At 64.7% G+C, this 57,671-nt stretch carries 41 protein-coding genes (2 of these 41 cut by a window edge); 18 read left to right on the top strand and 23 right to left on the bottom strand.

Annotation, left to right across the window (positions count from 1 at the left end; translation table 11 throughout):
- A protein-coding gene (locus tag HOY34_RS01490; protein ID WP_172359525.1) for a CpsD/CapB family tyrosine-protein kinase crosses the window boundary here: on the bottom strand, positions 1-181 show its start. The gene continues 797 nt to the left of window position 1, outside the view; only the first 181 of its 978 coding nucleotides appear in the window; the start codon lies at positions 179-181; its stop codon lies off the left edge, out of view.
- 510 nt (positions 182-691) lie between these two features.
- Between HOY34_RS01490 and HOY34_RS01485 the strand changes: the two genes are divergently transcribed.
- Positions 692-1,678, top strand: a complete 987-nt coding sequence (locus HOY34_RS01485) for a glycosyltransferase family 2 protein (protein ID WP_172359655.1) — start codon at positions 692-694, stop codon at positions 1,676-1,678.
- 4 nt (positions 1,679-1,682) lie between these two features.
- Here the strand turns inward: HOY34_RS01485 and HOY34_RS01480 are convergent, their stop codons facing one another.
- On the bottom strand, positions 1,683-2,564 hold the full coding sequence (locus HOY34_RS01480) for a WecB/TagA/CpsF family glycosyltransferase (protein ID WP_172359524.1): 882 nt from the start codon (positions 2,562-2,564) through the stop codon (positions 1,683-1,685).
- A gap of 124 nt (positions 2,565-2,688) precedes the next feature.
- Here HOY34_RS01480 and HOY34_RS01475 point away from each other — a divergent pair, with 124 nt between their 5' ends.
- From HOY34_RS01475 to HOY34_RS01455, 5 genes are all read left to right on the top strand, one after another.
- Complete coding sequence (locus tag HOY34_RS01475) at positions 2,689-4,086, top strand: hypothetical protein (RefSeq protein WP_172359523.1); 1,398 nt, start codon at positions 2,689-2,691, stop codon at positions 4,084-4,086.
- 452 nt (positions 4,087-4,538) lie between these two features.
- Complete coding sequence (locus tag HOY34_RS01470) at positions 4,539-11,186, top strand: type I polyketide synthase (RefSeq protein WP_253944119.1); 6,648 nt, start codon at positions 4,539-4,541, stop codon at positions 11,184-11,186.
- Between the two features lie 10 nt (positions 11,187-11,196).
- Positions 11,197-12,249 carry a glycosyltransferase family 2 protein gene (locus tag HOY34_RS01465; protein ID WP_172359522.1) on the top strand — a complete coding sequence of 351 codons (1,053 nt, stop codon included), beginning with the start codon at positions 11,197-11,199 and terminating at the stop codon, positions 12,247-12,249.
- Positions 12,246-16,913 carry a MupA/Atu3671 family FMN-dependent luciferase-like monooxygenase gene (locus HOY34_RS01460; protein ID WP_172359521.1) on the top strand — a complete coding sequence of 1,556 codons (4,668 nt, stop codon included), beginning with the start codon at positions 12,246-12,248 and terminating at the stop codon, positions 16,911-16,913. Before HOY34_RS01465 ends, HOY34_RS01460 begins: the two co-directional genes overlap by 4 nt.
- Positions 16,906-17,586, top strand: coding sequence for a 4'-phosphopantetheinyl transferase family protein (locus HOY34_RS01455; RefSeq protein ID WP_172359520.1), 681 nt, complete (start codon positions 16,906-16,908; stop codon positions 17,584-17,586). Before HOY34_RS01460 ends, HOY34_RS01455 begins: the two co-directional genes overlap by 8 nt.
- Positions 17,587-17,688: 102 nt before the next feature.
- Here the strand turns inward: HOY34_RS01455 and HOY34_RS01450 are convergent, their stop codons facing one another.
- From HOY34_RS01450 to HOY34_RS01420, 7 genes are all read right to left on the bottom strand, one after another.
- Entirely contained in the window at positions 17,689-17,922 is a 234-nt protein-coding gene (locus HOY34_RS01450) for a formate dehydrogenase subunit delta (protein WP_253944118.1), read from the bottom strand.
- On the bottom strand, positions 17,912-18,781 hold the full coding sequence (gene fdhD, locus HOY34_RS01445; RefSeq protein WP_172359519.1) for a formate dehydrogenase accessory sulfurtransferase FdhD: 870 nt from the start codon (positions 18,779-18,781) through the stop codon (positions 17,912-17,914). The genes HOY34_RS01450 and fdhD overlap by 11 nt, the downstream gene beginning before the upstream one ends.
- Positions 18,782-18,793: 12 nt before the next feature.
- Positions 18,794-21,715 carry a formate dehydrogenase subunit alpha gene (gene fdhF / locus HOY34_RS01440; protein WP_172359518.1) on the bottom strand — a complete coding sequence of 974 codons (2,922 nt, stop codon included), beginning with the start codon at positions 21,713-21,715 and terminating at the stop codon, positions 18,794-18,796.
- 109 nt (positions 21,716-21,824) lie between these two features.
- A complete protein-coding gene (locus tag HOY34_RS01435) occupies positions 21,825-23,345 on the bottom strand; it encodes a formate dehydrogenase beta subunit (protein WP_172359517.1) in 1,521 nt (506 codons plus the stop codon).
- Complete coding sequence (locus HOY34_RS01430; protein ID WP_172359516.1) at positions 23,345-23,812, bottom strand: formate dehydrogenase subunit gamma; 468 nt, start codon at positions 23,810-23,812, stop codon at positions 23,345-23,347. Before HOY34_RS01430 ends, HOY34_RS01435 begins: the two co-directional genes overlap by 1 nt.
- A gap of 155 nt (positions 23,813-23,967) precedes the next feature.
- Positions 23,968-24,855 (bottom strand): LysR family transcriptional regulator, encoded by an 888-nt coding sequence (locus HOY34_RS01425; protein ID WP_172359515.1) that lies wholly within the window; start codon positions 24,853-24,855, stop codon positions 23,968-23,970.
- A gap of 288 nt (positions 24,856-25,143) precedes the next feature.
- On the bottom strand, positions 25,144-25,851 hold the full coding sequence (locus HOY34_RS01420; RefSeq protein WP_172359514.1) for a hypothetical protein: 708 nt from the start codon (positions 25,849-25,851) through the stop codon (positions 25,144-25,146).
- 366 nt (positions 25,852-26,217) lie between these two features.
- Between HOY34_RS01420 and HOY34_RS01415 the strand changes: the two genes are divergently transcribed.
- The 8 genes from HOY34_RS01415 to HOY34_RS01380 all read left to right on the top strand — a co-directional run bounded on the left by HOY34_RS01415 (position 26,218) and on the right by HOY34_RS01380 (position 33,607).
- Positions 26,218-27,288: a hypothetical protein gene (locus HOY34_RS01415; protein ID WP_172359513.1), complete on the top strand. Its 1,071-nt coding sequence runs from the start codon at positions 26,218-26,220 to the stop codon at positions 27,286-27,288.
- 2 nt (positions 27,289-27,290) lie between these two features.
- Positions 27,291-27,530 (top strand): hypothetical protein, encoded by a 240-nt coding sequence (locus HOY34_RS01410; protein WP_172359512.1) that lies wholly within the window; start codon positions 27,291-27,293, stop codon positions 27,528-27,530.
- Positions 27,527-28,651: a hypothetical protein gene (locus HOY34_RS01405; RefSeq protein ID WP_253944117.1), complete on the top strand. Its 1,125-nt coding sequence runs from the start codon at positions 27,527-27,529 to the stop codon at positions 28,649-28,651. Before HOY34_RS01410 ends, HOY34_RS01405 begins: the two co-directional genes overlap by 4 nt.
- 146 nt (positions 28,652-28,797) lie before the next feature.
- Positions 28,798-30,726 (top strand): AAA family ATPase, encoded by a 1,929-nt coding sequence (locus HOY34_RS01400; RefSeq protein ID WP_172359511.1) that lies wholly within the window; start codon positions 28,798-28,800, stop codon positions 30,724-30,726.
- Positions 30,723-31,106 (top strand): hypothetical protein, encoded by a 384-nt coding sequence (locus HOY34_RS01395; RefSeq protein ID WP_172359510.1) that lies wholly within the window; start codon positions 30,723-30,725, stop codon positions 31,104-31,106. The genes HOY34_RS01400 and HOY34_RS01395 overlap by 4 nt, the downstream gene beginning before the upstream one ends.
- Positions 31,103-32,503 carry a DUF6638 family protein gene (locus HOY34_RS01390; RefSeq protein ID WP_216654599.1) on the top strand — a complete coding sequence of 467 codons (1,401 nt, stop codon included), beginning with the start codon at positions 31,103-31,105 and terminating at the stop codon, positions 32,501-32,503. The genes HOY34_RS01395 and HOY34_RS01390 overlap by 4 nt, the downstream gene beginning before the upstream one ends.
- A 149-nt stretch (positions 32,504-32,652) precedes the next feature.
- On the top strand, positions 32,653-32,922 hold the full coding sequence (locus tag HOY34_RS01385; protein WP_172359509.1) for a hypothetical protein: 270 nt from the start codon (positions 32,653-32,655) through the stop codon (positions 32,920-32,922).
- A 13-nt stretch (positions 32,923-32,935) separates the two neighbouring features.
- A complete protein-coding gene (locus HOY34_RS01380) occupies positions 32,936-33,607 on the top strand; it encodes a DUF1523 family protein (protein WP_172359508.1) in 672 nt (223 codons plus the stop codon).
- Positions 33,608-33,633: 26 nt separating this feature from the next.
- On the opposite strand, the gene selB is transcribed toward HOY34_RS01380, so the two are convergent.
- From selB to HOY34_RS22575, 7 genes are all read right to left on the bottom strand, one after another.
- Entirely contained in the window at positions 33,634-35,559 is a 1,926-nt protein-coding gene (gene selB, locus HOY34_RS01375) for a selenocysteine-specific translation elongation factor (protein WP_172359507.1), read from the bottom strand.
- On the bottom strand, positions 35,556-36,944 hold the full coding sequence (gene selA, locus HOY34_RS01370) for an L-seryl-tRNA(Sec) selenium transferase (protein ID WP_172359506.1): 1,389 nt from the start codon (positions 36,942-36,944) through the stop codon (positions 35,556-35,558). Before selA ends, selB begins: the two co-directional genes overlap by 4 nt.
- A complete protein-coding gene (gene fdhE / locus HOY34_RS01365) occupies positions 36,944-37,852 on the bottom strand; it encodes a formate dehydrogenase accessory protein FdhE (RefSeq protein WP_172359505.1) in 909 nt (302 codons plus the stop codon). Before fdhE ends, selA begins: the two co-directional genes overlap by 1 nt.
- A gap of 79 nt (positions 37,853-37,931) precedes the next feature.
- Positions 37,932-38,651, bottom strand: coding sequence for a formate dehydrogenase subunit gamma (locus HOY34_RS01360; RefSeq protein ID WP_172359504.1), 720 nt, complete (start codon positions 38,649-38,651; stop codon positions 37,932-37,934).
- Positions 38,651-39,655 carry a formate dehydrogenase subunit beta gene (gene fdxH, locus HOY34_RS01355; RefSeq protein WP_172359503.1) on the bottom strand — a complete coding sequence of 335 codons (1,005 nt, stop codon included), beginning with the start codon at positions 39,653-39,655 and terminating at the stop codon, positions 38,651-38,653. The genes HOY34_RS01360 and fdxH overlap by 1 nt, the downstream gene beginning before the upstream one ends.
- A complete protein-coding gene (fdnG, locus tag HOY34_RS01350; RefSeq protein ID WP_495553234.1) occupies positions 39,652-42,120 on the bottom strand; it encodes a formate dehydrogenase-N subunit alpha in 2,469 nt (822 codons plus the stop codon). Before fdnG ends, fdxH begins: the two co-directional genes overlap by 4 nt.
- A 12-nt stretch (positions 42,121-42,132) precedes the next feature.
- Positions 42,133-42,732, bottom strand: coding sequence for a molybdopterin-dependent oxidoreductase (locus HOY34_RS22575; protein ID WP_216654597.1), 600 nt, complete (start codon positions 42,730-42,732; stop codon positions 42,133-42,135).
- A 361-nt stretch (positions 42,733-43,093) separates the two neighbouring features.
- On the opposite strand from HOY34_RS22575, the gene selD reads away from it, so the two are divergent.
- Entirely contained in the window at positions 43,094-44,179 is a 1,086-nt protein-coding gene (selD, locus tag HOY34_RS01345; RefSeq protein WP_172359501.1) for a selenide, water dikinase SelD, read from the top strand.
- Positions 44,180-44,252: 73 nt separating this feature from the next.
- Here selD and HOY34_RS01340 read toward each other — a convergent pair whose 3' ends face one another.
- The 4 genes from HOY34_RS01340 to HOY34_RS01325 form a co-directional block, all read right to left on the bottom strand.
- The gene (locus HOY34_RS01340) at positions 44,253-45,050 is read right to left on the bottom strand and encodes an ABC transporter ATP-binding protein (protein WP_172359500.1); all 798 of its coding nucleotides are present in this window, start codon (positions 45,048-45,050) and stop codon (positions 44,253-44,255) included.
- 8 nt (positions 45,051-45,058) lie between these two features.
- Positions 45,059-46,099: a FecCD family ABC transporter permease gene (locus tag HOY34_RS01335; protein WP_172359499.1), complete on the bottom strand. Its 1,041-nt coding sequence runs from the start codon at positions 46,097-46,099 to the stop codon at positions 45,059-45,061.
- A gap of 32 nt (positions 46,100-46,131) precedes the next feature.
- Complete coding sequence (locus HOY34_RS01330) at positions 46,132-47,262, bottom strand: ABC transporter substrate-binding protein (RefSeq protein ID WP_172359498.1); 1,131 nt, start codon at positions 47,260-47,262, stop codon at positions 46,132-46,134.
- Positions 47,263-47,388: 126 nt separating this feature from the next.
- Positions 47,389-48,837 (bottom strand): Vgb family protein, encoded by a 1,449-nt coding sequence (locus HOY34_RS01325; RefSeq protein ID WP_172359497.1) that lies wholly within the window; start codon positions 48,835-48,837, stop codon positions 47,389-47,391.
- A gap of 278 nt (positions 48,838-49,115) precedes the next feature.
- Here HOY34_RS01325 and HOY34_RS01320 point away from each other — a divergent pair, with 278 nt between their 5' ends.
- Entirely contained in the window at positions 49,116-49,967 is an 852-nt protein-coding gene (locus HOY34_RS01320; RefSeq protein ID WP_172359496.1) for an alpha/beta hydrolase, read from the top strand.
- A 60-nt stretch (positions 49,968-50,027) separates the two neighbouring features.
- Here HOY34_RS01320 and HOY34_RS01315 read toward each other — a convergent pair whose 3' ends face one another.
- Genes HOY34_RS01315 through HOY34_RS01305 form a run of 3 tightly spaced genes read right to left on the bottom strand, consistent with a single transcriptional unit; the run spans position 50,028 to position 56,012 of the window.
- Positions 50,028-53,936: a non-ribosomal peptide synthetase gene (locus tag HOY34_RS01315; RefSeq protein WP_366926891.1), complete on the bottom strand. Its 3,909-nt coding sequence runs from the start codon at positions 53,934-53,936 to the stop codon at positions 50,028-50,030.
- Positions 53,937-53,985: 49 nt separating this feature from the next.
- Positions 53,986-54,219: a phosphopantetheine-binding protein gene (locus HOY34_RS01310; RefSeq protein ID WP_172359494.1), complete on the bottom strand. Its 234-nt coding sequence runs from the start codon at positions 54,217-54,219 to the stop codon at positions 53,986-53,988.
- Positions 54,216-56,012: a (2,3-dihydroxybenzoyl)adenylate synthase gene (locus HOY34_RS01305; RefSeq protein ID WP_172359493.1), complete on the bottom strand. Its 1,797-nt coding sequence runs from the start codon at positions 56,010-56,012 to the stop codon at positions 54,216-54,218. The genes HOY34_RS01310 and HOY34_RS01305 overlap by 4 nt, the downstream gene beginning before the upstream one ends.
- 245 nt (positions 56,013-56,257) lie before the next feature.
- Between HOY34_RS01305 and HOY34_RS01300 the strand changes: the two genes are divergently transcribed.
- Entirely contained in the window at positions 56,258-56,824 is a 567-nt protein-coding gene (locus HOY34_RS01300) for a cytochrome b (protein ID WP_172359492.1), read from the top strand.
- Between the two features lie 94 nt (positions 56,825-56,918).
- On the top strand, positions 56,919-57,671 hold the 5' portion of the coding sequence (locus tag HOY34_RS01295; RefSeq protein WP_172359491.1) for a glycosyltransferase family 2 protein. The gene runs 339 nt beyond the window's last position; the window shows 753 of its 1,092 coding nt (coding positions 1-753); the start codon lies at positions 56,919-56,921; its stop codon lies beyond the right edge, outside the window.

The following is a 57,671-nucleotide window of genomic DNA, read 5'->3' as shown; positions in this document are numbered from 1 at the left end:
GGTTCGGCGCGGCAAAGACGGCGGGCGAAATCGAGATTTCGCGCCCGGTGCGCTGGTCCAGTGCGACGGGCAGCTGGATGCGTGGCTGGCCGGGGCGGAACAGGGAAATCTGGGCGGCACGGGCGGCCTGCCCGGGGCTGCGATCCCGGCTGTGATCCTGATCATCTTCGTCTGCGGCCATCCGGGAAAGTCCTGTATCCTGGGGTTTTTGACCATATGGGCCATAGATATCGTGGTGGCTCATGGTCGCTTCCGGTTCCGGTGGCGGCTGCGTCGGACGCGGCCGTTGGTTAAAACTGATCCCGCCACAAGGCAGGCACGGCACCGGATGGACACCCTGATACACAAGCCGTCGCCGCAGCTGGCGCCGGAAAGAGAGACACAGACCGGGCCCCCGCCCAGAGGTCTGTCTTTAGCAGATTGACCGTGAAAAAGAAAGCCCGGGCAGGGGGCGCAGACCCTGCACAGGGGGGCGGCCGGGCCGGGCAAAGCGACCCTGGATCAGCCATGCAGGCGAGCGCGGGAAAAGCGGGCTTTGACACTGCCGCAGCCGCAGCCTAGGCCTTTGGCGATGACAAATTCCGTTGATCCCGCCCCCGTCTCTTCGGCCACAGGCCCCGGTGAAAATCCGGCGTCGCCTGATGCGGTGTTATCCGATCCGGTGCAGCCCAATCCGGTGCTGCCCAATCCGATGCAGCCTGACGCGGTGGTGATTGATGCGGTGGTGATCGGCCGCAACGAGGGCCAGCGGCTGCGCATCGCTCTTGCCTCTTTGCGGGCGGGGGGCGGGCGTGTGCGCCGGGTGATCTATGTCGACAGCGGCTCGACCGATGGCTCGCAGGCGCTGGCGGCGGCAATGGGGGCAGAGGTGGTGGCGCTGGATCTGACACGCCCCTTCACGGCCGCGCGGGCGCGCAATGCGGGCCTTGCCGCGCTGGCTGCAGACCCGCCTGATTTCGTGCAGCTGATGGATGGCGATTGCGAGCTGGACCCCGGATGGATCGCGGCCGCTTTGCAGGGCTTTGCGGCCCATAGCGGCGCGGTGGTCATCTGCGGGCGCCGGCGTGAGCGCTATCCCGCGGCCTCGGTCTACAATCGGCTGTGTGACCGCGAGTGGAATACGCCCGTGGGTGAGGCTCTGGCTTGCGGTGGTGATGCGCTGATGCGCTGGCAGGCTTTGCAGGCGGTGGGTTTTTACCGCGAGGATCTGATCGCCGGCGAAGAGCCTGAACTTTGCCAGCGTCTGCGCCGCAAAGGCGGGCAGATCTGGCGCATCGATGCGGAAATGACGCTGCATGACGCGGCGATGACGCGTTTCCCGCAATGGTGGCGGCGCACGAAACGGGCGGGCTATGCCTTTGCCGAAGGGGCGGCGCTGCATGGGGCTGGCCCCGACCGCCACTGGCGGCGCGAGGCGCGGCGGGCGCTGATCTGGGGCGCGGGGCTGCCGCTATCGGTGGTGGCGCTGGCGCTGATCCATCCGGCGTTTCTTTTGCTGGCGCTGGCCTGGCCCTTGCAGGTGGCGCGGCTGGCCTGGCGCTTGCGCCATGAGGGGCGGGCAGGGCGCGAGGCGGCCTTCTTCACCGTGCTGGGGAAATTCCCCGAAGCTATTGGCGCGATTGGCTTTTACCTGGACCGTCTGCGCGGGCGCAAACGCGGGCTGATCGAGTATAAATAGCCGCTTAGCCGCCGCGCTGGCGCAGGGCACTGACGATTTGGCCGGGCAGGATCGCAAAACAGGCCGCATAGCGCGGGACCAGGCGGCGCGGGGCTGACAGCGCCCGCCAGGCCCATTCCATCGCAATCCGCCGCACCCAAAGCGGGGCGCGTTTCTGATCGCCCGAGATGAACTCAACCCCCGCACCGACCGAGGCAAAGCCGCATTGCGGCGCCAGCTGACGGCCAAGGGCGGCAAAGCGCTCTTGCTTGGGGGCCCCAAGCGCGATCAGGCACAGGCCCGGGCCAAGGGCCGCCAGCTGCGAAAGCGCGTCACGGGCCAGCGGGCCCTCGGGGTCAAAGCCCATCGGCGGCGCGATCAGCAGCCCGGTGCGAAAGCCCGGAATGCTGGCTGACAGCCGGTCTGCGGCCTCGGCCAGCGCGGGCGCGGTTGCCCCCAGCATCGAGACCGGCAGCCCCGCCTGCGCCGCCAGCTGGCAAAGGGGCAGCACCAGATCGGATCCGGGCAAAAGCGCGACCGGCTTTCCCGCCAGCTTTGACAGCCAGACGATCGGATTGCCATCGGCGACCACCATATCCTGCGCCGCATAGGCCTGGCGAAACCCCGGATCGCGCTGCAGCTTGACCAGGTGATCCAGGTTGATCGTTGCCAGCGCAAAGCCACGCCCCGCCGCCAGATGCGCCGCCACATCATCCAGCAGCGCCTGCCGCCCGGCATGGGTCACGCGGATCGTCACGGGTGAGGGGCTTTGGTCAAAGGTAAAGCGCAAGCGCAGGGCTCCTGTCGGGATCTGGCCCCGCCGGGCCAGGCCGCAGCATAGCGTCAGGGCGATGCCAAGGCGACGGGGAATGCGCGATCCGGCCAGGTGGCAACAGAATGTTTCCATTCTTTGCGCCGAAACGCGCTGCCAGACCCGCTGCCTGCCGGTGGCGGTGCGTGGCAGAGCGCGGCTGCCTGTGCTAAAGACTGCGGACCAGAGACCATGCCGATCAAAGCGCCGCAGGAGCCAGATGTCATCCACCATTGCCTTGCTGGCGCTTTTGTCCTGGCCTGCGATGGTCTGGCTTTTCTACAGCCGGATGGGGCCGGGGCGGGCGCTGATCTGGTCGGTGCTGGGGGCCTATATGGTGCTGCCAGAGCTGGCAAAGATCGACCTGCCGATGCTGCCCGATCCGAACAAACATATGCTGCCCGCGCTGACGGCGGCTTTGCTGTCCTGGCTGATGCTGGGGCGCAGGCTGCAGATATTCAACGGAAATATCCTGATCCGGGTGCTGGTTGCGGGCTTTCTGATCTCGCCCTTTTTCACCGCCATCCTGAACACCGATCCGATTTTCCTGCGCTACGGGTTAGAGATTCCGGGAATGCGGATCTATGACAGCATCGCCATCACCGGCACGGAATTCATGTATCTGCTGCCGATGTTTCTGGCGCGGCGTGATCTTGCCACGCCCGAGGCAATGCGCGATCTGCTGACCGCGCTGGTGATTGCGGCCCTGCTTTACACCGTGCCGATCCTGATTGAATCGGCGCTTTCGCCGCAGCTGCACATCTGGGTCTACGGCTATTTCCAGCATGATTTCGGCCAGGCAGTGCGTTTTGGCGGCTGGAGGCCCTTTGTCTTCATGCCCCATGGGCTGTGGGTGGCGTTTTTCGTGCTGTCGTGCCTGATTGCGGCGGCGATCACGCTGCGGGTCGGCCCGGCTGAGCGACGGGTCTGGCAGCTGCCGGTGTTCCTGCTGGTCTGTGCGCTTCTGATCCTGTGCAAAAGCTTTGGCCCCATCGCCTATGCGCTGGCAGCGCTGCCGCTGGCCTTTCTGGCCAACCCGCGGCAGATCCTGGCGGTGACGGGGCTGCTGGCGGCGATTGTGATCCTTTACCCCTTGCTGCGCGGGGCGCATCTGGTGCCGGTCGATGCGATCTCAGACATTGCTGACGGGCTTAGCGAGGATCGCGCCCAAAGCTTCGGCTACCGCCTGATGAATGAGGACAAACTGCTGGCCCGCGCCGCCGAGCGGCCGCTGTTCGGCTGGGGCGGCTATGGGCGCGGCTTTGTTTATGATGCGCAGACGGGTGAGGTCGAAACGGTGGCCGACGGCGCCTGGATCATCCGCATCGGCGCTTTTGGCTGGGTTGGCTATATCATCCAGTTCGGGCTTTTGTGCCTGCCCCTGTGGCTGCTGGGCCGCGAGGCTGCGGCAAAGCCCGGCGCGGTCGGGCTGCACGCAGCCGGGGTGGCGCTGATCCTGGCGCTGAACCTGGTTGATCTTTTGCCCAATGGCACGCTGACGCCGCTGACCTGGCTGATGGCGGGGGCTCTTTTGGGCCATGCCGAGGCGCTGCTGGCGGCCCGTCAGGCCAAACATCAGGCCGAACTGGCCGCCGCGCCCCGGCGCACCATTATCTGAGGCATCAGGGCTCAGCCAGGGCCTGGGCGGGGCTTGGGTGGGGCGAATACGGGGCGAATACGGGGGGCTGGGGGCGGCTGTGGTTTCCCCGGTTCCCATGAATTTGATCCGGGGCATTGTTGGGGGCATTGTTGCCGGACTGACGGGGAATGACGGGGCATCTCGCGCCTGATTGGCCGTCAAAGCGTTGTTTTTGCGGCGGCAGCTGCTGATCCATCCGCTATCGGCCCGCTGGCGCAGCGGAATTGCGGCAAAATTGCGGCATTGTTCCCGCTCTGGGGATGAAGGGGGAGCGATGGTATCCAGGGTATGAGTTCGCGCGGGGCTGCGCTATATTGCTTGGGTAATCAAAGGGCTGGCGGCTGCAATTCAGGCAGGATGCCGGGCCTGGACTGGGGACGGCGCTGAGGCGGGCAATCTGGCCGATACCTGCAGCGACCGGGACGGGACGTATGAGTGAGATGACGCGTAAAGCTGGCGGCCTGGCCGAGACTGACATCGCCATTGTCGGGATGGCGGCGCATTTGCCGGGCGCGGCCGATATCGCCGCCTTCTGGGCCAATCTGCGGGCGGGCGTTGAATCGATCCGGGTTCTTTCCCGCGAAGAGCTGCTGGCTGCCGGCGAAAGCCCGTCCCGGATCGAGCGGCCGAATTACGTCCCCTCGGCCGCCATCCTTGACGGATTTGAAAACTTCGACGCGGATTTCTTTGGCTTTTCGCCCAAAGAGGCTGCGATCCTTGATCCCCAGCACCGCCAGTTCCTGGAGGTCGCCTGGGAGGCGCTGGAGAACGCAGGCCACCCGCCCGAGAAATTCCCCGGCGCCATCGGCGTCTGGGCGGGCTGCGGCATGGGATCTTATTTCTATTTCAACCTCTGCTCGAACCCGGATCTGGTCGAAGAGACGGGGATGTTTCTGCTGCGCCATACCGGAAATGACAAGGATTTCCTGGCCACCCGCGCCAGCCATATCCTTGATCTCAAAGGCCCGTCGGTCAACGTCCAGACCGCCTGTTCCACCAGTCTCGTCGCCATTCATTACGCGGCTCAGGCGCTGCTGAGCGGCGAATGCGATATGGCGCTGGCGGGTGGCGTCACCATCGAGCTGCCGCATGCCAGGGGCTATCTGTTCCAGGAGGGCGAGATCCTTTCGCCCGATGGCCATTGCCACGCCTTCGACCACCGCGCGCAAGGAACGGTGTTCGGCTCGGGCGCGGGCTGTGTGGTGCTGCGCCGCGCCGTTGATGCGATCCGCGACGGCGATCATATCTGGGCGATCCTGAAGGGCACGGCGATCAACAATGACGGCGCGGCCAAGGCGGGCTATCTGGCGCCCTCGGTCGATGGGCAATCGGCCTGCATCGCCGAGGCCCAGGCCATCGCGGGCGTCACCGCCGATACGGTCACCTATATCGAATGCCATGGCACCGGCACCTATCTGGGCGATCCGATCGAGGTTGCCGCCCTGACCGAGGCCTTCCGCGAGACCACCGACCGGATCGGCCATTGCGGCATCGGCTCGGTCAAAACCAATATCGGCCATCTCGACACGGCGGCGGGTGTGGCCAGCCTGATCAAAGTGGCGCTGTCGCTGCATCACCGTGAGCTGCCGCCGAGCCTGGGGTTTGAGGCCCCGAACCCCTCGATTGATTTTGAGACCTCGCCCTTTCACGTCAATGACCGGCTGAAGCCCTGGGATGCGCCTGTGCTGCGGGCGGGCGTCAACAGCCTGGGCGTCGGCGGCACCAATGCCCATGCGGTGCTGGAAGAGGCCCCTGCAGTCGCCGCGTCAGAGGAAAGCGACTGGCCGTTCCAGCCGCTGGTGCTCTCGGCGCGCTCAAAATCGGCGCTGGACGGGCAGGCAGCGCGGCTGGCGGCGCATCTGCGCGACCATCCTGATCAGCCGCTGGCCGATGTGGCATGGACGCTGAAAGAGGGCCGCCGCGCGTTCGAGAAACGCCGGGTGATCGTGGCGCAAAGCCATGCAGAGGCGGCTTCGCTTCTGGAAGGGGCCAATCCGCGCCTGGTCTTTAACCATGATTACCTGGGTGACGACCCCGAGACCGTCTTCATGTTCCCCGGTGGCGGGGCGCAGTTTGCGGGCATGGCGCGTGATCTTTACGAGACCGAGCCGGTCTTCCGCGACTGGATGGAGCGCGGCCTTTCTATCCTGCAGCCGCAGCTGGATTATGACATCAGGGCGCTGTGGTTGCCCGCGCCCGGCGCAGAGAAAGCGGCGGATGAGGCGCTGAAAAAGCCCTCGGCCCAGCTGCCTTTGATCATGATCACCGAATATGCGCTGGCAAAGCTTTATGAGAGCTGGGGCCTCCGCCCCGCCGCGCTGATCGGTCATTCAATGGGCGAGAATACCGCCGCGGCTCTGGCGGGCGTGATGTCGTTCGAGGATTGCATCGGGCTGGTGCTGCTGCGGGGGCGGCTGTTTGACACGGTGCCTGCGGGCGGCATGCTTTCGGTGCCGCTGTCGCAGGCTGATCTGGCCCGCTATTGGGCCGATGATCTGGATATGGCCTCGGTCAATGCGCCGGGGCTTTGCGTGGTCTCTGGCCCGGATGCGGCGCTTGATGCGCTGGCGGCGCGGCTCCTGGCGGATGAGGTCGAGACGCAGCGCATCGCCATCAATATCGCCGCCCATAGCCGGATGCTGGATCCGATCCTGGGGGCGTTTGGCGATTATCTGCGCGGGATCCGGCTTTCCGCGCCGCAGATCCCGATCATCTCGAACCGCACGGGCCAGGTGCTGGCTGCGGATCAGGCGACCAGCCCCGATTACTGGGTCGCGCATCTGCGCAATACCGTGAACTTCCGCGACGGGCTGGCGCATCTGACCGCCACGCCGGGCCGCGTCTATATCGAGATGGGGCCGGGCCGGGCGCTTTCATCGCTGGCGGGGGCGAATGGGGTGGCGCCGGGCCAGGTGGTGCCTGCGCTGCGCCATCCTGAACAGAAGATCGCCGATGATGCCTGGCTGATCGGCTCGATCGCGCGGCTTTGGGCTTGCGGTGTGGCGGTGGACTGGGCCCCGATCTGGGGCGGGCGCAGGCGCAAGCGGGTGCCGCTGCCGGGCTATGCCTTCCAGCGCAAACCCTATTTCATCGCGCCCGGCGCGGCTGCAGCGCCGCGCGAAGAGGCCCCCGCCCGCATGGGGGATCTGACCGATTGGGGCTGGAAACCACATTGGAGCGCGGCGGCCGCCAGCTTTGACATTGATGACCTGGCCGCCGCCCCGGCGCAGACCTGGGCGATATTCGAGGATGATGCCGGGCTTTGCGCCGCGCTTGCCACCAGGCTTGAGGCAGCAGGCCATCGCGTTGCGCGGATCACGCCGGGCGATGGCTACCGCCGCCACTCGGCCAGCCGCTATAGCCTTGCGCCAGAGCAGGGGCGTGAGGGGTATGAGGCGCTGATCCGTGATCTGCTGGCGGCTGATCTGGCCCCTGCGCGGATCGTGCATGGCTGGCTTTTGACCAAAGACGAGAGTTTCCGCCCCGGATCGGATTTTGCCCAAAGGATAGTCGAGCAGGGCTTCTGGTCGGCGCTCTATCTGTTGCAGGCGCTGGCGGGAGAGGATCTGACGGATGGGCTGCGGCTGACCTTCCTGACCAATGGCGCGGCGGCGGTGAAGGGCTCGGGCCTGCGCTGGCCGGAAAAGGCGCTTTTGCGCGGGCCGGTGCTGGTCGCGGGCAAAGAGCTTCCTGGGCTGGTGCTGTCGCAGCTGGATCTTGAACTGCCCGCTCTGAAACGGGGTGAGGTTTTGCCCCAGGCGCTGGTTGACGCAGTTCTGGAAGAGGCGCTGTCGGATCACGAAAGCGGCCAGGCTTTCGCGCTGCGGGGCGGGCGGCGTTACCAGTTGGGGCTGCGGCCCGCGCCCTTGCCAGAGGCGCAGATTGATCTGCCCCAGGGCGCGCATCTGCTGATTACGGGCGGTTTCGGTGGCATCGGGCTGACGATTGCCGAGGATATGATCCGCCGCTATGGCGCAAGGGTGACGCTGATCGCGCGAAGCACTTTGCCCGAGGGGCCGGCGCGGGCGGCCTGGCTGGTCCGCCATGCGCCCGGCGATCCAGTCTCGCGCCGGATCCTCGCGCTGGAACGGCTGGAGGCACTGGCTGACGGGGTAAGCGGTGCCGGTTTAAGCGGTGCCGGGGTGCAGGTGCTGGCGGCGGATGTGGCCAATCTGGCGCAGATGCAGGCGGCGCGCGATCAGGCCGAGGCCGGTTTTGGCCCGGTGCATACGGTGATCCATGCGGCTGGGATGGTGGCGGATGGCCCGCTTCTGGCCAAAGAGCCGGGGGCGGTTGCAGAGGTTTTCGCGCCAAAACTGCATGGAACAGGGGTTCTGGACCGGGTGTTCCCGGATGGCAGCATCGCGCTGATGGTGCTGTTTTCGTCAAGCTCGACGGTGACCGGGCCTGCGGGCCAGGTCGATTATGTGGCGGCGAATGAATATCTGAACGCTTTCGCGCAAAGGGCGAATGGGGCCGAAGATGGCGCAGATGGGCGGCGCTATGCGGCGCGGCGTCGAATTGTGGCGCTGGACTGGGGGATCTGGCAGGGCGTCGGCATGGCGGCTGACAGCCTGGGCGAGCGGATGGGCCGCCCTGAGGCCCCCCGGGTGCCGCTGGCGCCGCGGGCGGGCGCGATGCTCGCTGAGGCGGGATATGATCAGGCCGGGAACCGGGTGTTCTTTGCCAGGGCCGATGCGGCGGATTGGATCTTTGACGGGCACCGCACCAAAGAGGGCCAGGCACTGCTGCCCGGCACCGGCTATTTGCAGCTGGTGGCTGAGGCCTGGCTGGCAGAGGTGCGGTTGGCGGCTGGTGGCGGGCCAGAGGCGGGGGCGGCTGGCTTTGGCCCGGATGGGATCGAGCTGCGCGATCTGACTTTCCTTGCCGCGCTGGATCTGGCCGATGGTGAGACGCGCGAGTTGCGGGTGCGGCTGCTGCCTGAGGGAGAGGCTTACGCGTTTGAGGTTCAGTCGCGGCTGCAGGTTCAGGGGCGTGATGGCTGGCTGACGCATGCGACGGGGCGGGTGTTATCTGTTGCACCGGATGCGATTGCAGCGGGGATCGACCCCGCAGCAATCGCGGCGCGGCTTCGCGCGCGGGAAGAGGCGCAACCGCGTGAGGGTGGCGCCGAGGCCTGGCTGACCAGCCCGCAAGAGGCGTTTTTGCGCTTTGGCCCGCGCTGGCATGTGCTGCGGTCCCAGGCCTTTGGTGTGGATGAGGGGCTGGCGGAATTGTCGCTGGCCGCGCCCTTCCGTGATGAGCCTGCTGAGGGGTGGCATCTGCACCCGGCGCTTTTGGATCTGGCCACCGGCTGGGCGATGGGGCTGATCGCGGGCTATCAGCCGGATCGGCTTTGGGTGCCTTTGGGCTATGCCTCAGCCCGGTTTTTTGCGCCGCTGGAGCCTGCGCTGATCAGCCATATCCGCAATGCCGGCCCGAATGCTGCCGACCGCCCGACGGCGGTGTTTGACATCACGCTTGCCACGCCTGACGGGCGGGTTCTGGCTGAGATTCGGGGCTTTACTATTCGCCGCCTGGATGGGCCTTTGCAGATCGCGCCCCCGGATCCGCGCCTGCTGGAGGCGGAAAGCACCGCCTTGCCGCAGCCCTCGCCCGCCGAAGAGCGGTTGCTGACCGCCTATCGTCAGGGCATCCGGCCTGATGAGGGGGCAGAGGCCTTTGGCCGCGCTGTGGCGGCGGGGCAGCAAGGCGGGCTGGCGCAGATCATCGTCTCTTCGCTGGATCTGCCGGCGCTGATGCGTCAGACCGCCCTGGTCGAGGCCCCGCGCAAACAGGGCCAGAGCTTTGAGCGCCCCGATCTCGACACCGATTATATCGCGCCGCGTGATGAGACCGAGCGCGTGCTGACCGGATTCTGGCAGGATCTGCTGGGGGTGGGCCAGGTGGGCGTCGAGGATAATTTCTTCGACCTCGGCGGCCACAGCCTGATTGCGGTGCGCCTTTTTGCGATGGTTAAAAAGACCTGGGCGGTGGATTTCCCGATCTCGGTTCTCTTCGAGGCCCCGACGATCGCGGCCTGCGCCCGGCTGATCCGTGAGGCGGCGGGCCTGCCCGATGCGACCGATCAGCCGCAGGGCGATGGCGCGCCGGGCGCTGCGTCTTTGGGCAGCGGGCGGTCTGATACGGCGCAGCCTGCGCGGCGGTTCACGCATCTGGTGCAGATGGCCGATGGCAAGAGGGGGGGCGGCAAGACGCCCTTCTTCCTGGTCTCGGGGATGTTTGGCAATGTGCTGAACCTGCGTCATCTGGCGCAGCTGATCGGGCGTGACCGGCCCTTCTATGGCCTGCAGGCGCGGGGCCTTTTCGGCGAGGATCAGCCGCATGAGGACTTCACCCTCGCGGCCCGCGACTATCTGGCCGAGCTGCGGCAGGTGCAGCCGCATGGCCCCTACCGCTTTGGCGGCTTTTCCGGCGGCGGGTTGATCGCCTGGGAGATGGCGCGCCAGCTGCGTGAGGCGGGCGAAGAGGTCGCGCTGCTGGTGCTGCTGGACACGCCTTTGCCGATGCGCCCAGGGCTTAGCCGCCGCGACAGGGCGCTGATCAAACTGGCCGAGCTGCGGCGCAAAGGACCGGGCTATCTGGCCGAATGGGCGAAAAACCGTATGGAATGGGAGCGGCGCAAGCGGGCCACCCCCGCCGAGGAAGAGGGCTTCCACAATCGCGCCATTGAGGCCGCTTTCCGCGCCGCTTTGCCACGCTATCAGATGACGCAGCACGAGGGCGCGACGGTGCTTTACCGTCCGGCGCTGGATCGTCACTGGCAGGTCTCGGGCGGGAAATGGGTCTCGGCGGCGAAGGAATATGTCTTTGAGGACAATGACCTGACGCGTTTCGCGCCCGTGCTGCAGGTGGTCGAAGTGCCGGGCGATCACGATTCCATGGTGCTGGAGCCCAATGTCCGCGTGCTGGCTGCAAACCTGGCCAGGATGCTGGAGGCGCTGGATCTGCGCGATGACGGTGCGGTCAAGGCACACCGGGCCAAGGCAGACGGGGCCACAGCAGGCAGGGCCACAGCAGGCAGGGCCAGTGCAGATGCGGCAACGGCTGCAGAGTGAAGGCAAAGTGATGGCAAGCGTTCTGACGATCATTCTGAACTGGCGCTCGGCTGAGATGAGTTTGCGCTCGGCCGAGAGCGCGCTGGCGGCGATGCAGGGTGTCCGGGGCGCGATTACCATCGTGGATAACGCCTCGGGGGATGGCTCGTTTGAGGTGATGGAAAAGGCGGTCACTGCGCGTGGCTGGGACCAGGGCGAGACCCCGGTTCGGGTGCTGCAGTCAGGGCGCAATGGCGGTTTCGGCGCGGGCAATAATGTCGGTATCCGCGCAGGTCTGCCGCCCGGGTTTCCGGGTGGGGTGCGGCCTGACTATGTCTATATCCTGAACTCGGACGCCTTTCCTGCGCCGGATGCGATACGGGTCTTGCGCGATCATCTGGACCAGAACCCCGGCACCGGATTTGCGGGCAGCTTTATCCATGGCGAGGATGGCACGCCGCATCACACCGCCTTTCGCTATCCGACCGCGCTGAATGATTTTGAGCGCCATATCCGGCTGGGACTGGTCTCAAAGGCGATGAAAAACAGCATGGTGGCGATGCCGCCTTTGGCATCGGTCACCCGGGTGGACTGGCTGGCGGGGGCCAGCCTGATGATGCGGATGGATGTGCTGGAAGAGATCGGCCTCTTTGATGAGCGGTTCTTCCTTTATTACGAAGAGACGGATCTTTGCCTCAGGGCGTCCCGCGCCGGATGGCCCACGGATTATGTGCCAGAAAGCCGGGTGGCGCATATCGGATCAGTCTCGACAGGTATGGGGCGCTGGCAGCGGATTCCGGGCTTTTGGCTGGATTCCAGGCTGCATTATTTCGCCAAGAACCATGGTCGTGCCTATGCGGCGGCGGCGACGGTGTTTGCGGCGCTTGGCGGGCTGATCTGGCGGGCGCGGCTTTTGGTGCAGCGCGGGCGCGACCGGATGGATCCGCCGCATTACCTGCGCGATCTGGTCGCGCACGATATGCGGCGCGGCTTTGGCATGACGCCCATGCCCGAAGGGGCGACGCCTGAACATGATTTACCGCTCTGGGCGGCGATGCCGCAAAGCAGGGAAGAAGAGATATGAGCCAAAGCGCAATTCTGATCGGCAATGAGACTCTGACCCGCGAATGCGGGGCGCTGTGGCTGGCGCGGGGCCATAAGATCGTCGCGGTGGTCAGCGAGGCGCCTGCGCTGCGGGACTGGGCGCGGGCCGGGGGGATCGCGCTTTGTGATCTGGCGGATCTGCCGGCGGCGGACTGGATCCTCTCGGTTGCCAATCTGCGGCTCTTGCGGGGCGATGTGCTGGCGCGGGCAGGCAAGGGGGCGGTGAATTTCCACGATGGGCCTTTGCCCGAACATGCCGGGCTGAATGCGCCGGTCTGGGCGATCCTGGGCGGTGAGGCCCGGCATGGCGTGACCTGGCATCTGATTGAGGGCGGCGTCGATCAGGGGCGCATCCTGGCCGAGCGGCGGTTTGATCTGGCCCCGGATGAGACGGCGCTGACGCTGAACACGCGCTGTTTTGAGGAAGGCCTGGACAGCTTCCCCGAGGTGATAGCGGCGCTTGAGAGCGGCGCTGAGGCGCGGGCGCAGGCGGATGTGCCGGGGGTGATGCATCGCGGGGCGGACAGGCCTGTGGCAATGGGGCGGATCGATTTCACGCGACCTGTGGCCGAGGTGGTGCGGCTGGTGCGGGGCCTCGATCATGGGCGCTACTGGAACCCGGTTGCGACGGCGAAGATCGACACCGGACATGAGGTGCTGAATGTCGGTGAAGCGACGGCAGTTGTGGGCGAGGGGCAGCCCGGCACGGTGCTTTCAGCCGGAGCGGATGGGCTGGTTGTGGCCTGCGCGGATGGGGCGGTGCGGCTGGCTCGGCTGAGCTGTCAGGTTTCTGGTGGGGCGGTTTCGGCCGCGTCTGTGGATGCGGCCTGGTTGCCTGTTTTGTCGGCGGAAGAGGGGGCAGCGCTGACGGCTGATCTGGCTGCGGTTGCGCCGCATGAAGCGCAGCTGCGGGCGGCATTGCAGGATCTGCATCCGGTTGGGGTGCCGCTGGATCGCGGGGCCGGGGTTGCGGATTGGCGTCAGATTGCCTGGCCTGGCGGAGCGCGTGATCTGGCGGAACTTGCGCTGGCCGGTATCCGGGCGCTTGGTATGAGCGCGGGCGATTTCGCCAGGGCAGCGGCAGGTCGCCCCGGCTATATCGCGCCGTGGCAGCCTTTGCGCATCGCGGGCGAGACGGTTGGCGCGGCATTGGCGGCTTTGCGGGCGGAACTGGCGCGGCCTGCCAGCGGCTGGCCTTTGGATCTGATGACCAGGGATCGGGCGCTGGCGGGGCTGGTGATGCCGCCTGTTGCGATCTCGGGTGAGGGGGGGGTGCCCGGCGCGGCGCTGGTGCTGACGCCCGGGGCGATGCTCTGGGACGCGGGGCGGCTGGATGCGGATACAGCGGCGGCGCTGGCGGCGCGGATTGCCTATATTGCGGGTGAGCTGGCTGGGCATGCAGAGGCGCCGCCTGCCGCGCTTCCCGGGCTGACGTCTGCGGAATATGAGCAGGTTATCAATGGCTTCAACCTGACGGACCAGGACCATGATCGCAGGGTCATGGTTCACACCGCCTTTGAAGCCGCCGTCTTGCGCAGCCCGGATGCGGTGGCTCTGGCCTTTGAGGGCGAGAGCCTGACCTATGCGGGTCTTAACGCCCGCGCCAACCGGGCGGCGCATGTTTTGCGCGATATGGGTGTGGGGCCGGGGGTTCTGGTCGGCCTTGCGACCCGGCGCAGCGTTGATCTGGTGGCGGGGGCGCTGGCCATCCTGAAGGCGGGCGGCGCCTATGTGCCGATGGATCCGGCCTATCCGGCGGAACGGCTGGCGCTGTTTGCCGAGGACAGCGGCTGCAAGGTGATCGTCACGCAATCGGATCTGCTGGCGGGCCTGCCGGGGGACGTTGCAAAGCTGGTGCTGGACCGCGATCCGCGTCTGGCGACTGCGCCAGAGGCCAACCCGCAAAGCGGCGTCAGCCCTGCAGATGTCGCCTATATGATCTATACCTCTGGCTCGACGGGGCGGCCCAAGGGCGTGCAGGTCGAGCATCGCAATGTGGCGAATTTCTTTACCGGCATGGATCAGCGGATCGGGGCCGGGCAGGAAAACGGGCCTGGCTGCTGGCTGGCGGTGACCTCGCTGTCGTTTGATATCTCGGTGCTGGAGCTGTTCTGGACGCTGGCGCGTGGTTTTAAAGTGGTGATTTCCTCGGATGAGAACCGGGCGCTGGTCTCGAATGGGCGGATCACATCGGCTGCCAGGATGGATTTCTCGCTTTACTACTGGGGCAATGATGACGGGCCGGGGCCGAAGAAATACCAGCTTTTGCTGGATGGGGCGCGCTTTGCCGATCAGCATGGCTTCGTCGCCGTCTGGACGCCCGAGCGTCATTTCCATGCCTTCGGCGGCCCCTATCCGAACCCGAGTGTGACGGGGGCGGCGGTGGCGGCGGTGACGTCGAATATCGGCGTCAGGGCGGGGTCTGTCGTGGCACCTTTGCACCATCCGGCGCGAATTGCCGAGGAATGGGCGGTGATCGACAATCTGACCGCAGGCCGGGCGGGGCTGGCCTTTGCCTCTGGCTGGCACCCCGATGATTTCGTGCTGCGCCCGGAAAATGCGCCGCCAAAGAACAAGGCGGCGATGTTCCAGGCGATCCGCGATGTGCGGGCGTTGTGGCGCGGTGAGGGGGTGGATTTCCCCAAAGCCGATGGCAGCAGTTTCACGGTCAAAACCCAGCCGCGCCCGGTCTCATCCGAGCTGCCGGTCTGGGTGACGACCGCCGGCAACCCTGAGACCTGGGCCGAGGCAGGGCGGGCGGGCGCCAATGTGCTGACCCATCTTTTGGGCCAGTCGATTGCCGAAGTGGCTGAAAAGATTGCGATCTATCACGCGGCCCTGCGTGAGGCAGGCCATGATCCGGCGGATTTCACCGTCACGCTGATGCTGCATTCCTATATTGCGGCCACGCGCGAAGAGGCGCGGCGGGTGGCGGAAGGACCGATGAAATCCTACCTCGCCTCGGCTGCGGCTTTGGTCAAGCAATATGCCTGGGCCTTTCCGGCGTTTAAAAAACCCGCAGGCGCGGCCAATCCGATGGATATTGATCTGGCGGCGCTGTCGGCTGAGGAAAACGAGGCGATCCTTGATTTCGCCTTCCAGCGCTATTTCGAGGAATCAGGCCTTTTCGGCACCATTGACGATGCGCTGGCCCGGGTTGAAGAGCTGAAGGCAATCGGCGTTGGCGAGGTGGCCTGCCTTGTCGATTACGGCATCGCGCCGGATGTGGTGCTGGAGGGGCTGAGGCCCCTGGCCGAGGTGGTGCGGCTGGCCAATGAGGGCGGGCCTGCGGCGGATGATTTCTCAATCGCGGCGCAGATCCATCGCCATGGCGTGACGCATCTGCAATGCACGCCCTCGATGGCCAGGATGATCCTGATGGCGGAGGAAAGCCGCAGCGCCTTGCGCGGGATCCGCACGATGATGGTCGGTGGTGAGGCGCTGCCCGGTGCGCTGGCGACTGATCTGAAAGCGGCGGGCGTGGGGCGGCTTTTGAACATGTATGGGCCGACCGAGACGACGATCTGGTCCTCGGTCGAAGAGGTTGGCGCGGCCGAGGCGGTGGTCAATATCGGCACGCCGCTGGCGAACCAGCAGCTTTATGTGCTGGATGAGGCGCGGCAACCCGTGGCTCCTGGCATTGAGGGCGAGCTGTGGATCGGCGGCGAGGGGGTGACGCGCGGCTATTGGCAGCGCCCGGATCTGACTGCCGAGCGGTTCCGCGCCAATCCGTTTCATCCGGGCGCCGATGGGGCGGGGCGGATGTATCAGACCGGGGATCTGGTGCGGTGGCGGGCGGATGGTCGCATCGACTATATCGGGCGGGCCGATGCGCAGGTGAAGCTGCGCGGCTACCGGATCGAGCTGGGCGAGATCGAGGCGGTGCTGGAGGCGCAGCCTGGCGTGACCCAGGCGGTGGTAATGGCGCGTGAGGACAGCCCCGGCGATCTGCGCCTGGTCGCTTATATCAGTGGTGGGGCCGTAGAGGCGGATCTGCGGGCCGCGCTGGCCCGCGAATTGCCCGAACATATGCGGCCCGCGCATTATGTGGCGGTTGAGCGCTTCCCTTTGACACCGAACCGCAAGGTCGACCGTAAGGCGCTGCCGGCACCGAACCGCTTCTTGCCCGAGGCCGGGCCCGCAGCGCCTGAGGCCGCGACGCCTGTGGTGGCGGCGCAAGGGGTGCCTTTGGCTGCGGCTGGCGCGCCTGATCCGGCGATCGGCAATGAGATCGCCCGGATCTGGGCGCGGGTGCTGGGTGTGGCGCGGGTGGGGCCGAAGGACAATTTCTTCACCCTTGGCGGCCATTCTTTGCTGGCGGTGCAGACCCACCGCGAGATCCGCGAGCGTTTGCCGCAGGCGAAGGTTTCGATCACCGACATCTTCCGCTTCCCGGTGCTGGAGGCGCTGGTCGCGCATATTGCCGGGCCTGCGGGCGTGGCGGCGATTGTGCCGCTGCAGGCCCCGGCCTATGCGGCGGCGCAGGCTGCCCCGGCTGTTGTCCCGGCCGTTTCCCCGGTGGGTGTGGCAAGCTCGCAGCCGCTTGCGGCGCGACCCGCCCCGATGCCTGGCGGGCTGGATGAGGCCATGGCGCGGCGGCGTGCCCTGCGGCTGGCGCGGCGTGGCGTGGCCCCTGATGCCTGAGCGGGGGGAGGCCCTGGCGGCGAGGGCCCTGGCCCTGTTGCCAGCGGATGTGTCATCCGGCGTCTCGCTGGGCGCGGCGCTTCCCTGGCAGCATTATCCGCTGCTTACGGGTGAGGATACCGGCGGTATGGTCGCGCGGCGGGCGGCCGAGTTTTCCGCTGGCCGCCATGCGGCGCGGCAGGCGATGGCCGGGCTGGGGCGGGTGCGCTCTGCCATTCCCAAAGGCCCGGACCGGGCGCCTGTCTGGCCCGATGGGCTGGTCGGCTCGATCACCCATTCGGCTGAGGCCTGTATCGCGGCGGTTGCCCTGAAGCGCTCTGCGGGCGATCTGTCAGGGAAGGGGCTAAGCGGGATCGGGCTGGATGCAGAGCCGCTGCATGCGCTGGATCCGGGGTTGGCTGCTTTGATCACCGGGCCTTTGGATCAGGTTCAGGCGGATGCCGCAATGGCCGGGGGTGACCCCGCGCTGATGCTGTTTTGCGCCAAAGAGGCCGCCTATAAGGCGCAATATCCGCTGTCGCAGCGTATCCTTGGGCCAGAAGATATCGTGATCTCGATTGAGGGGGATCGGTTTGAGGCGTGTCTGGCGGCTTCGCCCGCATTGCCGACAGGGCGCATCAATGGTCGGATCGCAATTTGCGCAGGCCATATCCTGGCTGTCGCCTGGATATGACGCCTGCTGGTTTTGGCTGCCCGGCAGGCCTGGATGTCAGCTGCTGACCAGCTGCTGACAGGTGACCGGCTGCTGACAGGGAAATTGCGCCCTGGTTTTGCGTCAGTCGGCGGCGGGGCGGCGGATCTTTTCGGCGGCTTTCAGCACCAGCGGACGCAGGCCGTCACCGCCTGCATCGACCAAGGCGAAGAACTGGCGGCGCATCCGGGGCTCCCAGAAGTCGTTGATATGGCTGGAGAGGCCCTCGACGCCCTCGGCCTCGGGCTTTGACTCCATGAACATGGCGATCTGATTGGCCATGCGGGCGATTTTCGGGTTGATCTGGTCAGCTTGCATGGGTGTCCTCGGTCACGATCCGGTCTGAATGGGTGAAAAGCTCGAACCGCTCTGGCCGCGCCAGCGCGATCACGGTGATGCCCAGATGATCGGCCAGCGCCACCGCATCCGCCGTGGGAGCAGAGACTGCGATCAGCACGCCCGCGCCGATGGCGGCAACCTTTTGCACCATATCGGTCGAGACGCGGCTGGTCAGGACGACCGCGCCTTCGAGGTGGTCATGGCGGATCAGATGGCCCGCCAGCTTGTCCAGCGCATTGTGGCGGCCGACATCTTCGCGGGCCGCGAACAGCCCGGCGGGCGTCCAATATGCGGCGCAATGGGCGGCGCGGGTCGCATCATGCAGCGGCTGATGGGCGGGCAGGGCGGCAATGGCCTCGCGCACCTGGGCCGGCGTCATGCGGAAGGTGGTTGGCGGCACCGGCGGCAGCTCGCGCAGGGCCTCATTGATGCTGTCGATGCCGCAAAGGCCGCAGCCGACCGGGCCTGCCATAGTGCGGCGGCGGGCGGCCAGCCGGGCCTCGGCCTCTGGGACCAGCCAGGATTGCACGTCGATGCCGCGCTCCCCCTGAACCACGGTGATCTCTTCGACCTCGGAGGGCTGGGCGATGCCCTCAGTCAGCGCGAAACCATAAGCGAAATCAATCAGATCGGCGGGGGTTGCCATCATCACAGCCTGGGTGGTTCCGTTGAACGACAGGGCCACGGCAAATTCCTGCGGCAGGGTGCGGCTGCCCTGTTCGATGGTCTCATGCCCATCCCGCGCCCCGAAGAAAAGGCGCGGAACCGGCTTTGCCCCATCCACTTTGCCCGCCCCGTCAACCTTGCCTGCCCCGTCCAGCTTGCCTGCCGTGGTCATCTGCTTTCGCCTTCACTCTGCGGCGGGCAGGATCCGGCGCGACAGGGTGGCTTGCGCCGCATATTCTTCCTGCCAGTCCGATGGCCCGTTCGAGGGGCTGACCTGCACCGCTGTCACCTTATATTCCGGGCAATTCGTCGCCCAGTCCGAGAAATCGGTGGTGATGACGTTAGCCTGGGTGTCGGGGTGGTGGAAGGTGGTATAGACCACGCCGGGCGAGACCTTGTCGGTGATATCCGCGCGCAGCGAGGTGACACCTGCACGCGACGCCAGCCGCACCCAGTCGCCCTGGCGGATGCCACGGTTCTCGGCGTCATGCGGGTGGATCTCCAGCATATCCTCGGGGTGCCAGGCGGTGTTGCCGGTGCGCCTGGTCTGCGCGCCGACGTTATACTGGCTGAGGATGCGGCCCGTGGTCAGCAAAAGCGGGAACTTCGGCCCGGTCTTTTCATCGGTCGCGACATATTCGGTGCGGATGAACTTGCCCTTGCCGCGCACGAAACCGTCGACATGGACCAGCGGCGTGCCATTCGGGGCCTTGTCGTTCACCGGCCATTGCACCGAGCCCATGCTCTCGATCTTTTCATAGCTGACGCCCGCGAAAGAGGGCGTGGTCATGGCGATTTCTTCCATGATTTGGGCAGGATGGGTATAGCCCCAGCTGCGCCCGCTGCCTTCCAGCATCGCATTGGCGAACATCTGGGTGACTTCCCAGTCGGCATAGCCCTGCTTCGGGGCCATCACCTTGCGGACCATGTTGATCCGGCGCTCGGCATTCGTAAACGTGCCGTCTTTTTCCAGGAAGGACGATCCCGGGAAAAAGACATGCGCGTAATTGGCGGTCTCATTGAGGAAAAGGTCATGCACGATGACGCATTCCATCGCCGCCAGACCCGCCGCGACATGATGGGTGTCGGGGTCGGATTGCAGGATGTCTTCGCCCTGACAGTAGAGGCCTTTGAAGGTGCCTTCTACCGCCGCATCCAGCATATTGGGGATGCGCAGGCCGGGCTCGGCGTCGATCTTCACGCCCCAGAGGTTTTCATAGATCGCGCGAACCTCGGGGTTCTTGACGTGGCGATAGCCCGGCAACTCATGCGGGAAGGATCCCATATCGCAGCTGCCCTGGACGTTGTTTTGCCCGCGCAAGGGGTTCACGCCCACACCCGGACGCCCGATATTGCCGGTCAGCATCGCAAGATTGGCGATGCCGATCACCGTGGTCGAGCCCTGGCTGTGCTCGGTCACGCCGAGGCCGTAGTAAATCGCCGCATTGCCGCCGGTGGCGTAAAGCCGGGCAGCACCGCGCACCTCTGCTGCCGGAACGCCGGTCAGCATTTCAATGGCTTCGGGGCTGTGGCGCGGGTCGGATACGAATTCCATATAGTCCTGGAATTCATCCCAGTCGCAGCGGGTGCGGATGAAGTCCTCGTTGTAAAGGCCCTCGGTCACGATCACATGCGCCAGCGCAGTGACCACGGCGACATTGGTGCCGGGCTTCAGCGCCAGGTGGTGACGTGCGCGATAATGCGGCCCCTCGACAGATTCCGTGCGGCGCGGATCGACGACGATCAGCTTCGCGCCCTGGCGCAGGCGTTTTTTCATACGGCTGGCGAAAACCGGGTGGCCGGAATGCGGGTTGGCACCGATCACCAGGATCACATCGGCGGATTCAACCGAGTCGAAATCCTGGGTGCCCGCCGAGGTGCCGAAGGTTTGCCCCAGACCGTATCCGGTCGGCGAGTGGCAGACGCGGGCACAGGTATCGGTATTGTTGTTTTCAAACACCCCGCGCGTCAGCTTCTGCACAAGGTAGGTTTCCTCATTGGTGCAGCGCGACGAGGTGATCACGCCGACCGACTGACGGCCGTATTTCGCCTGGATCGCCTTCATGCGGTTTGCCGCGAAAGACATGGCCTCGGCCCAGGTCACTTCCTGCCAGGGGTCGTTGATGCTGTCACGGATCATCGGGCTCAGGATGCGGTCTTTGTGGCTGGCGTAACCATAAGCGAAGCGGCCCTTGACGCAGCTGTGGCCGCGGTTCGCCTTGCCGTGTTTGTAGGGCACCATGCGCACCAGCTCATCGCCGCGCATCTCGGCCTTGAACTGGCAGCCGACGCCGCAATAGGCGCAGGTGGTGACGACGGATTTATCGGGCGTGCCGATGTCGAGCACCGACTTCTCGATCAGCGTGGCGGTCGGGCAGGCCTGGACGCAGGCGCCGCAGGAGACGCAGTCCGAGGCGAGGAAAGTATCGTCTTTCAGCCCGGCATGGACGCGCGAGTCCCAGCCCCGGCCCTCAATCGTCAGCGCGAAAGTGCCCTGCACCTCTTCGCAGGCGCGCACACAGCGGTTGCAGACGATGCATTTCGACGGATCGTAAGAAAAATAGGGGTTTGAGTCATCCTTCGGCAGCCAGTCGATATTGGCCTCGCCAGAGGTGTTCTTCTTCGCGAAGTGGGTGGCCATTTCTGCGTTTTCGGCTGCCTGATAGCGCACATCGCGCAGGCCCACGGCCCCGGCCATATCCTGCAACTCGCAATCACCATTCGCACCGCAGGTCAGACAGTCGAGCGGGTGGTCAGAGATGTAAAGCTCCATAACCCCCTTGCGCAGCTGTTTCAGTTTGCCGGTCTGGGTCTTGACCCTGATGCCGGGCGCAACCGGAGTGGTACAGGACGCGGGCGTCCCATTGCGGCCTTCGATCTCAACGAGACAGAGGCGGCATGAGCCAAAGGCCTCAATACTGTCGGTCGCACAAAGCTTCGGGACGGTGATCCCCAGCTCGGCTGCAGCCCGCATGATCGAGGTGCCCTCAGGAACCGTAACTTCGAAGCCATCGATCTCCAGCGTGACCTGGGTTTTTGATTTGGACGCGGGCGTCCCCATGTCGCGATCCGAGAACATGGGCGCGGGGATGATGAAGTCTTTCATTCGGCTGTCTCCCGGCTGGGAATGGCTGTGATCAGGCTGGCCCAGGGCGCAACGGCCCGGATTTTTTCAAAAATCCGGACAAAATTCTTCGAAGAATTTTGCGACGCCCTCATTCGGCCGCCTCGCGGATGTTGGTGGTGAAATCGTCGGGGAAATGTGTCAGCGCCGACATCACGGGGTAGGGCGTGAAACCGCCAAGCGCACAGAGCGAGCCAGCTTTCATCGTCTCACAGAGGTCTGTCAGAAGCGGGATGGCCGCTCGGTCACCGGCGGCGATCCGGTCCAGGGTCTCGACACCGCGCACCGCGCCGATCCGGCAGGGCGTGCATTTGCCGCAGCTTTCAATCGCGCAGAACTCCATCGCAAAACGCGCGAAGGCCATCATATCGGCGGTGTCATCGGCGATGGTCAGTCCGGCGTGGCCGATCAGCGCGTTTTGCCCGGCATATTCCTCATATCCGAACGGCGTTGCAAACTGGCTGACCGGGATCCAGGCGCCCAGCGGCCCGCCGACCTGCACCGCCTTGACCGGGCGGCCAGATGCCGTGCCGCCGCCGATCTCATTGACGATCTTCTCCAGCGTCAGGCCGAAAGCCGCCTCGAACAACCCGCCATATTTCACATTCCCGGCGATCTGCAGCGGGATGGTGCCCTTAGAGCGACCGATGCCGAGGCTGGCGTAATGGGCCGCGCCTTCCGCCAGAATCACCGGAACAGAGGCCAGCGAGATCACGTTGTTCACCACCGTCGGGCGGCCCATGAACCCCTGCAACGCGGGCAGCGGTGGTTTGGCGCGAACCGTGCCGCGCTTGCCTTCCAGGCTGTTCAGAAGCGCGGTTTCCTCGCCGCAGACATAGGCCCCGGCACCGACCCGCAGCTCCAGCTCGAATGCTTTGCCCGAGCCAAGCACGTTCTGGCCCAAAAGCCCCTCGACCCGGCCAACCGCAATCGCAGCCGCCATCACCTCATTGGCGTCTGGGTATTCCGAGCGCGAATAGATGAAGCCTTTCGTTGCCCCTGTCGCGATGCCTGCAATGATCATCCCTTCGATCAGCGTGAAGGGGTCGCCTTCCATGATCATCCGGTCGGCAAAGGTGCCGGAATCGCCCTCATCGGCATTGGTGACGATATACTTCCGCTCACCCGGCGCATCATGGACGGTTTTCCACTTGATCCCGGTCGGAAAACCCGCACCGCCCCGGCCGCGCAGGCCTGAATCAAGAACCTCCTGGACCACCTCGGCCCCGGTCATTTTCAGCGCACGTTCCAGCCCTTTCAGCCCGCCATGCGCCCGGTATTCCGCCAGCGAAAGCGGGTCGATCACGCCACAGCGGGCAAATGTCAGCCGGGTTTGCGCCTTCATCCAGGGCAGATCCTCGGTCAGGCCCAACGACAAAGGCCCGCCGTCAAAGAGTTGGCCGACATCTTCGGGCGTCATCGGCCCAAAGCCCAGGCGGCCCTCAGGTGTTTCCACCTCGACCAGCGGCTCCAGCCAGACCATCCCGCGCGAGCCGTTGCGGGTAATCGTTACCTCAATGCCACGCCGCGCGGCCTCGGCCTTTACGGCGGCGACCACATCCTCGGCACCAAGCGCTTTGGCGGCCGCGTCACGGGGGATCCAGATCCTCATCAGCGCATCCCCTTTACGATCTGATCCAGTTTGGCCGGCGTCACCCGGCCAACCACCTTGCCATCGACCAGCGCCGCAGGGCCGCAGGCGCAAAGGCCAAGGCAGAAGATCGGCTCCAGGGTGATTTTTCCGTCGGGCGTCGTCTGGTGCCAGTCGAGGCCCAGCTGCTCTTTGGCATGGCTTGCCAGGCGGTCCGCGCCCATGCTCTGGCAGCTTTCGGCGCGGCACAGTTTCAGCACATGCGTTCCGGCAGGTTTGGCGCGGAAATCATGGTAAAAGGTCATCACGCCATAGGCTTCGGCTTTTGAGATATTCTGATGCCGGGCGATCTGCACCAGCGCCTCTTCGGGGATATATCCGAAACTGTCCTGAACGGCGTGCAGGATGGGCAAAAGCGCCCCTTCGGTGCCGGTATGGCTGGCCAGAATTTCGTCAATCCGGGCGGCGATATCTACAGAATCAAGCATGTGCGGGCCTTTCGCTGGCCCCTTCATTTGAAAGCCTTATGAAAGCCCAATCAATTCTTATTGCCCGTCAGGCGATAGGCAATGCCTATCGGTTTCTGAGGTATTTGGTGGGTTTTCTTTGGTGATCCGCAGCGCCCGCAGGGCCGCTGTCCGGGTTACTGCCGGGCGCGGAAGCGCTGCGCCTCATCCATCAGGGCGGCGATGATCGGGGTCTGCGGCTCGCGTCTTGCGCAGATCAGGCCGACCAGATGTTCGACCTCGGGTTCGACCAGGGCGATGGGGACGATCTGGCCGCCGGTTGCGAAAATATCCGCCAGCCGCTTTGACACGATAGAGCACCAGTCGCCCGAAAGCACATGGCTGACCAGCACGATTGACGAATTGCTCTCGACGCCGGGGCGGCGCAGATTGCCGGCAGCGGCCAGGTTCTGGTCGATGATGCGGCGGTTTTGCATGTCCTGGGACAGAAGGCACAGGGGCTGCGCCGCCGCCTCTGACCAGCTGATACGGTCGCGCCCCGCCAGTTCCGAGGCGGGCGAGCAGATGAAGCGGTAGAATTCGGCGTAAAGCGGCGCCTGGCTGACGCGGCCCAGTGGCTCATTGTCGAGATAGGTGATGCCCGCATCCAGATCGAGGCTTTCGATCCCGGTCAGGATCTCTGTCGAATTGCGCGACAGCACCGAGAGCGTGACATTGGGGTGGCGGGCCAGGAAGGGGCGGGTCAGCTCGGCCACCATCGGCAGCGCGGTGGGGATCACGCCGATGCGCAGATGGCCGGACAGGCCGGACCGCGCCACGCGCATCTCATCTTTCAGCGCCCGCACATCGCCAACGATCCGAAGGGCGCGTTCCAGCACCCGCTTGCCCTCGGGTGTCAGGCCCTGGAACCGCGAGCCGCGATGGACCAGCTGCACGCCCAGCTGTTCCTCAAGCTGGCGGATCGCCGATGAAAGCGAGGGTTGGGTGACGCCGCAAGCCTCGGCCGCGCGCCCGAAGTGGCGCTCTTTGGCGAGGGCGATGAACATTTGCAGCTTGTCGATCATTCCGGGCTCGGGCGGTGATGGGGGCAGGGCGGGTGATGGTGGCAGAGCGGGTGATGGTGGCAGGGCGGTTGGGCGGCGGTGCCGCGCAGATCCGATCCTGCCCGAAGAGAACCCGTTTGCACACCAGGACGCAAGCGCTGCTGATCGTATCCTGCGGCATGTATGAAAACGCGCCCCGAAGGGTTTCGGGGCGCGTGATCAGGGCTCTGGGTGCGACCCTACGCATCAAAAGCCCGGGCGCAGGGCTGCAGCCCGGGCAAATGTCGCGTGGCAGAAGGGCCGCTTGCCTCAGAGGCCGGGAAGGATGTCCAGCAGGCTGCGCTTGTCGAAGGTGGTGCCGTTGTTTGCACCAAAATGCACGTTCAGGCCGACGCCCACGAACATCTCGCTGCCCAGGCTGTCAAACTTCGCGCTGCCCACTTCGGCGGTCAGGCTGAAGCCGGGGGTTGGCTTGAATTCGCCGGTCAGCGACAGCCGCGAGACGTCAAAGCCCTCAATGTCGATCTGGTCGAAACGGGCACCGATATTGCCATAGTCAGACAGGTCATAGGCGGCGCGGATGCCATAGAGATTGCCGCTGCTGTCGCCGTCTTTGGCGTGGGCGATATAGGCTTCGCCGCCAAATTGGCCCACCTTATGCCCCGCTTCCAGGCCGGCGAAATTCGCGCCATAGCCTTCGATCTCGTCGCGGCCGAAGAAGGCGCCGACCGAGCTGCTTTCGCTGAGGTGATAGATCCCGTGCAGATCCAGCGAGGTGCTGTCGAAATCCGAGAGGCCCAGCCATGTCTGGCCCAGACCGGCCTGGATCGAAAATTCGCGGCTGAAGCCGACCTGAACCCGGCCATTGAGGCTGGTCTTGTTGATCTCGTTCAGATCGCTGTCAGCAAGGCCGGAATAGGACAGCGAGATGGTCCCGCCAACAAATTCTGCGGCCCCTGCAGCGCTGGCGGCAGAAATTACACATGCGGAAATGATTGATACAAAAGTGTTTTTCACGGCTCTCGTCCTCAGAGAAGTTTTTTGTTTTGTGAGGCAAGTGCTAGCTGTCGCCTGACAGCTGGTAAATGAGTGTTAACATCAGGCTCCCGCATAGGTAGAATGATGTTGCTTTTCTGGCACGTTTTTCGATGCACCCGTTTTGTGCTGATCCGGGGTCAGAACTGGGGCCAGAATTGGGGCCAGAATTGGGGTCAGAATGGGGGCCTGAATGGGGGCGAATGTGGCGACGCATGTCGGCCAGCGGCTTCGGTAGGGCTTCGGCTGCGGAATACCCCACTTCCCACGCATTCTGCCTTTCGGTGGACAAAATCTGCGCGTAAGATTCCGCGCAAGCAGTGATTTGCGTGGTCTATGGAGAGCGGTATGGCAAATTTTGAAACACAAATTCTCGAAAGCGAAAAGCAGGTTCGGGCCGCGCAGGAAAAGATCACCGCCATCACTTCGGTGATCGAAAGCGCAAGGATCAAGGCCGATCAGGGCATTGAAATTGATGTCGAAAACGCCACGCTGGAAGATGTTCACAAACATACCGACGTGATGAACGCCAATATCGCCGAGCTGATCATGGGCCTCGACGATGTGACGGCTGCCTTCTCGAAAGACTTCGATGAGATGCGCAACAAGACGGGCTGGGAAAGCTTTGTCGGCATCTTTTCCTCGGGCAAATCCGAAAGCCTGCGTCAGGAGCGTCTGCGCTCGGCCACCATTGATGACAAGTTGCAGGATCTGATCTCGAAATCCGATGTGATCGTCAAACTGCTGCAGGGCCAGCTGGAGCTCTTGAACGGCCAGAAGGCAAAGGTCGAGGCCAATCTTGCAGGCACGCTGACCGACCGTGAGACCACCGTGGCCGAACTGGAGGCCGTGCGCCGTGAGGTGGCGGCGATGGATCCGCGCCTGATCGAGCTGGAGAATAAGATCGCGGTCGAGATGGACGCGGCGGCGCGCACAAAACTGGAAACCGAGCTTGCGGGCCTGAACGCCAAACACAATGCGCTGATCCAGGATGAGCAGGTCAAACTCGCCCGCAGCCAGACGCTTGAGCGCTATATCGAAAAGGGCAAGACCTGGGTCGACAGTCTGACCAATCAGGCCGCCACCCAGCTGGTGCTGATCAACAAGCTGCAAACCGACACCCGCCAGCGCGTGGTGCTTTATGATGCGCTGACCTCGTCTCTGAAAACCGCGCAGCAGCAGGATGTGGCGCACCGGATCAATGAGATCGGCGTGAAAACCGATCAGGAGGCCCAGGCGGCCATGGCGGCGATCGGCTCGGCCACCAATGCGAAAATGGCCGATATGCTTGAGGCGCATGAGGGCAATATGGTTTTCGCCCGCAAGATCCTTGAGGAAAAGGCCAAGGCGGATGAGCGTTTCGCCCGCCGCTTTGCGACCATCGTCGAAAAGCACGACAAAAACGCATATGGTGGCTGATCATGACCCGGCTTCTTAGCCGGGCCTTCTCGCCCGGCCTGTTTCTGGTGGCGCTTGGCATCGTTCTGATCGGGCTGGGCGCGGTGCTGGATCACTATGATATGACCCGCGCCGAATGGTATGCGGGCGAGGCGGGGATCGTCGTGTTCAGCCTTGGCAGCCTGCTGGCGCTGGCGGCGGTGATTGCGATCCTGCTGGGCGGTGATCTTGCAGATGAAGATGAGAATGGTCGCCCGCAATGACTGAGAAAAGCGTCAAAGAGGCGCTGAGCAGTGACCATCTCGAACTTTACGATCAGGCGGTGGCGCGGCGGTATTTTGCGAAATTCGGCCGTATCGGCAGCTGTTTCAGCCGTATCGCCGCCGAACTGGAACGTGAATCCCGCTTTTCGCGGGTCGAGACGCGGGTGCTTGGCCATTACCTGAACGGGCTTTTGGGCACGTTCCGGGCGCTTAGCCATAAATATCTGATGACGGGTCTTGCCGAGGGCGCGCCACGCCTGACCATCGACCGCCATGAAAGCGGCTTCCCGGTGGCGCAGGAGCTGATGATGATGGCGGTGGATGCCCAGCAGGCCGAGCGCCATCTTGCAGGCATGGCGACCGAGGCAGAGCTGCGCGACCGTATGGTGCGCACCATCGTCGGCGAGCGCAAAGTCCCGCTGCAGCTGCAATTCGCGCTGAGCCAACGCCTTTACTATGAGGCGCTGCGGGCGGGCGGCCTCTTTCACGCCCGCAACGATCCAGATGCGCAATGGCTGTCGGGGACAAAGGCGCGGCGACGCTATCTGATCCATTGGGCGGTCTGGGACAGCAGCCTGAACCTGCCGGTGGTCTATCTGCTCGAGGTTGAGGACGCCGGTCGCCGCCCGCTGCCCGAGGACGCCTGGCGCTGGCCGGGGATCCAGCAAAAGCTGCTGGCGCAAAGCATGGGCGGGCTGAAACTGGTGACCATGGCCACCGGTTTCGACAAGGATTTTGAGGACGCCTATCCCAAACGCCTGCGCCGCATCACGCTGGGGCCGATGTATTCCTCGGGGTTCACCCTGCAATCCGGCCCGATCTCACATGTTCTGGCCGATGCCCGTGCACCCGAAGGTGATGATTGGGCGCTGGTCTGGACGCTGGAAGATCTGATTTCCGACCGCGAAGAGCCGGTCAAAGACGGCTGGTTCTCATCGCGCCCTGGCCAGATCTGGCGACTTGCGCCGCTGATGGGCGCCGACAGTGGCGCGACAACCCTTGAACGGATGATCGTTTTGCCCGAGCGTCCCTATCAGGTGCTGACCGAGCAGGACCCGCCCGGGCTTCGCGGCATTCGAAAATTTGTCGTCGGCAGCGGGAACAGGCTGATCCCGGGTTAAGGGGGCTCTGCCCCCGCCCGCGCTTACAGCGCGGACTCCCCCGGGATATTTAGAGACAGATGAATGCCATTTTTCATCTGTCCTTAAATATCCCCGCCGGAGGCATCAACGGTTACAGCCGGGCGTTCCGGCAGGAAGGTGAAGAGATGGTTGCGCGTGATACGATGGAACTGAAAGAGGATCTGATCCGCTCGCAATATGGGGCGGCCCTCGACCTGGTTGCGGGATTTGATCATGCGCCCCGGCTGGCAAAACCGCAGGAAGTGACGGCTGCGGCAGAGCGCTCTCCGGGAATTGCAGTGCGGCCGCGCTTTCGTTCGACCGTTCCTGGTATGGCCGCGCGGCCGACGGTGCGGCCAGGCGGGGTGCGTCTGGTCGAGCGGGTTGAGGCGCTTTCGGATGGGTTGCTGTCGCCCGAGCAATCGGCGGCTTTGAATGTTTTGCGCCGCGCGCTGGCGATCTCTTTGGCGATGGCTGAGACCTTTGCCGCCCAGGCCGGGCTGGCAGAGCTGAAACGCGCCAATCTGGAAGGGCGTCTGCCCGAGGTGAGGCGGGCGGAGTTCGGCCAGCTTTTGCAGGCCGAGGCTTTGGTCACGCTGTTTTCTTTTGCCAATGCCACCGCCTTTTTGATCGCGCCGCATCTGGGCAGTCAAACGGTCGAAATCGGCGAAGTTGAAGAGGTTCTGACCGACAATGCGCCGCTGGCACTGCAGGGCGCTTTGTGGGAGCTGGATCAGGATATTGCCCTTCTCGCCAGTGATGACAGCCGCCTGGTGGCAGTGATTTCGGCCTTTGCCGAGGCGCTGATGCAGAAAGTTGCGCTGCGCGCCGAGGGGGCACCGGGGGTGGCGGCCTTCACGGGCGGCTCGTGGAAGGTCGAGGCGGATGGGCTGACGCTTGCCGGCTTCCGCCCGGCGCGGGCTGCGAAAGGTGGCCAGATCACCATGGCTTTCAAAAAGCCTCATGAGGTGGTCGGCAACCATATCGCCAAATATCAGAGCCTGCGCCTTTCCAAGATGCTGATGGCCTATGATTTTGAGCGCCGTCTGAACCCCTTTGCCGAGCTTGGTGGCTTTATCTTTACCTTCATGGGCGATGGCAAACCCGGCACCGGCAAGACCACGCTGATTCAGATGATGGCCGGGCTTTTGAATGATTACTGCCAGATCGCGGGCTATCCCTTCCGCTATCAGAATTTCTCGATTGACCAGATCGACAGCTATCAGGGCAAATCCGGCCAGAACGCCAAGGCCTTTATCGACGCGGTGATCGACCCCACCGTGATCGGTTTCGGCACGATTGATGACATCGACCAGGTCGCGGGCAAGCGCGGCGATCGCCAGTCAAGCGCCGGTCAGCAAGAGGTGACGGCGGTCTTTATGGGCGCTTTCGCGGGCTCGGGCACGGTGGTGCGCGGCAATTGCACCTTTGGCATGTTCTCGAACTATCCTGAGAATGTCGATGATGCGCTGCGCCAGCGGGCGGGGGCCAGGTTCCTGGTTGACGGGCCCCAGACGCAGGAGGATTACATCGACATCCTCTCTCTGCTTCTGGGCAAGAACCACTCGATCCCGCTGGGCCAGCATGATCTTTTCGCAGCCCAGGAGATCAAAAAGGCCGTCCAGGCCAGCTTTGAGGGCCATTCCCGCCCGCATGAGGCGGGTCTGGTGAAGGTCTGGCAAGAGGTTGAGGGCCGCGTTGGCCAGCTGGATACCATTGCCAAGATCGGCACCTATCTGAAGGCAATCCAGCAGGCCGATGAGCGTTTCACCGGCCGCGCCATCAAGAATATCACCGATGCCGTCAAGGTTCGGGCGATGGATTTCGAGCTGCCCGATGAATGGATGGAAGAGCCCGATCTCTTCCTTTTCAAACCCTATGACGAGAAGCTCGGCATGATCCGCAGCCTGATGACGCCCATCACCACCGATATGGTGATCCAGGAGGTAAACCGTTACGCGGACAGCGAATTCCGCTATGCCGACAACTCGGATGAGGTGGCGGTGCAGAATATGGTGCGTGACTTTACCCGCCAGGAAGAGGCAAAACGCCGCTATCTTGAGGGCAAAGGGTGATCCTGGCGCTGGCGGGGCTTGCGCTGGCCCTGATGGGTTTTGGCGCGGGCTGGCTGCTTGGGCGGCGGGCGGCTTCAACGATTATGACCGTGGTGATCTGCGGGGCAGGGGCATTGCTGGCCTTTTGGCTGGCGGGCGAGCTGGTTGAGCATCTGGCACGCCAGGGGGCCTCACAGGTGATGGGGGCGCGGGTTGCGCGCCCGGGCGAGGCGCTGGTGATCGTGCCCTCGAAGATCGCGGTTGGCACCTATACGGTGCTGACCCTGCCGCTGCGGGTGTTTTTCTTCGGGCTGCTGGCGGCGGCCCTCTGGCTTGCAGGGGTGTTTCTGGGCATGCTGGCTGACAGGCGGAAAGGCGCGGATGGGGGGGCGCGGATATGAGACAGCTGATCGAAAAAGGCCTGATGTTCGGCAATCTGATCGAGGTCTCATCGCCGCAGCTGGTGGCCCGCTACAACCGCGCGCTGAAGGCGCTGACCGGGCGTGAAACGGCGCTGAGCGATTTTCACATTGATATTTCGGGCTTTTCGCCCGAGATCGGCGATGAGTTCGGCGATCTTTACTATCTCAACCCCAATGGGGCGAACCGGCAGTTCATTCTGCTGACCACGGCGCAGAAATCGGCGCCTTTGCTGAACATCCGCTTTTCGACTTCGCGCTCGATCCTGGTTGATTTCATCGAGGCCAATGAGGCGCAGCTTTTCGCGCTGACCGCCCGCGATGTGGTGGCGGGCGAGCTGCAGGGCTCTGTTTTCTCGATTGCGCGGCCCGAAGAGTTGTTTCGCCTGCGCCGCTTTACCGTTGAGGCCGATACGATCGGCGGCCATGTCGCGGATGCCGAACGGCTGGCCGGGCTGATCACCCGCTTTCGCGCGGAACCCGATGGCTGGCGCGATGAGGCGCTGATTGAAGAGATGATCGCCCTGGCTGCCAAAACCGGGGATGTGACGCGGGTGCCGATCCATTTGCCGGCCATGCGCATAGAGCAGTCGGATTTCTGGACCAGCCTGTTTGGCGGCGTCTATGTCTTTCACGGGCAGAAATTTCCCGCCGCAATCACCCGGCGGCCGATGTCGGAATTTGGCGCTTTGCCGATTGCCCAGGTGATGGATTTCAGCCATCGCAACCATATTGCCGACTGGCTGGACCGCAATCAGCTGGTCGAGCCGGTGGTCAATTCCCGTGGCCCCGGCGCGGGTGCGATCCTGCGCCAGAAGATGGATTTCATCCTGGTCGATGTCGCCGATCAGCTGGGCGTCGATGTCACCAGCGCAAAGCGCACCGATCTGCGCAAGGTCGCCTATAAGCTGGGCGATGCGCTGCCGGCCGAGTTTCAGGGCCTTGCCGATATGCTGGCCTGGGCCGAGGACACCGCCCCCTGGCCGCGCATCAGCAGCGAGCATCCGGCCTATTTCTACACCCTGCGCGCGCGCCCCGGCCATGACCGCGACCTGGTGAATATGCTGCTGTCAGAGCTGGCGCTGAAAGATGTGCGCCAGCTTTTCATCACCCATAAAGAGCGCTTTTATGAGGAATACCGCAGCTGGAGCCCGGCGCGGCGCGGCTATGTCGCGGATTTCCTGGAGCGTGAGTATAAGGTCGATAAAGCCGGGGCGCGTGAAGCGCTTTTCGGGCCAGAGCCGAAGATGGATCAGCTGAGCAGCCCGGACAGCAACAGCCCCCGGAACGCTTCCCGGAACGCCCCCCGGAACGGCAACAGTGCGGCTGGCGCTGAAAAGCGTGCTATAGTCGGGCCATGGGGGCAGTCGGGGCCGTGAAACTGAGTTGCGGCTTGTGGGTGCGGGATCTGGGTGCAGAATTTGGGTGAAGGAGCATGGATGGGCAGGATGAGGCAAAAACGCACGTCAGCTGATTTTGGCAGGCGACGCGCAATCGGCAGCGCCAAAGGTGCCAGGGTGCTGCGGCCATGATCATCGGCTGGATCCGCCTTGCGTTTTTCATGCTGATCGGCCTGACCATCGCCTATTTCCTGACCTCGGTCTATGTCCGCTCGCTCAGACGTGAGCGTCTGGAAAAGCACTGGGCCGCCAAAGAGCTGGGGGGCGACCGCGATGCCTTTGTCGAGCGCGGCATGCTTGCCTGGGAAAAGGGGCTGAAACGGCGGCTTTTATGGCTTATCTATATCATTCCCATGGTCGCCATGTCGGCGATTTTCTTCATTGTGAACTGGTCGTAAGGCGATGCGCTATATGAAATATGTGAAATGGACGCTCTGGACGCTGCTGGCGGCCTTTGTTGCCGCCTTCCTGCATTACAACCTGCCGCATCATGATATCGTCCGCATCGTCAAGGTCGAGAACAAGATGGTCGAGATCGGTGAGAACTCGATCTTCTGGTCGCGGGCCGATGTGGGGATGACGAATTCGAACATCCGCGATGTCTCGTTCATCTATGCCGTCTATCCCGATGGCCGCCCGATCGAGTTCCGCAATGAGGATACCGGCTGGGGCTGGCCGCCCTATTTCAAGATCGACAGCGGCCGGCTGATCACCCAGGCCTCGGATCTGGTCTCGACCGCCAATGATCCGGTCTGGGTCAATCTGACCCATTACGGCTGGCGCAATGCGCTGTTCTCGATCTATCCGAATGCGATCAGCGCCACGCGGGTCGAGGGGCCGGATGTGACGATCATCCCCTGGGTCAATATCATCATCCTGGCGACGCTGGTCTTTGTGATCTTCATGCTGTGGCGGATGTGGGTGCAGTTCCGCGAGCGGATGATCGATCCCGCGATGGTCCGGGCCGAGCAGGCGATCAACCGCGTCGATGCCAGCATGGATGAGGCCCGCGCCGGGGCGCGTGGGGTCTGGGGGCGCTTTTCGGCCTGGCTGGATACCTGGAAGTCAAAGCCGAAGCGCTGAGCGCGGCCGCAGTCAAAGAGGTCACTTCAGTCAAAGAGATCCAGGCGATGCGGGTTCAGCCTACGCAGATCGCCGCGCCTCAGCGTCAGGCCCAGGCGGTCGAAGAAGTCGAGGATCTCAATCGCCACCTTGCGCCCGTTTTGCACCCGGTCACGGAAGGCGGGGGCGGTGAACCAGCCATCCTGGCTGGCTGCCGCGACATCGCGGATGATCGCCACCATCTCGCGTGTCACCGCGCGGGCGAAAAAGTGGTCATGGGCGATCTGATCCACCCGCTGCAGGCGCTGGCAATGGCGCATCACCCGGCGCAGCTCTTTCTCGTCCAGGTCGAATTCGGTGGCGAAATCGCGCACGCGCGGTGGGCGAAAGCGCAGATCGCCCGTCAGCGCGGGCAGGATGCGGGCGAAAACCGCCTCATCTTCGGGTGAGAGTTTCACCTCATGTGAGGGCAGGCGCAGGAAGGATCCCTCTTGCACGATGCGGCCTGCCTCGGCCTCCTGGCGCAGGAAGAGGGTGAAGACCTCTTTCGGCAGGCGCGGCTGCAGCTGCAGGCGGATCTTCTCGCGGCCAGGGCCTGCGAGATCGGGGTTCCCGGCGTGGAAATCCGTCAGCAAGGTTTGCAAGCCCTGGCGCAGCGCCTGCAGATGCGCCTCTGACAGCGCCAGATGGCCCAGCTTTTGCGCCCCAACCGCGCTGCAAAGCGCCGTTCCACTGTCAGGCTCCAGCGCACGGTCGCGCAGAAAGACCGGCAGATCGACCGGGGCCAGCGCGATCAGTGCCGCCAGCGCACGGGCCGGGTCGCTTTCTTGCGCGGCCTGCAGGAAAGCCAGCCGTTCCGGCGTGCCGCGTTTGCGGGCGGGCGGGCGCAGATCGACGAAAAATCCGCCCGCGACCGAGCGCGAGGCCGAGGTATCACGCAGGATGAAACGCTCGCCCATGCTGGCGGCAATCGGGTGTTCAAGCACCAGCTGCGCCAGCCCCTGGGTGCCGGGCGCGATATCCCCGGCAATCGGCACCAGGCGGGCAGAGACCTCGGCTGCATGGGTGTAAAGGTGAACCGGGAACCAGGTGGTCAGGGCCCTGGGCTCTGACGGCAGCACATCCACCACCACGTCGATGCGGGCGGTCGGCGCATGCAGGCCGGGGGCAAGGATCACATCGCCGCGCTGGATGGCATCTTTGCTGACACCCTCGCCGCTGAGGTTCAGCGCACAGCGCTGGCCCGCGCTGCCGAAATCGGCCTTGCGGTTTTGCGCATGGACGCCGCGCACCCGGGCAGGCAGGCCCAGCGGGCTGATCATCACCTGATCGCCAATCGCCACCCGCCCGGAAATCATCGTGCCGGTGACCACCGTGCCCGCGCCCGCGATGGTAATGCTGCGGTCAACCGATAAGCGCATCGGGCCGCTGTCCTGGCGGGCAGGGGTGGCGGCCTCGGCCTCGGCCAGAAGGCGGCGCAGATCGGCTATGCCCTCACCGCTTTGGGCGGAAACGGCGATGATGGGGGCGTCTTTCAGGCTGGTGCGGGCAAGGGCGTTGCGGATCCCGGCGCTGATCTCTGCGCGTGCCTCTGGCCCGCTAAGGTCGCTTTTGGTCAGCGCGACCAGGCCGCGGCTGATCCCTAAGAGATGCAGGATTTCAAGATGTTCCAGCGTCTGCGGCATAATCCCATCATCCGCCGCCACCACCAGAAGCGCAAAGTCTATGCCGCCCGCACCCGCCAGCATGGTGCGGATCAGACGCTCATGCCCGGGCACATCGACAAAGCCGGTGATCCGCCCTGAGGGGGTGTCTGGCGCATCCGGCTGGCCCAGATCGGCATAGGCAAAGCCCAGCTCGATGGTGATGCCCCGCGCCTTTTCCTCGGCCAGGCGGTCTGCGTCGACCCCGGTAAGGGCACGGACCAGCGCCGTCTTGCCATGGTCGATATGGCCTGCGGTGCCGATGATCACAGCTGCGCCAGGGCGTTGGTCAGCGCGGCGTCATCCTGCAGGCAGCGCAGATCCAGGATCAGCGCCCCGTCGCGGATATGGCCGATGACGGGTTGCGCCAGCCCGCGCAGCATCGCCGCCAGCCGGTCGGGCGCATCGCCGCCCGTGCCCGTCAGCCGCAGCCCGGCCGAGGGGATGGTATCCACCGGCAGCGCCCCCGAGCCGATCTGGCTTTCGCAGGTACAGGGCGCGGCCGCAAAGCCAAGCGGGCGCAGGATCGCGTCGATCCGGGGCGCAAGTCGCGCGGCCTGGGCGGCGATTTCGCCTGCGGGGCGGGCCAGCATGCGCAACACGGGCAGCCGCTCGGCCAGGCGGTCGGGATCGCGGTACAGCTTCAGCGTCGCCTCAAGCGCCGCGATGCGGATCTTGTCGAGGCGCAGCGCCCGTTTCAGCGGGTTCCTGTTGATCGCCTGGATCAGATCGCGGCGGCCGACGATAAAGCCCGCCTGGGGGCCGCCCAGCAGTTTATCGCCGGAGAATGTCACCAGATCGGCACCCTCAGCCACCGCCTCAGAGACGGTCGGCTCGCGCCGCAGCCCGTAATGCGACAGATCGACCAGCGAGCCCGCGCCCAGATCATTCATCAGCGGCACGCCCGCCGCTTTGGCGATCCGCGCCAGATCGGGGGCGGCAACCTCAGCCGTGAAGCCCTCGATCCGGTAATTCGAGGTATGGACCTTCAGGATCACCCCGGTCGCCGCTGTGATCGCATCCTCATAATCGCGCGGATGGGTGCGGTTGGTGGTGCCGATTTCGACCAGTTTTGCCCCCGCCCGCGCCATGATGTCGGGCATGCGGAAGGCGCCGCCGATCTCAATCAGCTCGCCGCGTGAGACCAGCGCCTCGCGCCGGTCCGGGCCAGTGCCCGCCAGCGTGTTCAGCGCGATCAGCACGGCGGCGGCATTGTTGTTGACGATTGTCGCGTCCTCGGCCCCGGTCAGCTCGATCAAAAGCCCGCGCAGATGGTCGTCGCGCTGGCCGCGCCCGCCGCTTTCCAGGTCAAACTCCAACGCCAGCGGGTTGGCCATCGCGGTCACCGCCGCCCGCACCGCCTCATCGGCGAGGATGGCGCGGCCCAGATTGGTGTGAAGCACCGTGCCCGTCAGGTTCAGCATCGGGCGCAGACGACTGCGGGCGCGCGCCTCCAGATCGGCGGCGATCAGCCTGGGCAGGCGGGCGGCCAGGATCTGGCCCGCCTCTCCGGCGCGGATGGCGTCGCGCATCTCGTCAAGGCGGGCGCGCAGCGCTTCGCGCACGGCGTGGCGGCCGTGGCGGGCGACAAGGCCCGCGCCGTCAGCGCCGTTCAGGAACTGATCGACCGAGGGAAGAGCGCGAAACCCTTCCATCAATAGCCCGTCAGATAGGGGTTGAGGCCAGCGCGTTTCAGATCGGTTTCCTTCATCATCATATCAAGGCCGATACTGCCGACATCATCGGCCACCGCGTCAAGGCTGGGGTTGCGCTCCTGGTAGAAAATCTTGATCCAGGAGTGGCATTCGCGGCAGCATTCGGCCTTGACCGTGGCCTCGGTCGTCTCAGCCGAGCGGTAGGTCAGGCCCTTATTGGTGCCGCAGGCCAGGCAATGGATGCGCACCTCGTTCCATTGCGTGGCGCAAAGCCCGCAGACGCCATAGCGGATGCTTTCAATCCCGGGCGTCGAGGTCACCAGCGAGGAAACAGGCCGCCCGCCGCAGCAGGGGCAGATGCCGGTGCCGATTTTTCGCAGGTTTCCGGCATCCAGGCTGGCGGCCAGCCGCGCCAGGTAGATCTGCACTGCGGCTGAGGCGAAAAGATGCGGGGCGGCGCTGTCTGCGGGGATCTCACCCGAAAGCGCGTTTTGCAAAAGCCAGGTCCGGTCGCCGGGGTCGGCATGGGTCACCGCCTCCAGCGCGAGGCGAGCGGGTTCGGGCATGGTGATCCGGGCGGCCCCCTCGCAAAGCCGGGTCAGCAGCTGATCCAGGGCGGGATCAGCCGCCAGGGACGCGCGGTCGACAGGCGGCATCTGCGCCGCTTTCGCCCGTGCCAGCTGTTCGGGCGCGATCACCGGGGCGGGGCCGGATTTCGCCAGCCGCGCCTGCAGCTCGCTAAGGTCAGACAGGAAGGTCAGATAGGGGGCAAGGCGGCTGGTCTGCGCAAGAAAGGCGAAACGCCCGGCGCGGCGGGTGAAGAGCGCCACAGGCTCGGGCAGAAAGGCAAACGGCGCCTCTGGGACGCCGCCGATGACCGAAGGGTCGGGCTGAAGGTCTTTGGTCATTTTATCCTCTGGTCGGAATGCCGCCCCCGGCCTCCGCTGGCTGTCAACGCCATGGGGGCCGGGGGCGCAGAGCGGCAGATTACTCTGCCGGTGTCTTTGAAGGATCGGGCTTTTCCTGGTTCTTTGCCAGCTCATTCAGCCATTTGCGGTGATGGCGGAAGGCCCAGCCCCCGGTCACGCTGCCCGTGGTCATGGCGCGCAGCGTGCCCCGGACCCAGATGGCGGCATAGACATGCAGGATGAACACCAGAATGATCGCCACCGCTGACATCGCATGCACCAGAAGCGCGATCCGCCGCACCGGGATCGTGGCTGCCCAGGGGGCATAGGGCTCCCACAGGGGCACCTGCTTTTCCCAGATCATCAGCCCGGTCACGATCAACAGCAGGATCAGCCCGGTCATCGACCAGAAGACGAACTTCTGCCCGGCGTTGTATTTGCCAAGCTCGGGCAGCCTGTCCTCATTGCCCTGAACCACATCGCCGATACGCGAGACCCAGACGGCATCTTCGCGTTTTGGCAGGTTCAGTTTCCACATCTGCAGGAACAGCAGGAAGAAGCTGAAGAACAGCACGATCCCCACCGCCGGATGCAGCCAGCGCACCACCTGGCCGCCGCCAAACAGGCCCGCCAAGAAGAACAAAGACGGGTGGAACAGCGCCAGCCCCGAGATCGCCAGCACGATCAGCGAGAAGGCGGTGATCCAGTGGTTAAGCCGCGTGATGCCGCGATAGCGGCTGACCGTCACTGGCTTTACGCTTTCGATATGATCGCCGGGGGCAGAGTATTTGTGGGACATCACAACCCCTTTCCGTCAGTGGCTTCGGCGGCTTCGGCAGCAGCGTCAGCGGTTTTCACCACCAGCTCTTCGGCCTCATGCTCTTCCTCGGCGGTGACCTGATTGCCCTTTGAGAACAGGCCATGCAGCACCGCACCCGCCGCCGCCAGGCCCATGGCCGCAAGGCCCACGGTCTTGGTTGCCCCCTTCCAGCTTTCAACCACCGGCGAGATGCGCGGATCCTCGGGCAGGCCGGAATAAAGCCCCGGCTTGTCGGCGTGATGCAGCACATACATCACATGCGTGCCACCCACGCCCTGCGGATCGTACAGCCCGGCATTGGCATAGCCGCGAGAGTTGAGATCCTCGATCCGCTCGGCAGCGAGGTCTTTCATTGCCTCTTTGGTGCCGAAGGTGATCGCCTGCGTCGGGCAGGCCTTGGCGCAGGCCGGACCCTGGCCCACCGCGACGCGGTCAGAGCAGAGCGTGCACTTCTTTGAGACATGCGCGGTCTTGTGGATCCTTGGCACGTCAAAGGGGCAGCCAGAGACGCAATAGCCGCAGCCGATGCAATTGTCCGATATGAAATCGACGATCCCATTCGAGTATTGCACGATGGCGCCAGGGGCCGGGCAGGCCTTCAGACAGCCCGGATCCTCGCAATGCATGCAGCCATCCTTGCGGATCAGCCACTCCAGATCGCCCTCGGGGTTCACATATTCCGAAAAGCGCATCAGGGTGAACATATCCGGCGTCAGATCATGCGGGTTCTCATAGACGCCCACATTTTCCTCGATCGCCGGATGGGTGTCGTTCCACTCGATACAGGCCGACTGGCAGGCCTTGCAGCCGATGCATTTCGACACGTCGATGAGCTTCGCGACCTTGTCCAGCTGCCGCTCTGGTGTGGGCACATGGGCGGTGGCCGAAATGCGCACCACATCAGTTGGCAGAAGGTTAGAGGCCAGCGGCTGAACCGGAGGGTTCGCCGCTGCCGTGGTTGGTTGAGGGGCGCGTCCGGTCATGCCATGCCCTCCGATGCGGGTTCGATATTGACGAGATAGGCTTTGAATTCAGGGGTTTCGATATTCGCGTCCCCCACGAACGGGCCCAGCGTATTGGGGCCAAAGCCCTTGCGCGCCGCGCCCTTAAAGCCCCAGTGGATCGGGATGCCGACGACATGGACGGGCTTGCCGTCGCAGATCAGCGGCCGGATCCGTTTCGTCACCACGGCCTTTGCCCAGACCTGGCCACGTTTTGACCAGACCCGAACGCGCCCGCCTTTGACGATCCCCTTTTCCGCCGCCAGCTCTTCGCTGATTTCAACGAAGAATTCCGGCTGGTTCACCGCATTCACATAGTTGTGCTTGGTCCAGTAATGGAAATGCTCGGTCAGGCGGTAAGAGGTGGCAACCAGCGGGAACTCGTCGCTGGTGGCCATATTCGCCAGATCGTCGGGGAAGACCCGCGCCACCGGATTCCCGCGCATATTGGGGTTCAGCGGGTTGGCGACGGGGCTTTCAAACGGCTCCATATGGGTGGGGAAGGGGCCGTCGCGCATCAGCCTGCGGCTGAAGAAGCGGCTGGTCCCTTCGGGGTTCATGATGAAGGGCCCGACCTCACGCGGTTTGGCAGTGACGGCGATGTCCGGAATATCCGGGCCGACCCATTTTTCGCCATTCCACTCGATCAGCACCCGCGACGGATCCCAGGGCTTACCGTCGAGGTCGCAGGACGCGCGATTATAAAGCACGCGCCTGTTCGCAGGCCAGGCAAAGGACCAGTTCAGATGCACCCCCATGCCCGAAGGGTCGCTGTTGTCACGCCGCGCCATGGCATTGCCATCCTCGGTGAAACAACCGGCATAGATCCAGCAGGCGCTGGCGGTCGAGCCGTCATCGCGCAGCTGGCCAAAGCCCGAGACCTGCTTGCCCGCCTCCAGCACGACTTTCGTCGGGTCGGTGGCGTCATAAAGCGTGGTCAGGGCGCGACCGTTGAGTTCCTTCGCCAGTTCGGCGGCGGTGGGCTCTTCGGGGTCGGCATAGTCCCAGGACAGGTTCAGGATCGGCTCTGGCGATTTGCCGCCCTCAGTCTCATAGAGCGCTTTGATCCGGTGATAGATCTGCGCCATGATCCAGACGTCGGTTTTCGCCTGACCCGGAGGGGTTGCCCCCGCCCAATGCCATTGCAGCCAGCGGCCAGAGTTCACCGTGGCACCCTCATCCTCGGCGAAACAGGTGGTGGGCAGCTCCAGCACTTCGGTCTGGATGCTGGCGGTATCCACATCGTTGTAGATGCCGTGATTTTCCCAGAAGGCGGCGGTCTCGGTCGCCAGCGGGTCCATCACCACCAGAAGTTTCAGTTTGGAAAAGGCCTCGGTCATCTTGCCCCGGTTGGGGAAAGACAAAAGCGGGTTGAAGCCCTGGCAGAAGTAAATATTCACCTCGCCATTCTTCATCATGTTGAACATGCGCATCGCGTCGTACTGCGCGATATCCAGCTTGGGCAGCCAGTCATAGCCCCAGCCGTTTTCCGCCGTCGCCTTGTCACCCCAGAGCGCCTTCATGAAGGACACCATGAACTTGCCGTAGTTCTGCCAATAGCTCATCTGGTTTGGACGCAGCGGTTTATTGGCGCGGGTCGACATATAGGTGGCGAAGTCGGGCTCTGTTTCGCGCGGCATGTTCAGATAGCCGGGGATCAGGTTCGACATCAGGCCAACATCGGTCAGCCCCTGGATGTTCGAATGCCCGCGCAAAGCGTTCATACCGCCCCCCGGCACGCCGATATTGCCCAGCAAAAGCTGCAGCATCGCCATGCCACGGATGTTCTGCGCGCCCTTGGAGTGCTGGGTCCAGCCAAGCGCATACATCGAGGTCATGGTTTTGGTCGGCGAGGCCGTCTCGCCGATCATCTCGCAGATCTTCAGGAAGCGATCCTTCGGTGTGCCGCAGAGATTTTCAACGAATTCAGGCGTATAGACATCGACATGCTTTTTCAGCAGCTGCCAGACGCAACGCGGATGGGTCAGCGTTTCGTCATTGATGACATAGCCATCCTCGCCCAGCTCATATTCCCAGCTGGTCTGGTCATAGCTGCGCTTTTCCTCGTCATAGCCGGTGAACATACCGTCCTGCCAGCCGAAGTCTTCGCGCACCAGATAGCCGACATTGGTATAGTTGCGGACATAGTCCCACTGCACCTTGTCGTTCTCGATACACCAGCGGATCACCCCCATCAGGAAGGCGATGTCTGATCCCGGGCGGATCGGCGCGTAATAGTCAGAGACAGAGGCGGATCGGTTGAACCTCGGGTCCACCACGATCAGCTTTGCACCGCGATGGTGCTTGGCCTCGGTCACCCATTTGAAGCCGCAGGGATGCGCTTCGGCGGCGTTGCCACCCATGATGACGACGAGGTCGGTATTCTTGATATCGGTCCAGGAGTTTGTCATCGCTCCACGGCCAAATGTCGGGCCCAAACTGGACACCGTGGGGCCGTGTCAGACGCGCGCCTGGTTGTCGAAACCTACAAGGCCAAGCGAGCGGACCACTTTCCAGGTCGCCCAGGCCGTTTCATTGGTGGTGGCTGATGCCGCCAGAAAGCCAGTGGTGGTCAGGCGGTTGACCTGAACGCCCTCGGCGTTTTTCTCGATCAGATTCGCGTCGCGGTCGTCTTTGACGGCGCGGGCGATCTTGTCGAAAGCCTCATCCCAGGTGATTTCCTCGAAGCGGTCAGAGCCGGGACGACGGATGCGCGGATGGGTCAGGCGGGTCTCTGCCTTGACGTAATCCTTAAGCGCGGCACCTTTGGGGCAAAGCGTGCCCTTGTTGGTCGGATGGTCTGCATCGCCCTCGATATGGATCAGCTCGGCCTTTTCGCCGGCTGCCAGATCCCCTTTGGAATACATGATGATGCCGCAGGCGACCGAGCAATAGGTGCAGATGTTTCGGGTTTCGGTCATGGTGGCCAGCTTGAAGTCGCGCACATGCGCGGCCTCGGCTGCCTCGGCCTCTGAAAAGCCCATGGCTGTCAGAGACGTTGCCGCTACCCCCGCCCCGGACAGCCTTAGAAAGCTGCGGCGCGAAAGGTCGATATTCATTTGACCCCTCCTTATTACTGCCTGTCATCAGCCGTGGCGCCAGGGCCTGCGGCATGTGATGGGTTGCTGTGATCACGTCATAGATGGGGCAAATGGTCGTATGATCCGGCGGTTGAGTCAAGGAAAAGGCGTTATTTCAGTCTGGATATAACGTGAGGCTTATTTGTTAACCTGTTGTAAATTATGTGATATATTCTGGCGCAGGCCCTGGGTCTCGATGATTTGTGATCGTTATCGGCCAAAGCCTTGCCGCATTGGCCTGCGGCTGGCACAAAGGATATGGGGTGGGCGATGATGTCGGCCCAGTCATTCCCGCATCCAGCCTTCCCGCATCATGTGCCAGCCACCAGGAGCCAGATCCATGACGACTGCCACCGCCACCACGCCCGCCACCATGCCCTCCACGGCTGCTGAGCCGCGCCTGACCTCGCTTTCGCATGGGGGCGGATGTGGGTGCAAAATCGCGCCGGGGGTGCTGTCAGGGATCTTGCGCGGCACGGCGGCGCTGCCGGTGCCAGAGGCGCTGCTGGTGGGGATCGAGACCTCAGATGATGCGGCGGTCTATCAGCTGAACGAACATCAGGCGATTGTGGCGACCACGGATTTCTTCATGCCGATCGTTGATGACCCTGAGGATTTCGGCCAGATCGCGGCGACCAATGCGATCTCGGATGTTTATGCCATGGGGGCGACGCCGATCTTCGCGCTGGCGCTGGTGGGGATGCCGATCAATGTGCTGTCGGTCGCCACCATCGGCCGGATCCTTGAGGGCGGCTCAAAGGCCTGCCGGGCGGCGGGGATCCCGATTGCGGGCGGCCATACGATTGACTCGGTCGAGGCGATCTATGGGCTGGTGGCGCTTGGGATCGTTGATCCGGCGCATGTGAAGAAGAATGCGGCGGCGCAGCCCGGGGATGTGCTGGTTTTCGGCAAGCCTTTGGGCGTGGGCATCTATTCGGCGGCGCTGAAGAAGGAAAAGCTGTCAGCCGAGGGCTATCGCCAGATGGTGGCGACCACGACGCAGCTGAACACGCCGGGGCCAAGGCTGGCGCGGCTGGCCGGGGTTCATGCGATGACCGATGTGACGGGGTTCGGCCTTGGCGGCCATGCGCTGGAGATGTCGCGTGGTGCGGGGCGTGGCATTCGCCTTGACTGGGCGCGGGTGCCGATGCTGACGGATGCGGTGGCGCTGGCGGAGGCGGGGTTCATCACCGGGGCCTCGGGGCGCAACTGGGCCAGCTATGGCAGCGAGATTTCCTTTGCGCGTGAGATCTCGGCGGTGGATCAGGCGCTGCTCAGCGATCCGCAGACCTCGGGCGGGCTGTTGGTGGCCTGTGCACCCGAGGCCGTGGCCGGGGTGTTGGCGATCTTTGCCGAAGAGGGCTTTGCGGCGGCGACGGTGATTGGTGAGGTTGGTGACGGGGCGCCGGGCCTGACCATCGCGTGAGGGTTTATCAAAATGAAAGCCCCGCTGTGGCGGGGCTTGTTCCTGGTCTTTGAGGCCTGTGGCTGACGTGCGTTCAGCCTTTGGGCGGATCGGGGATTTCGCCGTCGATCTGCACCATCAGATGCCCGCGTGAGCAGCGCTCGACCCGGGCCTCGACGCGGTAGACCTCGGCCAGCATGGTGGGGGTGACCACCTCGGCGGGAGGGCCGAAGGCGTAGAGGCCGCCTTTGTGCAAAATGGCGATGCGGTCGGACCAGCGGGCGGCCAGCGCCAGATCATGCAGCACGGTGACCACCACGCGCCCCTCGGCGGCGATGCGGCGCACCTCAGACAAAAGGCGCACCTGGCGGGCCAGATCGAGGGCCGAGGTTGGCTCATCCAGCAGCAAAAGCCGCGGGTCGCGCACGATGGATTGCGCGAGGCTGACCATCTGCCGCTGCCCGCCCGACAGCTGATCAAGCCCCGCAAGCGCCAGATGGCTGATGCCGAGGCGGGTCAGAACCGCCATGGCGCGGGTCTCGGGCGGGGCGGTGACATTGCGCTCGCCGCTGGCGCGAAGCGCGGTGATCACCGTCTCAAGCACATTGAGTGAGGCACCTGCGGGCAGCGTCTGCGGCATGAAGCCGATGATGCGGGCGCGGGCGGGGGGCGAAAGCTGCGCGAGGTTCTGGCCATCCAGTGTGACCGTGCCCGAAAAGCGTGCAAGCCCCGCGATGGCGCGCAGCAGCGTCGATTTTCCGGCGGCATTGGGGCCTGCCAGCGTCACCACCTCGCCCGGGATCAGAGGCGGCAGGCTCAGGCCCTGCAGCACAGGTCGGCGGCCATAGCTGATGCTGACATCGCTGATCTGCAGGCCGGCTGTGGCGTTCATCGGGCCGCTCATCGGGCGGACCTTCCGCGCAGGATCAGCCAGAAGAAGATCGGCAGCCCGATCAGCGAGGTGACAAGGCCGATCGGCAGCAGCGTGCCGGGGATCAGCAGTTTCGACAGCGTCGAGGCGGCTGACATCAAAAGCGCCCCGGTGGCGATGCTGGCGGGCAGCATGAAGCGGTGATCCTCGCCCACCAGCATGCGGGCGATATGGGGGCCGGCCAGACCGATAAAGCCGATGACGCCCACCATCGAAACGGCGGTGGCGGCCAGCAGGCTGACCCGCAAAAGCGCCCAGCGGCGCAGCGCGGTGACATCGACGCCAAAGCCGCGCGCCTGTTCCTCGCCCAGCCGCAGCGCGGTCAGCCGCCAGGAGGCGGCCAGCGCGAAGGGCACCGTCAGCAAAAGGATCAGCGCCAGAATGGTGACAGAGGTCCAGGTCACCGCCTGCAGGCTGCCCATGGTCCAGATCACCAGCTGCTGCAGATCCTCGGCCGAGGCGATGAACTGCAACAGCGACAGGAAGGCGGCGGCGGTGAAGTTCAGCGCGATGCCAAAGAGGATCAGCACCTCTGGCCCGCCGCCGCGTAAGCGCCCCATCAGCTGCAAAAGCCCAAGTGCGCCCAGCGAGAAGAGGAAGGCATTGGCGGTAATGCTCCAGCCAGGGGGCAGGAAGGGCAGGGTCAGGCCAAGCACGATGGCGACGCCCGCGCCAAGCGCTGCTGCCGCCGAGACGCCCAGCGTAAAGGGCTCGGCCAGGGGGTTTTCAAGCACGGTCTGCATCTCTGCCCCGGCCAGCGCCAGCGCAGCCCCCACCAGCAGCGCCATGATGGCGATGGGCAGGCGCACCTGCCAGATGATGACCGAGGTGCCGCGTGCAACCTCGCCCCCGGTCAGCGCCCGGATCGTTTCCGACAGCGGCAGGCCCGAGGGGCCGGTGGTCAGATCAACCACCACTGCCAGCAGCGCCATGACGATCATCGCCAGCACAAGCCAGAGACGGCGGCGGTTCTGCCGATGATAGTCGTGCAATGGCGCGGTGTCGGACATCTGGATTTCTTGTAAGGCGGTCAGTCGGGCGGTCAGTTGGCGGTGGTGATCCACCAGGTGCCGGGCACGCTGACGGGGGAAAAGCGTGTCTCTATCTCGCGCAGCGTTGCATCGGGGTCAACGTCCTGGAAAAGGTCAGGGTGAAAGGCTTTGGCCAGATATTCGATCAGCGCGATATGGCTGGGCGTGTCGTTGAAGAGGTGCCAGACGCCATGGGCGCGGCCCTTCTCAACCGCCGTCAGGGCCGAAAATCCGGTGGCCCCGATCAGCGCGTCAAAGCTGGCGCGGGCCTCTTCGGTGCTGACGGCAGAGCCCAGCACCAGCCCGCCGCGGGCCTTCATATGCGCGCCCCCCGTGGCGATGTAGAAATCGGGATCGGCGCCGATCAGAAATTCCAGGCTGACATTGCCCAGCACGCCCTGCACCACATCCGAGCCGATATTCGCGCCGCCTGCGGTCTGGATGAAATCCCGAAACACGCCAGAGCCGACGGTCGAGCAGCAATTCGTCGGCGCGGCATGAACGTGGAAGAACACGCTGGGGCGTTTGATCGCCGGATCCTGCAGCCGCGTGCGGATGCGGGCAAGGCGGGTCTCATAGAATTCGGCAAATTCCTCGGCCCGGGCCTCACCGTCGGTCAGCTTGCCCAGCAGCCGCAGCGAGGGGATCGAGTTTTCCTGCGGATGCGCGAAGAAATCCACGTAAGCCACGGCGATACCTGCCGATTCCAGCTGCTCGCGGGCGCGTTCCATCGCCGGATCGCCCTGATCCATCAGCGAAAGCACCACCAGATCCGGTTGCCGCGAGATGATCGTCTCGACCGAGAGGTCGCGGTTGCCCGAGCCGACCTGCGCAATCGCATCAATCGCCGGGAATTTGGCGCGGTAGGCGGCAAGTGTCGGCTCGTCCAGCGCCTTGTCGCCGCGCCAGCCCACCACTTTTGCAACCGGATCGGCATGCAAAAGCCCCAGCACCGCCATATGCCGCCCTTCGCCCAGCACGATGCGGGTGGCGGGGGCGTCAAGCACCACCTCGCGGCCCAGAATATCGGTGGCGCGGATCTCGGCCAGGGCTGGCATCACATGGGCGCAGATCAGCGCGGCGGCCAGGGCAAGCGGACGAAAGGGACGTGAGACGAAAGAAAGCGGGCGGAAAGAGATCATAAATAGCCCCCTGCACGGGTCGGGTGGTTGCCTGCAGCTGGCCGCAATCGGCGGCGGGCCAGCCTGTCACGGCCAAAGGGGGCGGATGATACCCGCCCCCTTTGGAATTGTCTTTCAGCCTCTGACTTATTCGGCTTTCGGCCGGATGCGCCAGATGCGGTCGCCGCTGTCGTCATTCTCGCCGCGCGATTTGTTCACCGCCCAGACGGTGCCCTCGCTGTCGGCGACCAGCTCATTTGGCAGGCTGCCTGCGTCGAGATTGGCGACCACTTTGCCCTCGGTATCGACGACGGTGATGGTGCCCGCGCCGCGATTGCCGACAAAGGCCAGACGGCTTTTCGGCTCGAAGGTCACGTAAAGCGCATTCGCCCCGGTCTCGACATCATGCAGCACCGCGCCATCGGCGCCATTGACGATCAGCAGATTGTCGGTGCCCTGGGATGCGACGAAAATCAGATCGTCCTGATTGTCATAGGCAACCGAGGCCGCCCCGATCGAGCCGGGCAGCGGCGTCACGCGGATCTCGCCGGTTTTGGTGTCGATCACCGCCAGCTCGGGCGTCGCATTCGAGGCGGCGAACAGCTTGCCGGTTTTCGCGTCGAAATGGATGTCCTGGGTGCCGAAGGTCTGACCGCGCAGCTGCGAGGGGATGGTATAGGGCTCCAGCTTTTTGTGGGTTTTCGCGTCGATCACCTCGATCACCGGCGAACGCGCCGCCGAGATATAGATGCGCCCTGCGGCCTCATCGACCTGGATGCTGAAGGGATGCGAGATGAAATCGGGCTCGAACTGTTTGACCAGCGCCAGATCATCGGCCTTGTAAACGGCGATGGTATTCTGGCGGGTGTTGGTGGTCCACAATTCGCCCGTGGTCTCATTCAGGCCAAGGCCATAGACCGCGTAAAGCGCCGGGCGGCCATCATCATCGGCAGCCGGGGCGGGGCCACCTTCCTGGACGGGGGCGGCACCGGGGGTGATCTGCGCGACCACGTCCAGCGTGTCGGGATCAACCTTCGACAGCGCCGATTCCCTGACCGGCGGGCGGCCAACGGCCGAGGTGACATAGAAAGCATGACGCGAGGGGCTATAGGCCAGCTGATAAAGGCCACGCGTCACCGGGGCGCTGGCGATATCGAATTTCTCAGCGCCCTGAATGGCAAGATCGGGGGAAATTTTCAGATCGACCACCGTTGCAGAAGAGGGGTTTTCGGCAATGACCAGGATCGGCTGCAGGCCGGTGACCGCCGCTTTGTCCAGCGTCAGATCAAAGCGGAACTTGCCCTCATTGTCGACGGTGATCGGGCCGCCCTCATTCAGCACGGTATTGCCGCGCATCAGGGTGACCTGCTGGCCGGGGATCAGCCGCTCGCCGGTGATCGAGACCTTGCTGCCGGCCACGATGGCCTGGCCCGGCTCTGCCGCGCCCGCCCGGACCTGGCCCGAAAAGCCGTCGGTGGTGGCGGAAAAGATCGTCTCGGCGGCCAGCGGGCTTGCCAGCGGGGCTGCCATCACACCAAGGGCAAGTGCAGAGGCTGTAATCAGGCTGCGTGCCTTTGTGAACTTTCGGGGTGCCATATCTGTCTCCTGAGATCAAAGACGCGTGAACGGGTTAAAGGCCTGGACCGGATCAGCCATCGGGCCGCTCTGCCGCTCTGGGATGGACGCAGCAGTATATTCTTGAGAGAGATTGTCAACTAATTCACCACCCCCTCTGGTGCAGCCGGGGCCAGGCCCGTATCTCTTCGGCGAAGAGTTGCGCGGGGCGGGCGGGCACTGGTCAATCCGGTGATTGCAGGGATAAACCTGCGCCGCAGCAGGGGATCCGGCTTTGCCGGGGGGAACAGAGAGGCAAGATGTCAGCGACAGGAACCGCAGGCCCGGATCATGCAAGACAGCCCGCGACGCTGAAAATCCTCAGCGATGGTGCGGATACACATCACCTGTCGCAAAAGGTCGTGCAGGTGGGGCCGGGGCATCGTCTTTACCTGGCGGTGCCAAAGACGCCGCCGCCTGCGGCGGGGTGGCCGATCCTTTATATGCTGGATGGCAACGCCGCCTTTGATTACCTGACCGCCGCGCATCTGGCGCTGGTGCCGGGGCTGGTGCTGGCGGGGGTGGGCTATGACACCGACCGGCAGTTCTCGCGTGAGAGGCGCACGCTGGATTTCACCGCGCCTGACCTGGATGCGCCCGGCGCGGATGCCGATGGGATCCGCCCCGATCACGTGCATGAGGGGCGCATGGCCGGGGGCGCGGGGCTGTTTCTTGACCGGCTGATCGGGCCTTTGCGTCAGGCTGCCGAAGAGGGGATCGCCGTCGATCCGGCCCGGCGCAGCCTGTGGGGGCATTCCTTTGGCGGGCTGTTCACGCTTTATGCGGCGCTGTCGCGGCCCGGGGCCTTTGCGCGCTATGCGGCGATCAGCCCCTCGATCTGGTGGGATGAGGCGCTGATCCGCCGGGTTGCGGCCAGTGCCGCCCCGCATGTGCAGGCCCCCGCGCTGATGATGGCGCTTGGCGATAAGGAAAAGCGCACCGGGGCCAGCGGGCCAGCCCCTGACGGCCCGGCCCCGGCGACGATGGAGTTTGTCCAGGGCCTGGCCGCGCATCCGGGATTTGCGCCGCAGATCCATGTGCTGCCCGACCATGTCCATATCCAGACCATCGCCGGATCGCTGCCGTTGGCGCTGCCTTTCGCCATGGGGTGAGGCAGGTCGGGCTGAAACCTGAGACGTCAGGCTCTTGCGCCTGACGCCTCTGTCTCGTCCTTACGCCATCCGCTTTGTCAGTTCCGGTGCGATCAGCGCCACGGCGGCGGGTGCGATCATTTCGGCATGCACGAAGGGCACCTCCAGCGCCTCAACCGCGCCCGCATAGGGCTGCCAGAGGGCGGCGGTCAGATCGCGGTCCTGATGGTCGCGCCCGGCGCGGATATGGGTCAGCGCCCCGTCGTAATGGCGATGTTGATGGCTGCGCACCAGGCGGTTGGTGTCGGTCACCAGCCGCACGACACCGTCCAGCACCAGATCGGGCAGGGCCCCCATCGCACTGTCACCGGCGCGCAGGAAGGCCACCACCTTCGCCCGCGTATCAAGGTCATGATGTGCCTCGGGGTCATAGCCTGCGATTGCCAGCAGCGCCCGGAGGGCGGCGACGGGGTCTGGTTCAGGCTCATCCCGCCAGACATCGGTCGGATAGCTGTCCAAAAGCGCGAGCAGCCCGACCTCGCGGCCCATCTGTGAAAGTTCAGCCGCCAGCTCCTGGGCGATGATGCCGCCCACTGACCAGCCTGCCAGGTGGATTATGCCCAGGGGCTGGGCGCGGTTGATCAGATCCGCATAGCGGGTGGCGAGACTGCCGAGGCTTTCGGGCAGCGGCTGCTCGGGGTTCAGCCCTGGGTGCTGGATGGCAAAGACGCTGCGGTTGCTGTCGCGTGACACCGCCCGCGCCAGCCCGCGATAGCCCCAGCCAAGCCCCCCCGCCGGATGGATCAGGACCAAAGGCGCAAGGTCCGGCGCGCCCTGGGCCAGCCGGATCAGCGGGCCAAGCCCGTCATCGGTGGGGCCAGCCGCGTCAAGTTTCGCGGCCAGCATATCCAGGATCGGGTTCTCGAAGATGGTGCCAAGGCCCGGATCGCGCCCGGTTTCCTCGGTGATGCGCAGGCACAGGCGCACGGCCGAAAGGCTGTCGCCGCCAAGCGCGAAGAAATCCGCCTCGACCGGGGCGGGGGCGTCGAGATGCAGGATCTCGGCGTAAAGCCTGGCCAAAAGCCGCTCGGCCCCGGTGGCGGCATCGCGGCCCGAGGCGTGGAACTCAGGCGCGGGCAGGGCCTTGCGGTCCAGCTTGCCATTGGCGGTGACGGGCAGGGCGGCCAGCGTGACCTCAGAGCCGGGCACCATATAGGCGGGCAGGCGGGCGGCAAGACGCGGGGCCAGCAGGCCCGGTGCATAGCCCGCCTCGGGCACCAGATAGGCGACCAGACGCTTTTCGCCCGCCCGGTCCTCTCGCGCCAGAACCACGCATTCGCGGGCCAGGCCGCTGGCCATGATCGCGGCCTCGATCTCGCCCAGCTCGATCCGCAGGCCGCGCAGCTTCACCTGATGATCCGAGCGGCCCAGATAGACCACCGCCCCGTCAGGGCGCAGTTTTGCCACATCGCCGGTGGCGTAGAGGCGGCTGTCGGGCTGGCCGATTTCCGATGCGCGGGGATCGGGGATGAAGCGTTCTGCGGTCAGATCGGGGCGGCCCAGATAGCCCCGCGCCAGCTGCACCCCGCCGAGGTAAAGATTGCCCGGCATGCCCGGCGGCACCGGGCGCAGATGGTGATCGAGCACCGAAAGCCTTGTGTTCCAGACCGGCCAGCCGATCGGCAGCGGGTTCGAGCGGTCCTCAGACGTGGCAGGCCAGTAGCTGACATCGACGGCGGCCTCGGTCGGGCCGTAAAGATTGTGCAGCTCGCCTTTGATGCGGGCGTGGAAACGGCCCCGCTGATCGGCGGTAAGTTCCTCGCCCGAACAGAAGGTGCGGGCGATCTGCAGCCCGTCCGAGGCCGGCGCGGCCAGAAAGGCCGACAGCATCGAGGGCACGAAATGCAGCGTGGTGATCTGATGCTCTGCGATCAGCCCGGCAATGGCGGTGGGGTCACGATGGGCGCCGGGGGGGGCCATGACCAGCTCTGCGCCAGAGATATAGGGCAGGAAAAACTCCCATACCGAGACGTCGAATGTGGCGGGGGTCTTTTGCAGGATGCGGTCGGCAGGGCCGATGCCGTAGTGATCGCGCATCCACAACAGGCGGTTCACGATGGCGCGTTGTTCGATCATCACGCCTTTGGGCGCCCCGGTCGAGCCGGAGGTGTAGATCACATAGGCGAGGCTGTCGCCATTGATCGCGGGGCGCGGCAGTGGGGTTGCGGGGGTGGATTTCGGCCAGGCGTCCGGCAGCAGCAAAGTTGCATCCGGCGGCAGGCTTGAGGCGATTTCCGGGCTGGTCAGCGTCAGCAGGGGCTGCGCCATCGCAAGGATCGCGGCCAGCCGCTCGGGCGGGTGATCGGGGTCAAGCGGCAGATAGGCGGCGCCTGCCCGCATGATGGCAACAAGCGCGATGGACAGGGCGGCAGAGCGCTCCATCGCCACGGCGATGATGCTCTCTGGCCCGGCATCACGCGCGATCAGGCTTTGCGCCAGCGCGGCGGTCTGCGCGTCAAATTCGGCATAGGTCAGGCGCTGTGTCTGGTCGCGCAGGGCGGGGGCATCTGGGCTGGCCTGCATCTGCGCCAGGATCAGATCGACCAGCGTCACATCGGGCAGATCCTGGCGGGTGGCTTTGGCGCGGGCGTCATCAGCCGCGATCTCTGCCGGGCTGGCCGAGGGCACATCGAGCAGCCGTTGCGCCTGCAACGCCGCTGTCAGGAAGGCGATCAGGCGCAGCGCATGGGCGCGGGTGTCATCAGAGCTGTAAAGGCCGGGATTGGCGTCGGTCTCGAACAGGATGCCTGCGTCAGGATCGCCCCGGAAGGTGAAGGTCAGATCCTCAACCGCGCCCGCGCCCAGGATATGCAGCTGCACATCAAGGCCGGGAAAGACCGGAGGGCGATCAAAGGGCTGCACATTGATCAGGGGCCCATAAAGACGGCGGGCCCCGCCGATCAGCCCCAGGTCACGGCGCAGCTGCTCGGACCGATAAAGGCCGTGTTTGCGCGATTCCCGCATCGCCTGGGCCTCAGCCGCCAGCCAGTCTGGCAGGGGCAGCGCCTCATCGGGGCGGATGCGGTGGGGCAGCACATTCATCGCCATACAGGGCAGGCGGGCGATCTTGCGCCCCATCCGCGCCATGAAGGGCATGCCGATCACCGCCTCGCCATCGCCGTCATCGCCTGCCGCCCAGCGGGCGAGGTAAGCCCCGGTCAGCGCGGTCAGCACATCGGGCCAGCCGAGTTTATGCGCCTGCGAAAACGCGGCCAGGCTGGCGGTCAGCGCGGGCGGCAGCCAGAGGCTTTCGCGGCGGAACTCATGGGCGCTGATCGCCCGCTCACCGCCGAGGGTGCCGGGGCTGGTGACGCCCGGCAGCCCGGCCATCTGCGCCCGCCACCAGGCGGCATCGGTCTGGCGGCGATCCGAGGCGCGGTAGAGCGCATCCTCATCATCGGCGCGGGTCAGCGACGGGAAGGGCAGGGGTGCCGGGGCCTGGCCCGTCAGATGGCCGTAATGCTCGCCGATGCGGTTGGTGATCAGCACCATGCCATAGCCGTCGATCGCCAGGTGATGGATGCGTTCATAAAGGAAAACGCGGTCGGGCAGCAGGAAAAGCGCAAAAGCTGCGACAGGTTCGCGGGCCAGATCGATGGCGCGGTCTGTGTCCTGGCGCATCATCGCCAGAGCCCGGGCCTTCGCGTCGGGGTGATCGCGCAGGTCTGTCTCAGAGACCGTCACCGGATCGGGGCTGAGCCATTGCACGGGGCCATCCGCGCCCGCGCCAAAGCGCAGATGCAGCGCCTGGGATTCCGCGATGGTCTGCGCCAGCGCCTCACGCAGGGCTGCCAGATCGACCGCGCCCGTCAGTTCCAGATATTGCCCGGTGTTCAGGATCGGATTGGCCGGATCCAGCGCCTGGAAATACCAAAGCCCCTCTTGCGCCTCGGTCAGGGGGCGGGCGTCGGGGGGGGGATTTCCGGTCACGGTCGGGCTGCTGTCTGCAGGGGCCGCCGCCTGATCCTGTGCACGCATGTCAGCGCGGGGCCTGGGCCTGAATGGCATCCCACCATTCGCCCAAAGTCGCGCTTTCGGCAAAGACCGCGAAATCGGCTTTCAGCCCGGCCTGCTCCCATGCGGTGACCAGCTGCATCAGCCGCAGCGAGTCCAGCCCCAGGTCGGGCAGATGGTCGTCATTGCCGACCTCTTCGGGTTCCAGATCAATCAGCCGCGCAATATCGGCCCGCATTTTTTCAAGCGTCACAGTCATTTGTCGGCTTCTTCTTTCAGATAACGGGCCCGCAGATCGGCGCGCAGTTTTACCCGGCTGATCTTTCCAACGGCGGTGGTGGCAAATTCCGTCACGAAAACCACCTCATCGGGCACTTTGAAGGCGGCGATATTGCGCCCGCGCATAAAGGCCTTGATGGCACTGGCTTTGGGGCGCTCAGCGCCGGGGGTGGTATCGGGGGTGGCGATGACAAAGGCGCAGCTGCGCTCGCCCAGGAAGGCATCGGGAATCGAGACGACGGCGGCGTCAAAGACCTGCGGATGCGCCAGCAGGTGATCCTCGATCTCTTCGGCCGAAATCTTTTCGCCGGCGCGGTTGATGTGATCGCCGGCGCGGCCCTGAACAACCAGATAGCCGCCGGGCAGCTGTTTCACCATATCGCCGGTGCGATAATAGCCGTCAGCGGTAAAGCTGCGGGCGTTTGCGGCGGGCTCATTGTGATAGGCGCGGATCGTATAGGGGCCGCGGGTGTGCAGATAGCCTGCCTCGCCCTGGGGCACCGGCTGGCCATTGTCATCCAGCACCAGCACCTCATCATCGGGGCTGATCGGGCGGCCCTGGGTGTTGATGATGATCTCTTCGGGGTCATCAAGGCGGGTGTAATTGACCAGCCCCTCGGCCATGCCAAAGACCTGCTGCAGGGTGCAGCCCAGTGTCGGGCGCACGCGGGCTGCCGCCTCGGGGATGAATTTCGCGCCACCCACCCCCAGCACCTGCAGGCTGGAGAGGTCGTGCTTCGTGCCAGGTGCCGCCTGCATCCACAAAAGCGCCAGCGGCGGCACGAGGCCGGTGATGGTCACGCCCTCGGCCTCAATCAGCGGGAAGGCGGTGGCGGGGGCGGGGTTTGGCGCCAGCACCACCTTTGCTCCGACCGAAAGCGCCCCGAACACGCCCGGCGACGACATCGGGAAGTTATGCGCGACGGGCAGGGCGCAGAGATAGACGCTGGCCTCACTCAGCCCGCAGATCACCGCGCTTTCGCGGAAGCTGTAGATATAGTCGTCATGGGTGCGCGGGATCAGTTTCGACAGGCCCGTGGTGCCGCCCGAGATCTGCATGAAGGCAACCGCCGAAGGGTCGGTTTCCGGCAATGCCTGGGGCGTGACGCCCTGGCCCAGGCTGGCAAAGGGGGTGAACTCTGCCGCCTCGCCCAGCACGATGACCTGCAGCGCGGGGGTGGTGGCCTGCATCTCGCGGGCGAGGGCGCGGTAGTCATAGCCCTCCCACTGATCGGCGATCACCAGGGCCTTCGCGCCAGAGCGGGCGATGAAATGGGCGATCTCGGTCTGGCGATGGGCGGGCAGGGCGTAGACGGGCACGAGGCCTGCAAGGAACAGCCCAAAGACCGCCGGGAAAAAACCCGCGATATTCGGCAGTTGCACGACGACCCGGTCACCGGGGATCAGGCCCTGCGACAGATAGCCCTGGGCTGCGCGCTCGGATGCGCTCAGCAAGTCATCATAGCTGAGCCGTGTTTCACCGCCGACCACGGCGATGCGGGGGCCATGCTCCTGCGCCAGCCTGCGCAGCATTGCGGCGAAGGTCTCGCCCGTCCAATAGCCCTTTTCGCGGTAACGGGCGGCGAAGTCCGCAGGCCAGACCTGGCGGGGCGCATTCTCCTGCGGTGACGGCTGCGATGACGGCTGCGATGAGGGGGCGACCTGAAGGCCCGCATCAGGCGGCAGGGTAACGTCAGGCGGCAGGGTAACGTCAGGCGGCAGGGTATCGTCAGGCGGCAGGGTAACGTCAGGCGGCAGGGTATCGTCAGACATGGCGCACCTTTGAACTGTTGCAGCAAAGCTGTTGCGGCAGAGAGGTGCAGGCCGAAAGCGGTGGTGCAGATGAAAACTGCTGCCTGGCCGCCAGGGCCGTCGTGACTGCCTGCCCGGAATTGTCGCGCCCGCCATAATCCGGCCTGGAGAAATAGTCAACTTTACGACAGGCGGTTGGCAGGCGGCGCATATTCACTTAACCGGGATCCTGACGCCCTATTTCATGATGTAAGCAAGGTATAAGCATGACCCAGACGACGCTTTCGCTGAAAGACACCCCCCAGGCCTATGGCAAGATCACCCGTGCGCTGCACTGGTCGATTGCGGCCCTGGTGGCCTGGCAGTTCATGACGATGATCCTGAAGGTCTTCTTCGGCGTCTCTCCACGTGAAAGCGCGATTGTCGGCTCGCATGGGCCGGTGGGGACGGCGGTCTTCGTGCTGGTGGTGATCCGGGTGATCTGGTCGGTGATGAATGCAGGCCGCCGCCCCGATCACGGCGCCGGGCTGAAGCGGGTGGCCGTCAAGGCCGGGCATGGCATCCTTTATCTGGTGATGCTGATCGTGCCGCTGGCGGCGCTTTTGCGGGCCTTTGGCTCGGGGCGTGGCTTTTCGCCTTTTGGCTTTCAGCTGTTCCCGACCCGTGAAACGCCGATCGCCTGGATGGTCGATTTCGGCAATGCGGTGCATGGCGAGCTGGGCTGGGTCTTTGGCGTGCTGCTTTTGGGCCATATCGTGATGGTCGGCGTGCATGAGGCGATGTGGAAAGACGGCACCATGGCGCGTATGGCCGGGCGCCGGGCGCTGCGCTAAGCCGCAGGGCAGGCCCCGGGGTCTGGACCGGAAGCGGCGCTGATATACAAGAATTCCCCTTGCCCTGGCGCAGCTTACACGTCAGGCATGGGGGATGCAGATCACCAGCGTCACCTCGGTCAGGGATGAGGGGCCCTATCTCCTCGAATGGATTGCCTGGCACCGGCTGCTGGGGGTCACTGATTTCCTGGTCGCCTCGAATGATTGCCGCGATGGCACTGACCGGCTGCTGGATGCGCTGGCGGATGCGGGGGTGCTGCGCCATCTGCCGCAGCCGCCGATGGCAGAGATCAGCGGCGAGAAGGGCACGCCCAAAAGTGTGCAATGGCGGGCGCTGAAGGCCGCCTGGGCACAGCCAGAGCGCAAGTCCAGCGACTGGATGCTGATCTCTGATGTCGATGAATTTCCGATGATCCATTGCGGCAACCATCGGCTGACTGACCTGATCGCCGCCCTGCCCGAAGAGACCGAGGCGGTGGCCCTGGCCTGGCGGCTTTTCGGTGCGAATGGCCATACCGCTTTCACCGATCAGCCGGTGACGGGGCAGTTCACCCGCTCGGCCCCGCCTGCGATGCTGCATCCGGTGGCGGCGACGTTTTTCAAAAGCCTGTTCCGCCCCGCAGCCTTTCAGCGCCCCGGCGTGCATCGCCCGACGCGCCGCCCGGATGCGCCGCCTGCGTATTGGGTGGATGGCAGCGGGCGGGCGCTGCAGGGGCCCTATCTCAGCGACCGCAGGCTGTCGCTGATGTCGCTGGACGGGTATCGGGCGCTGGCCGAAATGCATCACTACTCGCTGCGCTCGGTCGAGGCTTTCGTGGTGAAATCGGATCGCGGTCTGCCCAACCGC

Source organism: Pseudogemmobacter hezensis, assembly GCF_013155295.1.
GTDB classification, from domain to species: domain Bacteria; phylum Pseudomonadota; class Alphaproteobacteria; order Rhodobacterales; family Rhodobacteraceae; genus Pseudogemmobacter; species Pseudogemmobacter hezensis.
The sequence above is the reverse complement of the archived record's forward strand: the minus strand, read 5'-3'. Positions and strand labels throughout refer to the sequence as shown.

Bases quoted from the DNA above. Each gene is read 5' to 3' on its own strand.
- HOY34_RS01485 (WP_172359655.1), top strand. From the start codon at position 692: ATGCAGCCTGACGCGGTGGTGATTGATGCGGTGGTGATCGGCCGCAAC.
- HOY34_RS01480 (WP_172359524.1), bottom strand. From the start codon at position 2,564: ATGGAAACATTCTGTTGCCACCTGGCCGGATCGCGCATTCCCCGTCGC.
- HOY34_RS01475 (WP_172359523.1), top strand. From the start codon at position 2,689: ATGTCATCCACCATTGCCTTGCTGGCGCTTTTGTCCTGGCCTGCGATG.
- HOY34_RS01470 (WP_253944119.1), top strand. From the start codon at position 4,539: ATGAGTGAGATGACGCGTAAAGCTGGCGGCCTGGCCGAGACTGACATC.
- HOY34_RS01465 (WP_172359522.1), top strand. From the start codon at position 11,197: ATGGCAAGCGTTCTGACGATCATTCTGAACTGGCGCTCGGCTGAGATG.
- HOY34_RS01460 (WP_172359521.1), top strand. From the start codon at position 12,246: ATGAGCCAAAGCGCAATTCTGATCGGCAATGAGACTCTGACCCGCGAA.
- HOY34_RS01455 (WP_172359520.1), top strand. From the start codon at position 16,906: ATGCCTGAGCGGGGGGAGGCCCTGGCGGCGAGGGCCCTGGCCCTGTTG.
- HOY34_RS01450 (WP_253944118.1), bottom strand. From the start codon at position 17,922: ATGCAAGCTGACCAGATCAACCCGAAAATCGCCCGCATGGCCAATCAG.
- fdhD (WP_172359519.1), bottom strand. From the start codon at position 18,781: ATGACCACGGCAGGCAAGCTGGACGGGGCAGGCAAGGTTGACGGGGCG.
- fdhF (WP_172359518.1), bottom strand. From the start codon at position 21,715: ATGAAAGACTTCATCATCCCCGCGCCCATGTTCTCGGATCGCGACATG.
- HOY34_RS01435 (WP_172359517.1), bottom strand. From the start codon at position 23,345: ATGAGGATCTGGATCCCCCGTGACGCGGCCGCCAAAGCGCTTGGTGCC.
- HOY34_RS01430 (WP_172359516.1), bottom strand. From the start codon at position 23,812: ATGCTTGATTCTGTAGATATCGCCGCCCGGATTGACGAAATTCTGGCC.
- HOY34_RS01425 (WP_172359515.1), bottom strand. From the start codon at position 24,855: ATGATCGACAAGCTGCAAATGTTCATCGCCCTCGCCAAAGAGCGCCAC.
- HOY34_RS01415 (WP_172359513.1), top strand. From the start codon at position 26,218: ATGGCAAATTTTGAAACACAAATTCTCGAAAGCGAAAAGCAGGTTCGG.
- HOY34_RS01410 (WP_172359512.1), top strand. From the start codon at position 27,291: ATGACCCGGCTTCTTAGCCGGGCCTTCTCGCCCGGCCTGTTTCTGGTG.
- HOY34_RS01405 (WP_253944117.1), top strand. From the start codon at position 27,527: ATGACTGAGAAAAGCGTCAAAGAGGCGCTGAGCAGTGACCATCTCGAA.
- HOY34_RS01400 (WP_172359511.1), top strand. From the start codon at position 28,798: ATGGTTGCGCGTGATACGATGGAACTGAAAGAGGATCTGATCCGCTCG.
- HOY34_RS01390 (WP_216654599.1), top strand. From the start codon at position 31,103: ATGAGACAGCTGATCGAAAAAGGCCTGATGTTCGGCAATCTGATCGAG.
- HOY34_RS01385 (WP_172359509.1), top strand. From the start codon at position 32,653: ATGATCATCGGCTGGATCCGCCTTGCGTTTTTCATGCTGATCGGCCTG.
- HOY34_RS01380 (WP_172359508.1), top strand. From the start codon at position 32,936: ATGAAATATGTGAAATGGACGCTCTGGACGCTGCTGGCGGCCTTTGTT.
- selA (WP_172359506.1), bottom strand. From the start codon at position 36,944: ATGGAAGGGTTTCGCGCTCTTCCCTCGGTCGATCAGTTCCTGAACGGC.
- fdhE (WP_172359505.1), bottom strand. From the start codon at position 37,852: ATGACCAAAGACCTTCAGCCCGACCCTTCGGTCATCGGCGGCGTCCCA.
- HOY34_RS01360 (WP_172359504.1), bottom strand. From the start codon at position 38,651: ATGTCCCACAAATACTCTGCCCCCGGCGATCATATCGAAAGCGTAAAG.
- fdxH (WP_172359503.1), bottom strand. From the start codon at position 39,655: ATGACCGGACGCGCCCCTCAACCAACCACGGCAGCGGCGAACCCTCCG.
- HOY34_RS22575 (WP_216654597.1), bottom strand. From the start codon at position 42,732: ATGAATATCGACCTTTCGCGCCGCAGCTTTCTAAGGCTGTCCGGGGCG.
- selD (WP_172359501.1), top strand. From the start codon at position 43,094: ATGACGACTGCCACCGCCACCACGCCCGCCACCATGCCCTCCACGGCT.
- HOY34_RS01340 (WP_172359500.1), bottom strand. From the start codon at position 45,050: ATGAACGCCACAGCCGGCCTGCAGATCAGCGATGTCAGCATCAGCTAT.
- HOY34_RS01335 (WP_172359499.1), bottom strand. From the start codon at position 46,099: ATGTCCGACACCGCGCCATTGCACGACTATCATCGGCAGAACCGCCGC.
- HOY34_RS01330 (WP_172359498.1), bottom strand. From the start codon at position 47,262: ATGATCTCTTTCCGCCCGCTTTCTTTCGTCTCACGTCCCTTTCGTCCG.
- HOY34_RS01325 (WP_172359497.1), bottom strand. From the start codon at position 48,837: ATGGCACCCCGAAAGTTCACAAAGGCACGCAGCCTGATTACAGCCTCT.
- HOY34_RS01320 (WP_172359496.1), top strand. From the start codon at position 49,116: ATGTCAGCGACAGGAACCGCAGGCCCGGATCATGCAAGACAGCCCGCG.
- HOY34_RS01310 (WP_172359494.1), bottom strand. From the start codon at position 54,219: ATGACTGTGACGCTTGAAAAAATGCGGGCCGATATTGCGCGGCTGATT.
- HOY34_RS01305 (WP_172359493.1), bottom strand. From the start codon at position 56,012: ATGTCTGACGATACCCTGCCGCCTGACGTTACCCTGCCGCCTGACGAT.
- HOY34_RS01300 (WP_172359492.1), top strand. From the start codon at position 56,258: ATGACCCAGACGACGCTTTCGCTGAAAGACACCCCCCAGGCCTATGGC.